The sequence below is a fragment of the Geomonas paludis genome (genome assembly GCF_014193585.1).
Classification (GTDB): domain Bacteria; phylum Desulfobacterota; class Desulfuromonadia; order Geobacterales; family Geobacteraceae; genus Geomonas; species Geomonas paludis.
Genome location: NZ_BLXY01000010.1, coordinates 56,539 through 113,539, shown reverse-complemented (window position 1 = coordinate 113,539; position 57,001 = coordinate 56,539). Strand labels below are relative to the sequence as shown.

Annotated in this window: 53 protein-coding genes (1 of these 53 cut by a window edge); 22 read left to right on the top strand and 31 right to left on the bottom strand. The window is 63.0% G+C overall.

What is annotated here, in order from left to right; genetic code table 11:
- On the bottom strand, window positions 1-630 hold the 5' portion of the coding sequence (locus tag H7687_RS17610; protein WP_183349839.1) for a GspE/PulE family protein. The gene continues 1,158 nt to the left of window position 1, outside the view; only the first 630 of its 1,788 coding nucleotides appear in the window; the start codon lies at window positions 628-630; its stop codon lies off the left edge, out of view.
- Between the two features lie 159 nt (window positions 631-789).
- Between H7687_RS17610 and H7687_RS17605 the strand changes: the two genes are divergently transcribed.
- From H7687_RS17605 to H7687_RS17580, 6 genes are all read left to right on the top strand, one after another.
- Window positions 790-1,122 (top strand): phasin family protein, encoded by a 333-nt coding sequence (locus tag H7687_RS17605; protein WP_183349837.1) that lies wholly within the window; start codon window positions 790-792, stop codon window positions 1,120-1,122.
- Complete coding sequence (locus H7687_RS17600; RefSeq protein ID WP_183349836.1) at window positions 1,110-2,795, top strand: ABC1 kinase family protein; 1,686 nt, start codon at window positions 1,110-1,112, stop codon at window positions 2,793-2,795. The genes H7687_RS17605 and H7687_RS17600 overlap by 13 nt, the downstream gene beginning before the upstream one ends.
- Window positions 2,796-2,987: 192 nt before the next feature.
- On the top strand, window positions 2,988-3,905 hold the full coding sequence (gene lpxC / locus H7687_RS17595) for a UDP-3-O-acyl-N-acetylglucosamine deacetylase (protein ID WP_183349834.1): 918 nt from the start codon (window positions 2,988-2,990) through the stop codon (window positions 3,903-3,905).
- A gap of 135 nt (window positions 3,906-4,040) precedes the next feature.
- Window positions 4,041-6,302 (top strand): sensor histidine kinase, encoded by a 2,262-nt coding sequence (locus H7687_RS17590; protein WP_183349832.1) that lies wholly within the window; start codon window positions 4,041-4,043, stop codon window positions 6,300-6,302.
- Window positions 6,303-6,388: 86 nt separating this feature from the next.
- Complete coding sequence (locus H7687_RS17585; protein WP_183349830.1) at window positions 6,389-9,568, top strand: YhdP family protein; 3,180 nt, start codon at window positions 6,389-6,391, stop codon at window positions 9,566-9,568.
- Between the two features lie 113 nt (window positions 9,569-9,681).
- Window positions 9,682-10,101, top strand: coding sequence for a hypothetical protein (locus H7687_RS17580; RefSeq protein ID WP_183349829.1), 420 nt, complete (start codon window positions 9,682-9,684; stop codon window positions 10,099-10,101).
- Between the two features lie 378 nt (window positions 10,102-10,479).
- Here the strand turns inward: H7687_RS17580 and H7687_RS17575 are convergent, their stop codons facing one another.
- The 3 genes from H7687_RS17575 to cdaA all read right to left on the bottom strand — a co-directional run bounded on the left by H7687_RS17575 (window position 10,480) and on the right by cdaA (window position 14,583).
- A complete protein-coding gene (locus H7687_RS17575; protein ID WP_183349828.1) occupies window positions 10,480-12,198 on the bottom strand; it encodes a B12-binding domain-containing radical SAM protein in 1,719 nt (572 codons plus the stop codon).
- Window positions 12,199-12,262: 64 nt separating this feature from the next.
- Window positions 12,263-13,285 carry a C40 family peptidase gene (locus H7687_RS17570; protein WP_183349827.1) on the bottom strand — a complete coding sequence of 341 codons (1,023 nt, stop codon included), beginning with the start codon at window positions 13,283-13,285 and terminating at the stop codon, window positions 12,263-12,265.
- Window positions 13,286-13,413: 128 nt separating this feature from the next.
- A complete protein-coding gene (cdaA, locus tag H7687_RS17565; protein ID WP_183349826.1) occupies window positions 13,414-14,583 on the bottom strand; it encodes a diadenylate cyclase CdaA in 1,170 nt (389 codons plus the stop codon).
- A 186-nt stretch (window positions 14,584-14,769) separates the two neighbouring features.
- On the opposite strand from cdaA, the gene ubiE reads away from it, so the two are divergent.
- The gene (gene ubiE / locus H7687_RS17560; RefSeq protein ID WP_183349825.1) at window positions 14,770-15,477 is read left to right on the top strand and encodes a bifunctional demethylmenaquinone methyltransferase/2-methoxy-6-polyprenyl-1,4-benzoquinol methylase UbiE; all 708 of its coding nucleotides are present in this window, start codon (window positions 14,770-14,772) and stop codon (window positions 15,475-15,477) included.
- A gap of 109 nt (window positions 15,478-15,586) precedes the next feature.
- Here the strand turns inward: ubiE and H7687_RS17555 are convergent, their stop codons facing one another.
- Window positions 15,587-16,168, bottom strand: coding sequence for a class I SAM-dependent methyltransferase (locus H7687_RS17555; RefSeq protein ID WP_183349824.1), 582 nt, complete (start codon window positions 16,166-16,168; stop codon window positions 15,587-15,589).
- 433 nt (window positions 16,169-16,601) lie between these two features.
- Here H7687_RS17555 and H7687_RS17550 point away from each other — a divergent pair, with 433 nt between their 5' ends.
- The 4 genes from H7687_RS17550 to H7687_RS17535 all read left to right on the top strand — a co-directional run bounded on the left by H7687_RS17550 (window position 16,602) and on the right by H7687_RS17535 (window position 22,782).
- The gene (locus H7687_RS17550) at window positions 16,602-16,865 is read left to right on the top strand and encodes a hypothetical protein (RefSeq protein ID WP_183349823.1); all 264 of its coding nucleotides are present in this window, start codon (window positions 16,602-16,604) and stop codon (window positions 16,863-16,865) included.
- A gap of 208 nt (window positions 16,866-17,073) precedes the next feature.
- Window positions 17,074-18,435 carry an OmpP1/FadL family transporter gene (locus H7687_RS17545; protein ID WP_183349821.1) on the top strand — a complete coding sequence of 454 codons (1,362 nt, stop codon included), beginning with the start codon at window positions 17,074-17,076 and terminating at the stop codon, window positions 18,433-18,435.
- Window positions 18,436-18,460: 25 nt separating this feature from the next.
- Window positions 18,461-20,926 carry an Ig-like domain-containing protein gene (locus tag H7687_RS17540; protein WP_183349818.1) on the top strand — a complete coding sequence of 822 codons (2,466 nt, stop codon included), beginning with the start codon at window positions 18,461-18,463 and terminating at the stop codon, window positions 20,924-20,926.
- A 230-nt stretch (window positions 20,927-21,156) separates the two neighbouring features.
- On the top strand, window positions 21,157-22,782 hold the full coding sequence (locus H7687_RS17535; RefSeq protein WP_183349816.1) for a fumarate hydratase: 1,626 nt from the start codon (window positions 21,157-21,159) through the stop codon (window positions 22,780-22,782).
- A gap of 101 nt (window positions 22,783-22,883) precedes the next feature.
- Here the strand turns inward: H7687_RS17535 and H7687_RS17530 are convergent, their stop codons facing one another.
- From H7687_RS17530 to H7687_RS17520, 3 genes are all read right to left on the bottom strand, one after another.
- A complete protein-coding gene (locus H7687_RS17530; RefSeq protein ID WP_246404973.1) occupies window positions 22,884-23,387 on the bottom strand; it encodes a chemotaxis protein CheX in 504 nt (167 codons plus the stop codon).
- Between the two features lie 193 nt (window positions 23,388-23,580).
- Entirely contained in the window at window positions 23,581-24,543 is a 963-nt protein-coding gene (locus tag H7687_RS17525) for an HD-GYP domain-containing protein (RefSeq protein ID WP_183349814.1), read from the bottom strand.
- A gap of 113 nt (window positions 24,544-24,656) precedes the next feature.
- Window positions 24,657-24,839 carry a helix-turn-helix domain-containing protein gene (locus H7687_RS17520; RefSeq protein ID WP_183349812.1) on the bottom strand — a complete coding sequence of 61 codons (183 nt, stop codon included), beginning with the start codon at window positions 24,837-24,839 and terminating at the stop codon, window positions 24,657-24,659.
- Window positions 24,840-25,094: 255 nt separating this feature from the next.
- On the opposite strand from H7687_RS17520, the gene H7687_RS17515 reads away from it, so the two are divergent.
- The 9 genes from H7687_RS17515 to H7687_RS17475 all read left to right on the top strand — a co-directional run bounded on the left by H7687_RS17515 (window position 25,095) and on the right by H7687_RS17475 (window position 32,401).
- The gene (locus H7687_RS17515) at window positions 25,095-26,072 is read left to right on the top strand and encodes an HD domain-containing phosphohydrolase (RefSeq protein WP_183349810.1); all 978 of its coding nucleotides are present in this window, start codon (window positions 25,095-25,097) and stop codon (window positions 26,070-26,072) included.
- A 342-nt stretch (window positions 26,073-26,414) separates the two neighbouring features.
- The gene (locus H7687_RS17510) at window positions 26,415-26,840 is read left to right on the top strand and encodes a chemotaxis protein CheW (protein ID WP_183349808.1); all 426 of its coding nucleotides are present in this window, start codon (window positions 26,415-26,417) and stop codon (window positions 26,838-26,840) included.
- Between the two features lie 10 nt (window positions 26,841-26,850).
- Window positions 26,851-27,345, top strand: a complete 495-nt coding sequence (locus H7687_RS17505; RefSeq protein ID WP_183349807.1) for a hypothetical protein — start codon at window positions 26,851-26,853, stop codon at window positions 27,343-27,345.
- Between the two features lie 21 nt (window positions 27,346-27,366).
- On the top strand, window positions 27,367-28,314 hold the full coding sequence (locus H7687_RS17500) for an NADH-quinone oxidoreductase subunit B family protein (RefSeq protein ID WP_183349805.1): 948 nt from the start codon (window positions 27,367-27,369) through the stop codon (window positions 28,312-28,314).
- Window positions 28,311-29,726, top strand: coding sequence for a Ni/Fe hydrogenase subunit alpha (locus H7687_RS17495; RefSeq protein WP_183349803.1), 1,416 nt, complete (start codon window positions 28,311-28,313; stop codon window positions 29,724-29,726). The genes H7687_RS17500 and H7687_RS17495 overlap by 4 nt, the downstream gene beginning before the upstream one ends.
- 3 nt (window positions 29,727-29,729) lie before the next feature.
- Entirely contained in the window at window positions 29,730-29,984 is a 255-nt protein-coding gene (locus tag H7687_RS17490) for a 4Fe-4S dicluster domain-containing protein (RefSeq protein ID WP_183349801.1), read from the top strand.
- A complete protein-coding gene (locus H7687_RS17485) occupies window positions 29,981-30,436 on the top strand; it encodes a hypothetical protein (RefSeq protein WP_183349799.1) in 456 nt (151 codons plus the stop codon). Before H7687_RS17490 ends, H7687_RS17485 begins: the two co-directional genes overlap by 4 nt.
- Entirely contained in the window at window positions 30,409-30,888 is a 480-nt protein-coding gene (locus H7687_RS17480; RefSeq protein WP_183349797.1) for a hydrogenase maturation protease, read from the top strand. Before H7687_RS17485 ends, H7687_RS17480 begins: the two co-directional genes overlap by 28 nt.
- Window positions 30,872-32,401 carry a methyl-accepting chemotaxis protein gene (locus H7687_RS17475; protein WP_183349795.1) on the top strand — a complete coding sequence of 510 codons (1,530 nt, stop codon included), beginning with the start codon at window positions 30,872-30,874 and terminating at the stop codon, window positions 32,399-32,401. The genes H7687_RS17480 and H7687_RS17475 overlap by 17 nt, the downstream gene beginning before the upstream one ends.
- Before the next feature lie 760 nt (window positions 32,402-33,161).
- On the opposite strand, the gene H7687_RS17470 is transcribed toward H7687_RS17475, so the two are convergent.
- A complete protein-coding gene (locus tag H7687_RS17470; RefSeq protein WP_183349793.1) occupies window positions 33,162-33,530 on the bottom strand; it encodes a glutaredoxin domain-containing protein in 369 nt (122 codons plus the stop codon).
- A 20-nt stretch (window positions 33,531-33,550) separates the two neighbouring features.
- The gene (locus H7687_RS17465; protein ID WP_183349791.1) at window positions 33,551-33,913 is read right to left on the bottom strand and encodes a S41 family peptidase; all 363 of its coding nucleotides are present in this window, start codon (window positions 33,911-33,913) and stop codon (window positions 33,551-33,553) included.
- A gap of 109 nt (window positions 33,914-34,022) precedes the next feature.
- Between H7687_RS17465 and asnS the strand changes: the two genes are divergently transcribed.
- Complete coding sequence (gene asnS / locus H7687_RS17460) at window positions 34,023-35,408, top strand: asparagine--tRNA ligase (RefSeq protein ID WP_183349789.1); 1,386 nt, start codon at window positions 34,023-34,025, stop codon at window positions 35,406-35,408.
- Between the two features lie 193 nt (window positions 35,409-35,601).
- Here asnS and H7687_RS17455 read toward each other — a convergent pair whose 3' ends face one another.
- From H7687_RS17455 to hpnJ, 4 genes are all read right to left on the bottom strand, one after another.
- The gene (locus H7687_RS17455; RefSeq protein WP_183349787.1) at window positions 35,602-36,357 is read right to left on the bottom strand and encodes a DUF3108 domain-containing protein; all 756 of its coding nucleotides are present in this window, start codon (window positions 36,355-36,357) and stop codon (window positions 35,602-35,604) included.
- A gap of 153 nt (window positions 36,358-36,510) precedes the next feature.
- Complete coding sequence (locus H7687_RS17450) at window positions 36,511-36,891, bottom strand: EamA family transporter (RefSeq protein ID WP_183349785.1); 381 nt, start codon at window positions 36,889-36,891, stop codon at window positions 36,511-36,513.
- Window positions 36,884-37,750: a hopanoid biosynthesis-associated protein HpnK gene (hpnK, locus tag H7687_RS17445; protein ID WP_183349783.1), complete on the bottom strand. Its 867-nt coding sequence runs from the start codon at window positions 37,748-37,750 to the stop codon at window positions 36,884-36,886. Before hpnK ends, H7687_RS17450 begins: the two co-directional genes overlap by 8 nt.
- 110 nt (window positions 37,751-37,860) lie before the next feature.
- A complete protein-coding gene (gene hpnJ, locus H7687_RS17440; protein ID WP_183349781.1) occupies window positions 37,861-39,282 on the bottom strand; it encodes a hopanoid biosynthesis associated radical SAM protein HpnJ in 1,422 nt (473 codons plus the stop codon).
- 155 nt (window positions 39,283-39,437) lie between these two features.
- On the opposite strand from hpnJ, the gene H7687_RS17435 reads away from it, so the two are divergent.
- On the top strand, window positions 39,438-40,217 hold the full coding sequence (locus H7687_RS17435) for a phosphorylase family protein (protein WP_183349779.1): 780 nt from the start codon (window positions 39,438-39,440) through the stop codon (window positions 40,215-40,217).
- Here the strand turns inward: H7687_RS17435 and ptsP are convergent.
- From ptsP to H7687_RS17350, 17 genes are all read right to left on the bottom strand, one after another.
- Window positions 40,214-41,974, bottom strand: coding sequence for a phosphoenolpyruvate--protein phosphotransferase (ptsP, locus tag H7687_RS17430; RefSeq protein ID WP_183349777.1), 1,761 nt, complete (start codon window positions 41,972-41,974; stop codon window positions 40,214-40,216). The genes H7687_RS17435 and ptsP overlap by 4 nt on opposite strands.
- On the bottom strand, window positions 41,955-42,221 hold the full coding sequence (locus tag H7687_RS17425; RefSeq protein ID WP_183349776.1) for an HPr family phosphocarrier protein: 267 nt from the start codon (window positions 42,219-42,221) through the stop codon (window positions 41,955-41,957). The genes ptsP and H7687_RS17425 overlap by 20 nt, the downstream gene beginning before the upstream one ends.
- Window positions 42,222-42,376: 155 nt before the next feature.
- Entirely contained in the window at window positions 42,377-42,772 is a 396-nt protein-coding gene (locus H7687_RS17420) for a PTS sugar transporter subunit IIA (RefSeq protein WP_183349774.1), read from the bottom strand.
- Window positions 42,769-43,632, bottom strand: coding sequence for an RNase adapter RapZ (gene rapZ, locus H7687_RS17415; protein ID WP_183349772.1), 864 nt, complete (start codon window positions 43,630-43,632; stop codon window positions 42,769-42,771). The genes H7687_RS17420 and rapZ overlap by 4 nt, the downstream gene beginning before the upstream one ends.
- A 1-nt stretch (window position 43,633) precedes the next feature.
- On the bottom strand, window positions 43,634-44,584 hold the full coding sequence (hprK, locus tag H7687_RS17410; protein WP_183349771.1) for an HPr(Ser) kinase/phosphatase: 951 nt from the start codon (window positions 44,582-44,584) through the stop codon (window positions 43,634-43,636).
- Window positions 44,585-44,733: 149 nt separating this feature from the next.
- Window positions 44,734-45,282: a ribosome hibernation-promoting factor, HPF/YfiA family gene (hpf, locus tag H7687_RS17405; RefSeq protein WP_183349769.1), complete on the bottom strand. Its 549-nt coding sequence runs from the start codon at window positions 45,280-45,282 to the stop codon at window positions 44,734-44,736.
- A 62-nt stretch (window positions 45,283-45,344) separates the two neighbouring features.
- On the bottom strand, window positions 45,345-46,892 hold the full coding sequence (gene rpoN / locus H7687_RS17400) for an RNA polymerase factor sigma-54 (protein WP_183349767.1): 1,548 nt from the start codon (window positions 46,890-46,892) through the stop codon (window positions 45,345-45,347).
- 259 nt (window positions 46,893-47,151) lie between these two features.
- Window positions 47,152-47,889 (bottom strand): LPS export ABC transporter ATP-binding protein, encoded by a 738-nt coding sequence (gene lptB, locus H7687_RS17395; RefSeq protein WP_183349765.1) that lies wholly within the window; start codon window positions 47,887-47,889, stop codon window positions 47,152-47,154.
- The gene (lptA, locus tag H7687_RS17390) at window positions 47,870-48,361 is read right to left on the bottom strand and encodes a lipopolysaccharide transport periplasmic protein LptA (RefSeq protein WP_183349763.1); all 492 of its coding nucleotides are present in this window, start codon (window positions 48,359-48,361) and stop codon (window positions 47,870-47,872) included. Before lptA ends, lptB begins: the two co-directional genes overlap by 20 nt.
- Window positions 48,361-48,933, bottom strand: coding sequence for an LPS export ABC transporter periplasmic protein LptC (lptC, locus tag H7687_RS17385; protein ID WP_183349761.1), 573 nt, complete (start codon window positions 48,931-48,933; stop codon window positions 48,361-48,363). The genes lptA and lptC overlap by 1 nt, the downstream gene beginning before the upstream one ends.
- 205 nt (window positions 48,934-49,138) lie before the next feature.
- Window positions 49,139-50,068 (bottom strand): GDP-L-fucose synthase, encoded by a 930-nt coding sequence (fcl, locus tag H7687_RS17380; RefSeq protein WP_183349759.1) that lies wholly within the window; start codon window positions 50,066-50,068, stop codon window positions 49,139-49,141.
- Window positions 50,058-51,110 carry a GDP-mannose 4,6-dehydratase gene (gmd, locus tag H7687_RS17375; protein WP_183349758.1) on the bottom strand — a complete coding sequence of 351 codons (1,053 nt, stop codon included), beginning with the start codon at window positions 51,108-51,110 and terminating at the stop codon, window positions 50,058-50,060. The genes fcl and gmd overlap by 11 nt, the downstream gene beginning before the upstream one ends.
- Window positions 51,111-51,183: 73 nt before the next feature.
- Complete coding sequence (gene hldE, locus H7687_RS17370; protein WP_183349756.1) at window positions 51,184-52,647, bottom strand: bifunctional D-glycero-beta-D-manno-heptose-7-phosphate kinase/D-glycero-beta-D-manno-heptose 1-phosphate adenylyltransferase HldE; 1,464 nt, start codon at window positions 52,645-52,647, stop codon at window positions 51,184-51,186.
- A gap of 110 nt (window positions 52,648-52,757) precedes the next feature.
- Window positions 52,758-53,123 (bottom strand): four helix bundle protein, encoded by a 366-nt coding sequence (locus tag H7687_RS17365; RefSeq protein ID WP_183349754.1) that lies wholly within the window; start codon window positions 53,121-53,123, stop codon window positions 52,758-52,760.
- Window positions 53,124-53,188: 65 nt separating this feature from the next.
- A complete protein-coding gene (locus H7687_RS17360) occupies window positions 53,189-54,133 on the bottom strand; it encodes a GSU2086 family protein (protein ID WP_183349752.1) in 945 nt (314 codons plus the stop codon).
- A 268-nt stretch (window positions 54,134-54,401) separates the two neighbouring features.
- On the bottom strand, window positions 54,402-55,412 hold the full coding sequence (locus tag H7687_RS17355; protein ID WP_183349750.1) for an NAD-dependent epimerase: 1,011 nt from the start codon (window positions 55,410-55,412) through the stop codon (window positions 54,402-54,404).
- 139 nt (window positions 55,413-55,551) lie between these two features.
- Complete coding sequence (locus H7687_RS17350; RefSeq protein WP_183349748.1) at window positions 55,552-56,985, bottom strand: capsular polysaccharide export protein, LipB/KpsS family; 1,434 nt, start codon at window positions 56,983-56,985, stop codon at window positions 55,552-55,554.
- Between the last annotated feature and the right edge of the window lie 16 nt (window positions 56,986-57,001).

Here is a 57,001-nt window from a genome sequence, read left to right as displayed (position 1 = left end):
CTCGTGCCCGCTTTTCAGGCGGACGAACTGCTCCAGGTTGCCCAGGTCCACCGCGGTGGCCACCTCGCTCTCGGCGGCCTGCACCGATGCGCGGAACCCGAAGAACTCCCTCAGGATCTTGAGGATGTCGTTGCGCGAGGCGAGCACCCGGCGAAACTCCATCCGCTTCACGGCCCTCAGTTCTTCGATCACCTCGTCGTTGAAGGGATCGGCGACCGCCAGCGTAACCACCCCGTCCTCAAACGCCACGGGAACGATCAGGTGCCTCAGGGCAAAGGGGCGCGAGATGTGGGCGGTGACCAGGTCGAGGTCGAGCTTCATCGGGTTGATCTTAAGGTAGGGAAGCCCCACCGCGGCGGCGAGCACTTCGGTGATGGCGTCTTCGGTGAGGAGCTTGCCGCAGGAACCGGCGACTTCCAGGTTCAGCGAGGCGATGATCTCGGCGGGGGACGGCTTTTCCGGGGTCTGTTGCAGCCGCCGGGAATACCCCGCCTGTTGCGCGCCCGCCAGCCGGTGGGCCTGCGCCTCCCCCTTGGCCAGCAGCTCGTTGAACTGCCCCTGGTCGATCAGTCCCCGCTGCAGGAGGATCTGGGCCACGTTCTTGATGGTGACCATCTTCTTTTTCTGCATGGCGTAACCCTTTTAATGGGAACAAGTATGGGATTATCGGTGAGAAACATAGTGATGTCAAGGAGGTGCAATGTTTGACAACGGACGGCTCGCCAGTATCATTAAATAGCGCCTATAAAATGGAGGCGTGCCACTACCGTTTGCAAGAGGAGGGATACCATGTTCGAACTGTTCGAGAAGGCTGTGCTCACGGCGCTCGGTGCGGCGGCGCTTACCCAGAAAAAAGGGGAGGAGCTGATCCAGGAGATGAAGTCCCGCTACAAGATCAGCGAGGAGGAAGGGCGCGCCTTCCTGGACCGGATCCAGGAGATGGCGCGCACCGGGCAGCAAAAGACCGCCGAAGTGGCCGAGGCCGAGGTGAAGAAGGCCCTGGACCGGATGGGCATGGTGTCGCGCGACGACTACGACAGACTGGAGCGGCGCGTGAGGGCGCTGGAGGCGCTTGCCGCCGAAAGCGTCACCTCCCAGCCGGAGGATGAGTGCTTAGGATAGTAAACATAAACCGCAACGTCAGGAGCATCCGGCGCTACCGCCAGATCATCACGGTGCTGGGAGGCTACGGGCTCGGGCACCTGCTGGAGTACCTGAACTTCGGGCAGGTGGTCGATTTCTCGCGCCGGGTCTTCCGCCCCAGGAGCGCCAAGGCCGAGCACCTGACGCCGCCGGAGCGGCTGCGCCTCGCCCTGGAGGAACTGGGCACCACCTTCATCAAGCTGGGTCAGCTCCTCTCCACCCGCGCCGACATCATCCCCGCCTCCTTCGTCCAGGAACTGGCCCACCTGCAGGACAAGATCCCCTGCCTTCCCTTCGAGGAGATCAAGGCGCAGATCGAGCACGAGTTGGGGGTGCCCCTGGGTCAGCGCTTCCTGTACGTCGAACGGGAGGCGATCGCGGGGGCGTCCATCGCGCAGGTGCATCGCGCCCGCCTCATCACCGGCGAGGACGTGGTGGTCAAGGTCCGCCGTCCGGGGGTGGTGGAAGCGGTAGAGACCGACATCGACATCCTGATGGGGGTGGCGCTCCTTTTGGAGCGCCACATGGCCCGCAGCGACATCTACGACCCGGTGGGGGTGGTGCGCGAGTTCTCCTACACCATCAGGCGCGAGATGGACCTGACCCGCGAGGGGCACGCCATCGAGAAGATCCGCGACAACTTCAAGGGTGACCCCAACCTCTACTTCCCAAAGGTCTATTGGGAGGCGACGGCCAAGGGGGTGCTCACCACCGAGTACGTGGGGGGGATTAAGGTCAGCGACACCTGCGCCATCGAGGCGGCCGGGCTGGACCGGCGCGAGATCGCCCGGCGCGGGGCCCGCGCCTTTCTGAAGATGGTGCTGGAGCACGGCTTCTTCCACGGCGACCCCCACCCCGGCAACGTGCTCATCTTCAAGGACAACGTGATCTGCCTGCTCGACTTCGGCATGGTGGGCAGGCTCGACCCGGCGGTGAAGCGCTACCTGACCGACGTCCTGGTGGCGGTGATCAACCGGGACGTGGAGGGGCTGGCCCACATCATCGTGGAGGCGGGGGACGCCGGCGAAACGGTGAACATGCAGGCCTTGAAGAAGGCGCTGGCCGAGTTCATGGACAGCTACCTCGAGATCCCGCTCAAGGAGATCGAGGTGGGGCGCATGCTCCTGGAGTTCATCGACCTGATCTCCACCCACCGCATCAAGGTGCACCCCGACCTCACCATGCTGGTGAAGGTGCTGGTGGTGGTTGAGGGGATGGGGAGAAAGCTCGACCCCGATTTCGACATGGTCGGCCACCTGCGCCCCTTTCTGGAGCGCGAGTTCCGCGAGCAGCGCTCACCCGGACGGCTGTTTCGCGAGGCGGAGCAGGGGCTCGAAGGCTACCTCACCCTGGCGCGCAACCTGCCGCGCGACATCAGGGAGATCCTGAACAAGATCAACCGCAACAAGTTCCGCATCGATCTGGAGCACCGGGGCCTGGACCGCTTCTCCAAGGAACTGGACCGCTCCGCCAACCGGCTCTGCCTCTCCCTGATCATCGCCGCCCTCCTGATCGGTTCGTCCATCGCCATGCAGGGAAACCGCGGCCCCATGCTCTGGGGCTTTCCCGCCTTCGCCTTTTTCGGCTACAGCTGCGCCGGCATCGTCGGCGTCTGGTGGATGGTCGCCATCCTCCGCTCAGGCAGACTGTAGCAAAAAAGCCACACTCCCCGTTGCACTGGCACCACAGCGGTAAATTTGCCACACCCCCGCCCCGCACCTTTCCGGCAGTCGATACCGTCTACACACCCGAAGCAGCGCGCTTTTTTCCAATGAGAAGCATGCGGCCACTCTTGGCTCATTATTTGCTTGATAGTAAGCATACTGATGATCAGGAGCAAGCAGATGATATTCCAACAGACTTTGGGCAACAAGGTAACCTTCAGCGGCATCGGCCTGCACACCGGCAAGACGATCACCATTACGCTGCGTCCGGCGGAGCCGGGCACCGGCGTCGTCTTCCACAGGGTTGACCTCACCCCGGCTGTTTCCATCGAAGCGCACGCACAGAACGTGGTCAACACCAGGCTCTCCACCACCATCGGCCGCGGCGAAGCAAGCGTCTCCACCATAGAGCACCTCATGGCGGCCCTGTACGGCTGCGGCATCGACAACGCGCACGTGGACATCAACGGTCCGGAAGTGCCGATCATGGACGGCAGCGCGGCGCCCTTCGTGGCCGCCATCGTCAAGGCCGGCACCAAGGAGTCCAAGAAGCCCCGCAAGTACCTGGTGATCAAGAAGCCGGTCAGCGTGACCGACGGCGACAAGAAGGCCTCCATCATCCCGTCGCGCCACTACAAGATCTCCTTCGACATGCAGTTCGCCCACCCGGCCGTGATGAAGCAGCACCGCTCGCTGGAGTTCAGCCAGACCAGCTTCACCGACCAGTTCGCCGCCGCCCGCACCTTCTGCTTCCTCGCCGAAGTGGAGATGATGAAGGCGCACGGCCTGGCCCTGGGCGGTTCGCTGGACAACGCGGTGGTCATCGGCGACCACGGCGTACTGAACCCGGAAGGGCTCAGGTTCCAGGACGAGTTCGTGCGCCACAAGATCCTCGACTCCGTGGGCGACCTCTCCCTCGCCGGCCACCGCCTGATCGGGCACGTGAAAGCCACCAAGTCCGGCCACGACCTGAACCACAAGCTGGTCATGGAGCTTCTGAAGCGCCCGGATTGCTACACCCTGATCGAGTTCACCCCGCAGGCGTTCAACGCGCCCTTCAACCTCTCCCTGCCGGAACTGGCATGGCTGGAGGCTTAGAGGCCGGCTAAGATTAAGACTAAGATTAAGACTAAGAGAGAAAAACGAAGCAGCTCCCCCGGGGGCTGCTTTTTTCGTTCCCGGCGCAGCGTCGAAGTGCTTGAAACCGCTGCCTCATTCGTATAGAGTGGCCTGATGCCGATGTCCGACGAAAAGGGGGGGCTCCCCCCGCAGATACAGGGTACCGAGTTGCCCGCCGGAGAGATCAGAAAGCGCAAGCGCGAGGCGATCATCGTCTGCGTGTCGCTGTTCATGATCGTGCTCCTCACCTACCTCGAGATCCACCTGTCGCGCCTCTCCTCCGAGGTGCCGATGGGGAGCAACATCGTCATCTTCGCCATCATCAACGTCATCATCCTGCTCATCATCCTGCTGGTCTACCTGGTGTTCAGGAACATCACCAAGCTCTTCCTGGAGCGGCGCAAGAACACGCCCGGCGCCAAGCTGCGCACCAAGCTGGTACTCGCCTTCGTCACCCTGTCGCTGGTGCCGACCATGCTGCTGTTCTTCGTCTCCGCCGGCTTCATCACCAACAGCATCCAGAACTGGTTCAACAAGCAGGTCGAGACCTCCCTGAACGAGTCGATGGAGGTGGCGCAGGTCTACTACAAGACCTCGGCCGCCAACGCGCTCTACTACGGCGAGCAGATCAGCGAAGCCATCAAGGAGAGAAAGCTCCTCAACGAGGAGAACCTGCCCCAGCTGAAGGCCCTGGTGCGCCAGAAGCAGAGGGAGTACAACCTGGGGGTGGTCGAGGTCTTCTCCGCGCAGCGCGAGGAGCTGTTCCGCGCCGGCAACCCCAAGCTCCCGCTGGGCGAGTTCACCAACCCCTCCTCCGAGGACATCAACGTGGGGCTCGCCGGCCAGCAGCTGACCCGGGTCAACGCCATCGGCAAGGCCGACCTGATCCGCGGCATCGTCCCGATCCGGAGCAACTTCAACGGCAACGACGTGGTCGGGGTCATCGTGGTCAACTACTACGTCCCCTACTCGCTGGTCTCCAAGATGCGCGAGATCTCCGCGTCCTACCACGAGTTCCGCCAGCTGAAGATCATGAAGCACCCGATCGCCACGGGCTACATCCTGACCCTGTTTCTGATCACCATGGTGATCGTCTTCCTCGCCGTCTGGTTCGGCGTCTACCTGGCCCGCAGCCTCACCATCCCCATCCAGGAACTGGCCGAGGCGACCCGCCAGGTAGCCGAGGGGAACCTGGACGTGCACCTGGGCGAGGGGGGCGGCGACGAGATCGGCATGCTGATCGCCTCGTTCAACCGGATGACCGAGGACCTGCGCGAGAACCAGCTCGCCCTGCAGCACACCAACGAGGAGCTGCAGAAGAGCAACATGGAACTGGAGCAGCGGCGCCGCTACATGGAGGCGGTGCTCGCCAACGTCACCGCCGGCATCATCTCGGTGGACAAGGGGGGGCTGCTCACCACGGTCAACAAGTCGGCCGAGAAGCTCCTCTTGATCAACAGCGACAAGGTCACCGGCAAGAACTTCCGCGAGGTGCTGCAGGCCGAGCACCTGGACATCGTCAAGGGGCTGTTGCGCGACATGGTGCTCGACAAGCACGACGCCATCGTGCGCCAGGTGACCATACCGATGCGGGACGGTGAACTGACCCTGCTCACCAACCTGACCGTCCTCAAGGACGAGAACGACGCCTTCATGGGGATGGTGGTGGTGCTGGACGACCTCACCTCGCTGATCAAGGCGCAGAGGATGGCGGCCTGGCGCGAGGTGGCCAGGAGGATCGCCCACGAGATCAAGAACCCGCTCACGCCGATCCAGCTCTCGGCGCAGCGGCTCAGGAAGCGCTACCTGTCCCGCTTCGCGGGCGAGGAAGAGGTCTTCGACCAGTGCACCAACATGATCATCAAATCGGTGGACGAGTTGAAGGGGCTGGTGAACGAGTTCTCCAACTTCGCGCGCATGCCGGCCTCGGTCCCCAAGCCCAACGACCTGAACGACATCCTCAAGGAGGCGCTCACGCTGTACGTGGAGGCGCACCGCCACATCCGCTTCACGTTGAACGCAGACGAGCAGATGCCGGCCATCATGCTGGACCGCGACCAGATCAAGCGGGTGGTGATCAACCTCCTGGACAACGCGGTAGCCGCCATCGAGGGCGACGGGGAGATCGAACTGGCCACCCGCTACGACAGCACGCTGAAGATGGCCACCTTCACCGTCTCCGACACCGGACACGGCATCGCCGCGGAGGACCGCCCCCGGCTCTTCGAGCCGTACTTCTCACGGAAGAAGAGCGGCACCGGCCTGGGCCTCGCCATCGTCAACACCATCATCTCCGACCACCACGGCTTCATCCGCGCCAAGGAGAACCACCCCAAGGGGAGCCGCTTCATCATCGAGCTCCCCGCCGACGCGTAAACTGCAGATTAAGGTCGAGATTAAGATAAAGAAGGTCGAAGCCCCGTGTGCTGCACCGGCGCCTGAACCTGCTTCGAGATACTGCTATGCCGCATAAAAAAATACGGGCCTGGCTGCTGCCGCTTCTGGCCACCATACTGACCGTCGTCGTCCTCGGGGCGAGCCTCCTCCCCCGCCTGCTCGACCTGGACACCTACAAGGCCGACATCCTGGCCCAGGTGAAGAGCTCGCTGAAGCGGGACCTGCAGTACCAGACCGGCGCCTTCACCATGCGGCTCACCCCCGCCTTCACCTTCACCGGCGTCACCATCAAGGAAAAGGACGGCGCGACCGATTTCGCCACCGCAGAGCGGCTCACGGTCCGGATCGCCATCCTCCCCCTTTTGCGCCGCGAGATCGTGCTGTCCCGGATCGAACTGGAGCGCCCGACCCTGAGGTTGTGGCGCGACCGCCAGGGGGTGTTCAACATCTCCGACCTCCTCACCCCCAGCGGCGGCGAGGCCCCGGGGATTCACGGCGTCCAGCTCAAGAAGGCCCAGATCCGCTTCACCGACTACGCCTTCTCCGACCAGCCGGTGGTCACCGAGCTCTCGGAGACCGACCTCTTCCTGAGCCGGATCACCCGCGGCAGGGATTGCGACTTCAAACTCAGCGGCCAGATCACCTCGGGCAAAACCAAGGTCCCCATCCACCTCTCGGGGGTGGCGGGCATCCCGGCGGCCGGGGTCCCCTTCACCTCGATGGCGGTACACGGCAAGATCACGACCGGCCCCATCGACCTCGGCCATTTCTGGCCCTACTACAGCCGCTTCGTCCCGTTCAAGAGCCTCTCCGGGCAACTGGAGCTCGACGCCAGCATCAAGGGGCACCTGAACGCCTTCAAGGGGAAAACGGAGTTCCGCTTCACCAGGATGAACCTCGACTATCCCCAGGTGTTCCACGCCAGGCTCACGCCGAAGTCCTTCAAGGGCTCCTGTTCGCTGCAGTTGACCGACCGCGACCTCGACATCGACCACGTCAAGGCCGACCTGGACGGCTTCAAGGTGAACGGGAAGGTGAAACTCTCGGAGCTGCACTCCGGCGACATGCGCATCACGGCAACCGCCAGCAGCAACAGCTTCAACCTGCACGACTACCGCCAGTACATCCCCTACGGCATCATCGTCGACGACACCTCCCACTTCATCGAGCAGAAAATCACCGGCGGCGTGTACCGGCTCGACCAGGGACGCCTGGACGGCAGGGTAAGCCAGATCCTGCACATGGAGCGGGGCCAGAACTACAACGTGCTCTACATCAAGGCGCACGTCGAGAACGGCGTGGTCAACTACGGCTCCGGCATCCCTGTCTTCACCGGCGTCAAGGGGCAGCTGGAGCTCTCCGGCAAGGACTTCATCCTCAAGGGGATGACCGGCCGGTTCGGCACCTCGCCGCTTTCCCTCGAGGGGCGCATCACCGACTACCCCCTCGACCATCCCTCCCAGTACCCCTTCACCGCCAAGGTGCAGCCCAGGCAGCCCGAGGTGGTTTGGCTCTTGGGAAAGGGGATCAGCTCCTTCACCACCAACTCCATCCTGAACCTCAAGGGTGAGGGGGGAACCGCCCTGTACAAGCTCTCGGGCGACAGCGACCTCGCCACCGCCGCCTACGGCTTCAAAGACCTGGTGGCCAAGCCGGCGGGGCGCACCAACAGCGTCTCCTTCGCCATGGAGTTCGACAAGGAGCAGTTCCGGATCACCTCGCTGCGTTACCTGCTTCCCCCCGCCTCCCTCTCCGCCACCGCAGTGAGCAGGTACGACGGACCGGTCAGCTTCGACATCAGGACCAACCAGTTCCAGAGCACCGAGGTGGGCCAGCTGGTACCCATGGTCAAGAAGTACCACCCCACCGGCCTGGTCCAGCTCCTGCTGCACGCCGCCGGCCCGGACATGGACCGGCTCGCCTGGAGCGGCAGCGTCGGGCTCGCCGGGGTGACCCTGAAACCGGGGGACAAGATCAAGCCCCTGACCGGGGTCAACGGGACGGTGAAGGTGAACGGCGAGACCTTCGAGACCTCACAGCTCCAGGTCAGGCTCGGCAGCACCAGCATCAGCGGGCGGGGCGTCCTGACCGGAACCCAGAACCCGAGCTGGCAGCTCATCTTCACCTCTCCCTCGGTCGATCCCGCCGATCTCGGCTTCGCCACCGGGGGCGCCCCGGTGCGGGTGGAACGGGTACAGGGCAACCTCACCTACCAAAAGGACAACCTGCAGATCAGCTCGCTCTCCGGCTCTCTGGGCAAGTCCTCGCTCCAGGTCAAGGGGAGCGTGAAAGAACTGAAGCAGCATCCGCTGGCGGAACTGGTGGTGAGCGCGTCGTACCTGAACCCCGACGACCTGATGCCGCTTTTCGGGGGACCAGGGGGCGACGGGCAACTCACCGTGAGGGCGCATGTCACCGCTACCGAGGGGAAAATAAAGGATTTCCCGTTCCAGCACCTCAGGAGTAGCGTTTTCTACGAAAATCACGTGCTGCAGCTGCTCCCCTTCGAGTTCAGCTCCTTCGAGGGTGAGGTCACCGGGAGGCTGCGCAGCGACCTCACCGCGCCGGCGCGGCACACGCTGTCGTGCAGCGTCCAGAAGGTCTCGGCTGCGGCGCTCTTGCACGCGCTGGGGGTGAAAAAACAGGAGGTGACCGGCGCCGTCTCGCTGCAAGGCGAGCTGAACGTGCGCGGGGAGACCGCGGCGGACTTCAAGCGGAGCATCCAGGGGAACGTGAAACTCAGGATCGAGCGCGGCAGCATCAGGAAGTTCTCCACGCTTTCCAAGATCTTTTCCATCCTCAACGTGTCGCAGCTCTTCAAGGGGCAGCTCCCCGACATGGTCTCGGGAGGGATGCCCTTCAACAAGATCACCGGGGACATCGCCTTCAGCAACGGGGTCGCCACGACGCAGAACCTGTTCGTGGACAGCAACGCCATGAACATCTCGGCGGTGGGCAAGATGGACCTGGTCAAGGACGAGCTCGACCTGAACGTTGGGGTGCAGCCGCTGCAGACGGTGGACAAGGTGGTGAGCAAGATCCCCATAGTCGGGTGGATCCTGACCGGAAAGGACAAGTCGCTGATCACCACCTACTTCGAGGCCAAGGGGAGAATTGAGGACCCACAGGTGACGGCGGTGCCTGTGAAGTCGCTGGCCAAGGGGGTCTTCAACATCTTCAAGCGGGTTTTCGAGCTTCCCGCGCGCCTGATTACCGACACCGGCGAGGTGATCATCGGGCGCTGAAGCGGTCGGCCCCTCGCGTATACCAGACTTTTTTTAGTTGTAAAGTCCATTAGTGTTGTGCTATTTTTTCTAACCGTTGTGATTCCTTAATTTCATCCAACACGGAGGAAACTGTGAAGAAGACTTTGGTCGTATTGTTGGCAATCGTTGCCGTGGCAGCTGCCGGCTGCAAGAAGAAAGAAGAAGCTCCGCAGGCACCTGCACAGCAGGCACCGGCTGCAGCCCCCGCATCCCAGATGCCCGCAGCAGCTCCGGGCACCGATCCGCACGCTGGCCTGAAGCCGCAGGAAGTGAAGCCGGGCGCTGGCCACAAAGGTAAGGTCCTCGAGACCATGGACTCCGGCGGGTACACCTACGTCCTGATCGAAGAGAAAGGCGAGAAGCTGTGGGTTGCAGCAATGCAGACCCAGGTGAAAGTCGGCGACACCGTCGAGTTCCCGGATTCTCCGCCGATGGTCAACTTCCAGAGCAAGACTCTGAAGCGCACCTTCGACAAGATCATCTTCGCCCCGGGCCTGGCTGTCAACAAGTAAGCCGCTCCCCGCAGCAAGGATAAAAAAAGGCGCCCCCCGCAAGGGAGGCGCTTTTTTTTGTTCATCCGGGAACTGCGACGCGAGGGGACTGGCTCCGCCAGGTGCCTGTCCCCTTGTGCGGTGACCAACGTCCTCCCCTTTGTGAATTCTTCCTGGTTCCCAAGCTCCAGCTTGGGAACCCCATATGGCGCAAAAGCTCCAGCTTGGCATCCGAGGGAAGTTGGAGATTCGGAAGGCTTTGCGTTCCCAAGGTGGACCTTGGGAACGAGATCATGCCCATCCCCCTCTCCCTCCGGGAGAGGGCTGGGGTGAGGGCGCTGCAATAGGCGATGACCCCGCTTCGTGGCCCCTCCCCCACCCGCCCTTCGGGCACCCTTTTCATCGTTTCATAGGCTTTTGCACACGCCCTGCCTTACCGCCGGCCTTGCCGCCCCCTACCCCCGCCTGGGCGGCGCCCTCGAGGGCGGCCTCGTCACACGGGTCGAGCTCCAGCGCCCGCTGGTAGTGGCGCGCCGCCGCGGCACGGTCCCCCTGCGCCAGGGCCAACTCCCCCAGTGCCAGGAAAGCGGGCAGGTGGTTGGGCACGAGCTGCGCCAGCTTGTGGTAGGAGCGGGTGGCGCCGGCCAGGTCGCCCATGCGCTCCTGCACCCCCGCCATCTGCAGCCACCCCCAGGGGTTGTCCGGTTCCTGCCGTGTCATCCCCCTGCAGAGCCTGATCGCGCCCTCCCAGTCCCCCTCCTGCTCCAGCGCTTCCGCCTGCAGCAGCTCGGTCACGAAGCTGTAGCCCACCAGTTCCCGCTGCGCCGCGAAATCGGCCGGGCTGAAGCGGGCTTTCTTCCCCGCCTTTTGCAGCGCCTTCAGCATCGACTGGCGCGAACGCTCCACGAACGGGTCGCGACGCACCAGGAAGCCTTCCCCTTCCTTTTTCTCGAACAGGTCGGCCGGCACCTCGTGCCGGCGCACCGCGCCATGCAGCAGTTCGGTCCCCGGATAGTACACCAGGGGGGAGACCTGTCCGTCCTGGGGACGGATCTTCTCGATGAGGCGCACGGTCTGCTGCAGGTCCTGGTCGCCTTCGCCGGGGATCCCGGTGATCAGGTAGACCGAGAGGTTGATCCCTGCCTTGCGCGCCGCTGCCGCCGCACGCTCCACGTCCGCCGGCAGGATCTTCTTCCCCAGCGCCTTGAGCATCTCCGGAGATCCCGACTCGACGCCGAACTGGATGCACTCGCACCCGGCGCGCTTCATGGCCACCAGCATCTCCTCGTCTACGGCGTTGACGCGGGACTGGCAGTTCCACAGGATGTGCAGACGCTGCTCCTGGATCAGGCGACAGATCTCCAGGACCCGGGCACGGTTGGCGGTAAAGGTATCGTCGCGGAAAGAGAAGTAAATGAGCCCGTAACGCTCCTTCAAAAGACGCAGTTCGCCGACAACGGAGGCGGGAGAGCGGAAACGGACACCACGGCCCCAGAACAGCGGCGACGAGCAGAACAGGCAACTGGCGGGGCAGCCGCGCGAGGTGATAACGAACTCGAGCTGGCGACGCAGGTCGACGCCGATGGTATGGCCCGGGTCGCTCCCGGGCAGGGGGAGCTGGTCCAGGTCAGCCACGGCGGCCCGCGGCGCACCCGCGGCGATCTCTCCCCCTTCCCGGCAGGCAACGCCCGCCACCTGCGACAAGGGGCGCCCGTGCGCGCGAGCCTGCACCAGTTCCAGCAGGGCCTGCTCCCCTTCCCCCAGCACCACGGCATCGACCGCGCCATGCCGCTCCAGCTGCTCGCGCCAGGAGTGGGTCGCGTGCGGGCCGCCCAGGACCACGCAGCAGGCGGGGTCGAGCTCCTTGGCCAGGGAGGCCAGCCGGATGGATTCCGACCGGTTATGGGTGAACTGGGAGATGCCGACCACGTCGGGCGCGAGCCGCTGCAGCAGTTCCCGGGCCTGCGCCCAGGAGGTGCGGGAGAGGTTGGCCAGGGTGACTGCGTGCCCCGCCTGCCTGAGCACCGCGTTCAGCGAGAGCAGGCCGACCGGCAGCAGCGAGGTGAAGGGGTCCTTGGCACCCTGGGGGTGACACTTGTACGCCAGGAGAATCTTCATGCGGAGCCCATAAAAAAATCCGGCCCGAGGGCCGGATTCGTTGACGATAGGTGGGGAAGGCAGCCTAGTTGCTGGTCAGGCCGTCCTCTTCCATCGAGTTTTCCGAGTTGTCCTCCTCGACACCGAGGATAAGGTCATCGAGCTTGAAGACATCCGGGTTGACCTTGGCTATCCGCTTGGCGCCCAAAAAGCGCGAACGGTAGTAGGAGGTGTTCAGGGAGGAGATCACCACCCTGCGGTCCCGCGACGAGGCATGGATCATCTTGTTGTTGCCGAGGTAGATGCCGACGTGCGACGGATAGGAGGCATAGGTGGCGAAGAAGATCAGGTCGCCCCTCTGCAGGTCGCCCGGCGCCACGGCACTGCCGACCTCGAACTGCTCGCGCGCGGTGCGCGGCAGGGATACTTCCAGTTCCTTGAAGACGTGCTGCACGAAGCTGGAGCAGTCGATGCCGGAGCGCGAGCTGCCGCCGAAGCGGTAGCGGGTCCCCAGGAAGCCATAGGCGGATTTCTTCAGTTCCTTGATGCTGTCTGCCTTGAGTTCCGTGCTCTTGGAAAGATCGACATGGTGCTCCGGCTCCAGCGAGGCGAGCTCCTGGATGCTCTGTTCGTAATCCTTCTCGTTGAAGAGATCGGGGTGACGCAGCTGCAGCTTCCTGCTAACCTTGACCTTCGGCTCGTCCGCGGGCTCGCTTTCCTTGAGTACCAGCACCTTTCCCGCCTTCACCCTGCTGCCGCTGAGGCCGTTCAGCCTCTTCAGCTCGGCGACCGAAACCCCGGTCTTCTTGGCGATGCGGGAAAGTGTCTCGCTCTTCTTGACCTTGTACACCTTGGTGTCGGAGCCGGCCGACGCGCTCTTCCCCTCGGAAACGGAGCGGGGCGGAATGACCAGGAGCACGCGCGGCTTGACGCTGTTGCCGACCAGGTTGTTGGCGGCCTTCAGCTCTTCGACGGTCACGTTATATTTTTTGGCGAGGGAATATAGGGTTTCGTGCTTTTTTACGCGATGGGTCTTTGCGGCGAAGGCGAGCGAAGGTACGGAGAGCATGACGATGCACAGGGTAAAGAGCTTCAGGCTTTTTATCATGAGTCCTCCTTCATTGTTTTAGAAAAAAAAGCGGGTGCGTCAATTTATATAACAAAAGACGCACCCTGTCAACTTTAATGACCTCTTACGGAGCCGGCGCAAAAAAACAAGGCTGTGCTTTCGCTGAGTTAGCGTTTGCGGGTCGGAGGCTTCGGTTGTTTCTTTTCCACGGTTACCCGCACCAGGGACCGGTCCAGGTTCACCACCACCACGCCGGGCGGAAGGCGGATCAGGTCCTTGCTGATCGGGATGTTGTTGTTCCCCTCCTTGGCCTTGGACAGGTCCAGGTCCACCACGATGTCGAGGTTCTTGGGCGATGCCACCAGGTTGGAGAATGATTTCAGCTGCAGATCCACCTCGTCCGGGAAACTCCGGGTCAGGGTGAGGTTGTCGGGGAGGTTATGGAAGGTGACCGGAGCGGTCACGGTGAGGATCTCCCCCTGCCGGTAGGTGATCAAAAGCCAACTCACCACCACCACGCAGAAAATGGCGACCTTGGGCCAGAAATTGGAGAAGAGCCGTTTGAACACCCCCACGCGCTGCTCCTCGCGGGAGAGCGGCTGCAACAGCGAGGTGAGCCGCTCGTGCAGCTGCGCCTGCGACGACATCACCTCCAGATTCCCCTGCAGCGACAGGGAGACCTCGCCACGCTCCTCGGAAACCACCACGATGGCCGCGTCGGAACGCTCGGAAAGCCCCAACGCCGCGCGGTGGCGGGTACCCAGGTGCTGGGGCACGTCGGCGCTCACCGACAAGGGGAGGTGGCAGGAGGCGAGCGCCACCCGGCCGTCTTTGACCAGCACCGCCCCGTCGTGCAGCGGGGAGCCGGGCATGAAGATGCTGGTGACCAGGGAACCGCTCACCAGCGAGTCCATGGGGACCCCGTGCAGGATCAGATCGTCCAGGAGCTCCTCGCGCTGGAACACGACCAGGGCGCCGATGCGCTGCGAGCCGAGCGAGAAGGCCGTGGCGGAGAATTCCAGGAGGTCGAGCCGCACCACGCTCTCCTGGTGCTCGAACAGGTTGCGCAACAGGCTCAGGCGGTACAGGGCCTGCCGGATCTCGGTCTGGAATACCACGATCAAGAGGACCAGGAGCACGGTCCCCAGCTCCTGCAGGATCCAGCTGGTCATGAAGAGTCCGAAGCTCTTGGTGACGAAGTAGATGACGCCCAGGAACAGGAGCCCCAACACCACCTGGAGCGCCTTGGAGTTCTTGAACCAGCTGTAGAGCTGGTAGAGCAGGAAGGTCATGATCAGGATATCGGCGATATCCTGCGGCCTGATTTGCGGGAACAACGGTTGCCTCCTTGGGGGACGGCGCGGGCGGGAGCCGAAAGCGGACGGCGTTAAAACGGGGCCGGGCCGCTTTTTGCTGGCAAGCCGTGGCGCTTTGTGCTAAAAATCAAGCCTTGCAAAAGGGCTCCCTGTCACGGGAAGCGGTCAAAATTTATAGCATTTCAGGCGCCAAAAAGGTAGGAAAATATGTACGCATTGTCGGAAAAGGGTGAGCGCATCCGCGCCATGTTCGGGAGCATAGCTCCGCGCTACGATCTTTTGAACAGGCTCCTGTCGCTCGGCATCGATCGCCGCTGGCGCCGTTTCGCCGTGGCCAAGATCGGCCTGCGCGGCCCCGGCCTGGTGCTGGACGTGGCCACCGGAACCGGCGACGTGGCACTGGAGATCGCATCCCAGACACCCGCTTCCGTTAACATCGTCGGCATCGACTTCACACCCGAGATGATCGACCTGGGCCGCGTCAAGGTACAGGAGTCACGTCACGCCGGGCGCATCAAGCTCGAGGTGGCCCCCTGCGAGGACATCCCGTACCAGGACGGCTGCTTCGACGCCGCCACCATCTCTTTCGGCATCAGGAACGTCGTCGACCGCATCAAGGGGCTGACCGAGATGCGCCGGGTGCTCAAGGATGGCGGCAAGATCGTGATCCTCGAGTTCTCCACGCCCACCATGCCGGTGTTCAAGGACATCTACCACTTCTACTTCCTGAAGGTACTCCCCAAGATCGGCGGCGCCTTCTCCCGGTTCAGCGCCTACCAGTACCTCCCCGATTCCGTCCTCGAATTCCCCTCGCGCGAGGTGTTCAAGGGGATGATGGAGCAGGTGGGTTTCAAGGACGTGCACCACTTCGACCTCACCGGCGGCATCGCCACGGTCTACGTGGGAACTAAATAAGCAGATTAAGACAAAGATTAAGATATAGAAAAACTGAGGCCAAGGTTTGAACTGCCAACTCAACCTCGGCCTCAACTTGTTTCAGCCCAGGCGTTTCTTAGTCTTAATCTCAGTCTTGATCTTGTTTCTGAAACATGACCCGCGCCACCGGCATCTCCGGTGCGTCGACCTCTTCCTCCAGTAGCAGGATCCTCCCCGCATACCCGCCGAAGATACGCCCCAACTCCCCCGGCTGCAGCAGGAAGTCCTTGCGATGCTCTCCCGGCATCTCCGGGGTGTCCAGAATGGTCTCCATGAGCAGCACCCCTCCGGGGGCCAGTGCCTCCACCAGCGAGGGGATCAGGTCCCGCATCAGGAAGTTGAAGTTGAGGACCAGGTGGTACTCGCCCTGCGGGCGCCACGACTCCAGGTCGGCCTCGATCAACTCCACGGCGACGCCGACCTCGGCCGCCCGCCTCCTGGCACGCTCCAGTCCCCGCGGCGAAATGTCCACCCCGGTCGCCTCAAAGCCGTGCTGCGCAAGGTAGATGCAGTTGCGCCCTTCGCCGCAGGCCAGGTCGAGCGCCCGGCGCCCGGGAACCAGGGACATGATGCGTTCCAAGGAGTCGGCCAACAGCCGCGAGGGGGTCAAGGAAAAGAAATGTTCCGTGCCGCTGTAACGCTGGTCCCATTTGACGCGATCGGATTGCATACCCTCCCCCTCCCCAGCCTTTCTCCATGCCGTGCCCAAAATCCGCATTTTCGCCCCGATTGTCAAGCCTTTCCACCTTAGAACGGAGGGGGACTGGCTCCGCCAGGTGCCTGTCCCCTTAGTGCTTGGGGGAAGCTGACTGAACTGAAAGGAGCGTTCCCGACCCAAGCAGCCAGATTGCAAGGAGATGGAAAAGTAGCCTGTCCCCTTTTCTTCTAGTCCCCTCTCCCCCTGGGAGAGGGTGCCCGAAGGGCGGGTGAGGGAGCGGCCCGGCTGCGATTATTTTGCCCTTGGCAACGCCCTCACCCTAGCCCTCTCCCGGAGGGAGAGGGGATGTGGAGCTTTTAGCGGCAACCGTACTGACCACAGCCAAAGCTTGCGACATTTTCTGTCGCGCACCTGTGGTTTCCTGTAGAAAAACAGGAGGTGCACCATGATCTACCTAACCAACGATGCGCTGGACCAGGCAGTTTACTTCGAGATGCGTGGCAAGGAAGCGCTGCGCACTGGGAAATCCTTCCAGCAGGTCTACCACGGGCTCCTGGGCAACGGGGTACACGAAGTCGAGGTCACCCTGAAAAAAAGAAGAGGCTCCGTCGAGGTCGCTTTCGGCGACAGCGCCCTGTTCTGCTTCGTGGAAGAGGACGCCCTGCGCCGGATGCTGGAAGGGATGATGAAGGAAAAGACCGTGCACTGAGCCCCGGCTCGCCTGCTTGACTTCAACCTCACGAACGGTAGCATTAGCGGATGCTAATTATTTCCGATCCCTCGGGGTTCACATGCAGGCAAGCCTTCTACGGCGCACTGCTCTCCTCGAGCCAAAATCCTCCGGATTACGTGACCTTGCCACCCACGGCAACGTCCGGACCGGCCGGTTACCAGCGGGATTGGCAGGGGGGAAACCAATGAGAAAGTGGCTTTGGTGCGTTGTGATGCTTTGCTCCCTTCCCGGGCTGCGCGGCGTGTGTCACGGAGCAGGCTTCAAGGTCAGCGAGCAGGGGGCCAAGGCGATGGCGATGGGGAACGCCTTCGCCGCCCAGGCCGACGACCCCAGCGCCCTGTACTTCAACCCCGCCGGCATCGCCTTTCTGTCGGGGTTCCAGGTGAACCTCGGCGCACTGGGGATCATCGTGCCCCAGACCGAATTCCGGGGGACCACCCCCCTGTCCGGCACGGCCCCGCTGGATACCGGGACCACCACGGCCGTCGAGCACTCCCGGCGCGACATCGTCATCGCCCCCACCCTGTACGCGAGCTACGCGCTCGACACCCTTCCCCTTTGCTTCGGCTTCGGCGTCAACGCGATCTACCCGTTGTCCAAGTCATGGAGTGACTCCAGCGTCTTCCGCAACCAGGTCCAGATCGCGTCGATCAAGCCGGTCAATTTCCAGCCCACCGTCGCCTACCGCTTCGACGACCTGAACCTCGGGGTCGCCGCCGGCATCGACGTCACCTACGCCGTGGTGTCACTGCAGAAGTCGCTCTACTCGCCGGTCGTCGACCCCACCGCGCCGGCGCCCCCGTTCGGGGCGTACGAACTGGGGTCGCTCGGTGTGGACGGCACCGGCACCGACGTGGGATACAACTTCGGGCTCCTGTGGAAACCGCGCAGCGACTTGAGCTTGGGCCTCGCCTACCGGAGCAAGATCACGCTCGGCATCGAGGGGGACGCCAATTACCTCGCCACCACCCCGACGGGCATGGGCGCCATAGGTCTCGCCGACTCGGCCGTGTTCCCCTACACCAGGGCCCGCGCCAGCAGCAGGGCCTCCGCCACCATCCCCCTCCCCGACACGCTGGATGTCGCGGTCGCCTGGCGCCCGACCCGGAAACTCACCCTCGAATTCGACGCCACCCGCACCGGCTGGAGCAGCTTCAAGAGGCTCGAGTTCCACTTCGACGCACCGCAATTCGCCGCCCTCAACAACCAGCCCGATGCCAGAAACTGGCGCGACGTCTGGGGCTACAAGTTCGGCGCGCAGTACCAGGTGAATCCGCGCCTGGCCCTGCGCGCCGGTTACTCCTTCGACGAGTCGCCGGTCCCGAACGAGACGGTGGACCCGCTGCTCCCGGACGCCGACCGGCACAGCTTCTCGGTGGGCGCCGGCATCGGCAACGCCCTGGGCACAGTCGACCTGGCCTACATGTGGGTGCACTTCGTGGACCGCACCGTGCACAACCAGGACATGACCACCCTGCGCGGCGCCAACGGCGTCTTCAAGAGCGACGCCTACCTGCTGGCCGCCAACCTGAACCTCAAGTTCTGACGCCTATACGGCTGCGGAGGAAACCATGACCCAGCACCTGCTACGCCTGTTCGGCATCCTGCTGCTCCTCCTCACCCTGGCCGGCTGCGGCTCGGATTCGGGCATGAGCCAGTCGGCAAGCCCCAACACCGCCCTTTTCGACCCCAGCACCAGCGAGGTGCCACTCCCCAACGTGCTGGCTACCGCCGCGGCCCGGGACCCGATCACCCAGTACACAGACCCGGTCACGGGAACGGTCGGCCTGAGGCCCGCCAACCGCCCCATGAACCCGCTGGAGGCCCTGGCCTACGTGAACCGCTACGAGGTCGGCGGCACCAACGCGGTCGCCGGGGTCAACGCCCCCATCTACCTCCGTTTCGCCCGGCCGCTGCAGCCTGCATCGGTGAACGGAACCAACATCAAGGTGTTCCGGATCGGGGCCGACAGCGCGTCGCCGGCGGCGACGGAGAACAACCCGCTCAGCTTCAGCGACGTGACCGCCAGTTTCAGCTTCAGCTATACCCCCGGGCGCAGCGACGTCTCCCTCTCCCCCACCTTCCCGCTCCAGCCCGGCAGCCGCTACCTGTACCTGGTCACCAACCGGGTCAAGGACGCGGCCACCGGCGGCTCGGTGAGCAGCTCGGTCTACTTCGCGGCCCTGAAGTCCGAGCTCCCCCTGCTGGGCCCCTTCGCGCCGCTCGAACAGATCAGGGCGAACACCGTCGACGGCGGCGGCAACGTGCTCTTCTCCGGCTATGCTAAGGTCATGAACGACCTGACCGCTGCGCCATCGGTGACCAGCGTGTCCAGCCGCAGCCAGATCGCCCTCCTGGGGCGCTTCAACACCACTGCGGCCGGCTTTGTGGCCACCGACCCGGCCGATCCGGTCGGGAGCCTGGTCCCGGTGGAGAGTGCGCTGCGGGCCTTTGCCGCCGGCAGCGACCTCCCCGGCGGTCTTCCCGGCAAGAGCTGGCTCGGCGCCGGGCTCAACGCGGTTGCCGTGACCGGCACCCTCACCCCTGCCGCCTACTGGGGCGCAGTGCTGGCGGGAACCGGCATTCCGGCGGCGGCGCCGGCCAGCGTCGGGGCGGTGGTGACCGGGACCATCGCCACTGCCGACATCTCCATGAACCCCGTGGCGGCCCGGGGCAACCCGGTCATGAACCAGAACCTCGCCTTCGCCAGCTACAGCGCGGCGAGCGCGGTGCTGCTTCCCTTCCGCGATACCGGCACCGGCAGGCTCACCGGTTTCTACTACAGTGACCGCCGCATCCCCTTCGTCTACTTCGCCCCTGCGGGCACTGCTCCCGCAGGAGGGTGGCCCCTGGCCATCTACCAGCACGCCATCAACGGCAGCAAGGAACAGGCGATCGCGGTGGCCGGCACGCTCAATGCGGCCGGGTACGCGGTGGTGGCCATCGATCTCCCGCTGCACGGCGCTCTCGCCCTGCCGGGGCACGTGACCGGCACCGTGTGGGGCGAGGACTTCATCGCCCTGGGGGCGCCGCTGGCCGCACGGACCAACGTCCAGCAGGCCGCCTTCAACCTGGACCGGCTGGAGCTGGTAGCTGCGACGCAGGGATTCGCCCCCCTGGGGGCCAACGCGCCCAACCCGGCAGTGAAACCGAAATATGTCGGCGTGAGCCTGGGCGCCATCGTCGGGGCCTACTACCTGGCCGGCAACACCACCCTCTCCACGGCGCCCGGCTCTCCGCCCTACACCCAGGCCACCCTCGATGCCGACATGAAAGGGCTCTTGAGCGTTCCTGGTGCGCGCATCGCCTACCTGCTGCGTGACAGCGTCGATTTCGGCCCCGGCATCAACGCCGGCCTCGCCCGCGCCGGGATCACCGCCGGCACGCCGACCTACGAGAAGTTCTTCCAGCTCACCCAGTCCGTGTTCGACCCGGTCGATCCAGCCACCATGACCACGCCGCTCCCCGACCTGCGCACCGGGAGCGCGCTCCCCTCGAGGCTTGCCGGGCGGGTGCTGATCCAGGAGGCGACCAGCACCGCCTTCGACGCCAACGGCCGCCCGACCAACGGCGACAAGGTCATTCCCAACTGGAGCACGCGTTACCTCGGCAACGCCCTCGGGGGGCGCGGCGCACTGGGGACTCAGGAGGCCCGCGACGTGGCCCCCGGCTTCGACCAGTTGAGCTACCTCTCCGGGGGGGTACCGGTTCCGTTCATGATGACCCTTTCCGGCAGCGCCGTGATCCCCAAGGTCGCACCCGCCGCGGGAGACGCCGCCGCCAGCGGGCCGCGGCAAGGGTACTTCCAGTTCGACCAGCCCGACGTGAGCCACGGCTTCCTCATCGACCCGGTCACTTCCCCGGTGAGCTTCCTCTTGGGCCAGCGGCAGATGTTCTACTTCGTCAGCAGCGGTCTGGTGATCGACCCCACCGTCGTCTCGACGTCGCTGCCCAAGGCAAGCCGCACCCTGCCGCCACTGCCGCCCTACCGGGTAATCCCGGCGCCGGCGGCGCGGCTGTTCGCCTCCCCGACCTGATCCAGCCGGGCCCCGCCGTCCCAGGCGGGGCCCGCTCCCCACCCGTCACGCCCGTCGTATCCAGTCCCTCCCCAATTCCTTTGCTGGCACTCCCCACCTAAACTTAGCTCTCGACAAAATTGGTCGTTTGCAATATATTCCGCCAATCGTGTATACATTTTTTGCCGTGCCGTCCGCACGGTTACGGTTACCCAGTCACCATCAATCCCACGCAAAGGAGAACAGAACCGATGGCAACTCCAGAGTTCAAGTACCAGGAAGCTTTCCCGCTCGGGCCGGATACCACCAAGTACCGCCTCATCCCGGACTCCCAGCAGTACGTTTCGGTCGCCAACTTCGAAGGCCAGGAGGTGCTCAAGGTAGCCCCGGAGGCCCTCACCGTGGTGGCCAACACCGCGATGAAGGACCTCTCCTTCCTGCTCCGCCCTGAGCACAACGAGATGGTCGCCAAGATCCTGACCGATCCGGAAGCCTCCCAGAACGACAAGGGTGTTGCCCTCGCCTTCCTGAGAAACGCCGAGGTTGCCGCCAACTTCGAGCTCCCCATCTGCCAGGACACCGGCACCGCCATCGTCATGGGCAAGAAGGGTCAGCAGGTCTGGACCGGCGCCAACGACGAGGAGTACCTCTCCAAGGGGGTTTACAGGACCTACACCGAGGAGAACCTGCGCTACTCGCAGACCGTCGCCCTCGACATGTACAAGGAGACCAACACCGGGACCAACCTCCCGGCCCAGATCGACCTGTACGCCACCAAGGGCGCCGAGTACAAGTTCCTGTTCATGGCCAAGGGGGGCGGCTCCGCCAACAAGACCTACCTGTACCAGGAGACCAAGGCGCTCCTTAACCCGGACAGCCTGGTCAAGTTCCTGGTGGCCAAGATGAAGACGCTGGGCACCGCGGCCTGTCCGCCGTACCACCTGGCCTTCGCCATCGGCGGCACCAGCGCCGAGGCGTGCCTGAAGACCGTGAAGCTCGCCAGCGCCAAGTACCTCGACGCGCTGCCGACCAGCGGCAATGAGCACGGCCAGGCCTTCCGCGACCTCGCCCTCGAGGCGGAGCTCTTAAAGGCGGCCCAGGAGTCCGGCATCGGCGCGCAGTTCGGCGGCAAGTACTTCGCCCACGACGTGCGCATCATCCGCCTGCCGCGCCACGGCGCCTCCTGCCCGGTCGGCATGGGTGTTTCCTGCTCGGCGGACCGCAACATCAAGGCCAAGATCAACAAGGAAGGGATCTGGGTCGAGCAGATGGACGAGAACCCGGGGCGCCTCATCCCCGAGCGTTTCCGCGGCAAGCACGAGCACGGCGTCAGGATCAACCTGAACCAGCCCATGAAGGACATCCTGGCCGAGCTCTCCAAGCACCCGGTCTCCACCCCGCTGCTGCTCTCCGGCACCATCGTTGTCGGCCGCGACATCGCGCACGCCAAGTTCAAGGAGATCCTCGACTCCGGTAAGCCGCTTCCGGAGTACCTGAAGAACCACCCGATCTACTACGCGGGCCCTGCCAAGACCCCGAAAGGTAAGCCCTCCGGCTCCTTCGGCCCCACCACCGCCGGCCGCATGGATTCCTATGTTGACCTGTTGCAGGCCAACGGCGGCTCCATGGTCATGATCGCCAAGGGCAACCGCTCCCAGCAGGTGACCGACGCCTGCAAGAAGCACGGCGGCTTCTACCTCGGCTCCATCGGCGGCCCGGCCGCGATCCTCGCCGAAGAGAACATCAAGAAGGTCGAGTGCATCGACTTCCCGGAACTGGGGATGGAGGCGGTCTGGAAGATCGAGGTCGAGGACTTCCCGGCGTTCATCCTGGTGGACGACAAAGGAAACGACTTCTTCAAGCAGTTGGGAATTTAACGCAGAGGTGAGGGGGGGCGAATGATTATTCGCCCCTACAGATCATCGTTGAAACGGAAAGAGCCCCCGTTGCCGTCATGGCAGCGGGGGCTCTTTTCGTTTTACATGTAGACCATGACGCGGAAGTGGAGTCTGCCGTCCATGGTGGTGAAGGGGATGGTCACCCCCTTGCACTGTACGCTCATGCTTCCGTCCGTGGTGGACTGTTCGGGGGGATCCGTCATCGGCCGCAGGCGCCCGGAGAGAACCAGCGGAAGCCCCAGGGCGACACTGCCGTACTGTTCGTGGTACTTGGTCTTGAAGACACCGGCGATGTTGTTGGCGACCTCGCCGACCGCATCGTTGATGGCCTCGTCATCCGCTTCGTCCAGCATCAGGAGGTCCTTGGCAATCTGTTCGGCGGGCCCCTTCTCGGTGGCGAAGATGATGTAGCCGACCCGGTCCCCGGCGACGCCCACGATCCCGACCACGTCACTGGTCAGCGGGTTGATCTTCTTCTCCACCTTCCCCGCGTAGATGTCGGTATTCATGTAGCTCTTGAAGGTGTCCTGCGTGGCGGACATGATGGTGAACATGATCTCTTCGAACGTTATGCTGTTGCTCAAGGCAACCCCCTTTGGGCAATTGACAATGGAGAATTGACAATTACAACGATTTTTTCGCCTCCCCTATTTCTTCGTCACTTTCACCCATACCTTTAGAATACAATTACCGCCGTCCTTACCGGGAATTGCCTCCCGTGCCATAGCCGAACGCGATCTCAGCAGATCCTGTTGTCAATCGTCATGTCAATTGCCCCTAAAGGAACTGTGCCGGGTTGTCGCAGCAGACGATTCCCTCCAGTGTGTCCAGCAGCCGCTCGTTGAAGGATCCCTTCATCTCCTGCTTCATGATCAGCAGCGCTATAGACGAGGAGAGTGCCTTACGGCAGGAGCGGTCTATGGTCAGGGTGCAGTAGACATCGCAGATCGCGGCGACCTGGGCGCTGCGCGATATCTCAGGCCCCTTCAGCCCCTGCGGGTAGCCGTTGCCGTTGTTGCGCTCGTGGTGACAACGCACCACCCCCAGCGAGATGTCGGAGAGTTTGGTGTTCTTCTTCAGGTACTGGTAACCCTCTTCGGGGTGCTTGCGGTACTCCTCCAGCTCTTTCGGGGTAAGCTTCCCCTCCTTGCTGAGGATGGCAGGAGAGACGAAGACCTTGCCGAAGTCGTGCAGCAGGGTCCCGATGCCGACGTCGAGCATCTCGTCGTGGGAAAGGAGGTAGGCCTCCGCATGCAGCAGCACGGACAGGGCCGTCACCTGCAGACTGTGCACGAAGGTGTAGTAGTTGTGGGTCATCACGCTTTCCAGCGATTGGAAGGAGTCACGGTCGCTGGCCAGGTACTGCAGCAGGTTCTCGACCATCCTTTGGCTGCGGGAGAAGTCGGAGACCTTTTGGGGGTGCTCGAAGATGTCCCCCACGAAGTTGATGGAGGTCTGGTAGATGATCTTCCCCTTGGTCTTCGCCTCTAGCGTATCGTCCTTCAGCACGCGCTCGGCGTTGTTCTCCATGTAGGCCGTGATCACCTCGAGATCGGCGGGGCTTACGAAGAGGAATTCGACCTTGTTCTCCATCAGGCGGGCGGCATCCTGGCTGGAGAAATTCCTGCCATGACTCTTGTAAAGGATGTATTTGCCGCCGCTTTTTATGTACAGGGCGACGTCCGGGAAGATGTCCGCCTGGATGCTCTCTATGCTTACGGGTACGTAAAGCTCCCCCATGGCTACCTCCGTTTCGAGCTCGTGCCGGCGCAAAAGCGCGCCGACTTGGGGTCTTTATCGGCAGCAAAGGGGCGACCTTGAGGCTTGCCACTGAAATTGTCACGGGAAAACGGCTAGATTCCGGTCAACTCCTCGATCTTCAGTTCCAGATCGTCGCCGTTCACCCGCACCACCTGCCCGTTGTCCTCCTCGGTACGGATAACGCCCTCGTCGATCCACACCTGCAGACGCTCCATCTCCACTCCGAACTTTTCACATGCCTCGGCCGGGGTGTACCAGGTTTTGGATACCAGCATGATCGATCCCTCCTTCGCTTCGGTCCCACCCGGAGCTGAGGCGTCCACTGCTAATAACAGCACGGCTGCCTCGGTTTTAATTACAGTTCCACCGTTGGATGGTACCGCTTATGCCTACCATGTCAAGCGAGGCCGCGCCGTAGCACCGCAAAACGATTAACTTTTTTAGACAGATGCATTTTTTACTATTCCGCGCGGCAGTTGTGCCGATAAGAGTACGGCGGCTACTTAATGAGTCGTCCGTGGAGAGGGCACATGCAAAACAAGGAACAGCAGCGCGAGACCGTCCTGTTCGTGGACGACGAGAAAAGCTACCTGGCCTACACCAGCGACCTGTTCGAGAACAGGGGCCTCAACATCCTGACCGCTGCTTCCGCGATGGAGGCGCTGCAGATCGTCGAGCACCAGTCGGTGGCCGTGGTGGTCTCGGACAACGAGATGCCCGGAATGCGGGGCATCGAGCTCCTGTCCCGGATCAAGGAGGTCTCGCCCCACACGGTGAAGATCATGATGACCGGGAGCGCCGACCTTTCCACGACGCTGGCGGCCATCAACAGCGGCGAGGTGTTCCGTTTTGTCCTGAAGCCGTGGAAGAAGGCGGAGATGCTGCGGGCGGTAAAGGACGGCATCCGCCGCTACCGCGTGCTGCAGGCCATCAAGCGCGAAGACGAGTTCATCCTGCACTCGCTGGCGCAGACCATCGAGCTGAAGGACGCCTGCACCAAGGGGCATTGCGACCGGGTCGCCACCCTGGCCCTGAGGCTGGCGGCGAAGCTCGGGGTCCCCGAGGATGTCCAGCAGGAGATCAGGTACGGCAGCTGGCTGCACGACTGCGGCAAGATCGGGGTGCCCGAAGCGATCCTCAACGCGGAACGCGCACTGACCCCGGAGGAATTCAAGATCGTCATGAAGCATCCCGAGTGGGGGTGCGAAGTGGTGAGGAAGGCGAACCTCTCCACGACGGTGCAGAACATCGTGCTCTACCACCACGAACGGTTCGACGGCAAGGGGTACCCGTACGGGCTGGATGGAAGCAAGATACCCATCGAGGCCCAGATCGTGGCCACCGCCGACATCTGCGACGCGCTGACCATGGATCGCCCCTACCGCAAGGGGTTCACCCGTGAAGAGGTCACGTGGACCATGAAGGGGATGAGCGGCACCAACCTCGACCCCAAGCTGGTGCAGACCCTGTTCTTCCTGCTGGCAGAGGATCAACCGACGGAGATTTGATCTTTCCTGGGGAAGCATAGCCGTGCTTCCCACCGTGGCGATGCATCACGAGGATGGTCGGGAGAAAATGCCGTGATGACTGCAAATTACCCTACGGGATGCAGCCCGAAACGTGGTCATTAGTACCCAATAAACCCCGTTTTTTAACCAGATAAAATTTAAGTTACCACCCCCCTTCCCGATAAGCCCCCATATGTTGCTCTCGCCGGTTCCGCCCAGACGTTGCTGGCCATCATCCTTCTCAACCCTCCGATCGCCCGCTCCACTCCTCATGCTGCCATGATCACACCGGCAGCGCTCCCCGGCTCTCCAGTCCAATTCCGCTGACGCAGGAGGAAGACATTGGCAGCTACCTCATCCAATGACGCACTTCAGATGGTGACCTTCATGCTGGGCAGGGAGGAGTACGCCGTGGACGTCATGGAGGTCCGCGAGTTCGTCGACATGATACCCGTTACCAAACTGGCCAACGCCCCAGGCCACGTGGAGGGGGTGATCGACCTCAGGGGGAGCGTGGTGCCGGTTATCTCACTAAGAAAGCAGTTCGGCCTCCCGGCGGTCGAGGACGGCACCTTCACCTGCATCGCCGTGATGGATTTCGGCGGCGAACTTAAAGGGTTCGTCATCGACGAGGTGACCGACGTGATCCGCGTCCAACGCAGCACCATCCTGCCTCCGCTCGACGTGGGGGGAGAGCCCTGGGTCGAGGGGATCCTCAACCTGGAAAACCGGCTGGTGGTGGTGATGGACCTCAAGCATCTCGCATAGGAGCATGATCATGGAAGAGACCCGCAATCAGAGACTGGCGCTGCAGGACGCCATGGTATTCCTGGGGGCCATTGCCTCGGGAACGGAACAGGCGATCGGGGAGTCGGCAAGCGGCATATCCTACCTGGCCGGCGTGAACCTGGGGAAGAAGCTTTCCCGCGGGGTGCCTTCTACCGACAGCATCGAGCAGGCACTGCAGGCGACCCGCGAGGTCCTGGAGAAAAACGACTACCTCTGGCTTTTCGAGCCCTTCCAGACGCACGACCAGGAAAGCCTGGTGCGGCGCACGGAGCAGGGGATGGAGGTGATGCTGGTGTTCAGGGACTGCATGATCCGCCAGTCGCTGTTCCGCTTCGGGCACGTGCAGAAGGGTTCCCTGTGCAACATGATGTACGGCTTCTTCGCGGGGGCTCTGCAGAACATCATGGGGCGCGAGTCGTCGCTGGAGATCGTCCACGCCGGGGAAAACGCCTGCTACAAGAGACTGCTGGTCAGGGACTGCTAGCGGCATGGGGAGGTACACGTCATGGGGGAGGTAACGGTCAACACCGAGTGGCTGAGCGACTGCTCGGGGTGCCACGTCGCCATAGTCGACCTGCACGAGAAGATCCTGAGCGTGCTGGAGGCGGTGCGCATCCAGCGCTGCCCCGTCCTCACGGACATCAAGGATTATCCGCCCGCCACCGTGGGGCTGGTGTCGGGCGCCATCAGAAACGAGCACGACCGTCAGGCCGCCCTGGAGATGCGCAAGGCCTGCGATCTGGTGATCGCCTGGGGCTCCTGCGCCGTCTTCGGTGGGCCCGCCGGGGCGGGCAACATCCACACGCCCGATGAGATAGCCGCGGCGGTCTACCTGGAGAACAAGACCACCGTCCCCGCCCCGCCCCCCTCGAAGATGGTTTCCCCACTGGAGTCGCAGGTCTCCCCGCTGGACTCGGTGGTCGAGGTCGACCTCTACCTCCCGGGCTGCCCGCCGCACCCCGCCTTCGTCTTCGAGGCCCTGATCGCGCTGGTGGAGGGGAGGCAGCCGGAGGTGAACGGGCGCAGCGTCTGCGCCAAGTGCAAGCGCAAGATGGAGAAGACCGGGGTCGAGACGCTGCGTTCCCACTTCGAGGGGGTGCCCGACCCGGAGCGCTGCTTCCTGAGCCAGGGGTACACCTGCCTGGGATCGGTCACCATCGACCGCTGCCTCGCCCCTTGTCCCGGCAACGGGGTTCCCTGCACCGGCTGCGCCGGGGCCACCATGCAGATACTGACCGAGCCCAACCGGGACATAAGGACGGAGATCGCGGACCGGATGTCCCGGCTCACCCGCATCGGGCGCGACGAGATCGTGCGCAGCCTGGAACGCTCCGCCAAGTCGCACTATTCCTACACCATGGCCACGCAGATGATCGGCAACAAGCCCACCTTCCACATCAGGAAGTGGATTGAAGAGGAGCAGGCCGATTTCGAGGCAGGGGGAGAGGCATGAAGAAGACGCTGAAGATCGACCCGGTCACCAGGATCGAGGGACACGCCAAGGTGTTCATCGACCTGGACGCCGCCGGAAAGCTGGAGAGCGCGGGGCTCGTGGTGAACGAGCTCAGGGGATTCGAAAAGATCCTGATCGGCATGGAGGCGGACCGGATGCCGCACGTCACCGCCCGCATCTGCGGGGTCTGTCCCACGGCGCACCACCTTGCCGCCTGCAACGCGCTCGACAACGCCGCCGGGGTGGCCCCGCCGCCGGCCGCCCTCCTGCTGCGGGAACTCATGTATCTCGGGCACATCATCCATTCCCACTCCCTCTCCATCTTCGTGCTGCAGGGGCCGGACCTGGTGCTGGGGCTGGATGCCGAACCCGGGCAGCGGAACATCGTGGGGATCGTGGCGGCGAACCCGGAACTGGCGAAGATGGCCCTTGCCCTGCGCAGCATCGGGCAGCGCATCAACGAGATGGTCGGGGGGAGAGGCACCCACCCCGTCACCTCGGTGGCCGGCGGCATCGCCTTCGTCCTGGAGAAGGAAAAGCACAAGGTGCTCAAGGGGTGGGTCGCCGAGGCGAAAAAGCTCCTCCCCAAGGTGGCGCCGGCGGTGAAAGGGCTCCTGTTGAAGGCGCTCCAGGATCACCCGGCCATGGCCGCCGACTGGGTGGTCCCCTCCTGGGGGTTGGGAACGGTCCACGAGGACCGGGTCTCCCTGATCCAGGGGAAACTGCGCGCGATAGACGAGCAGGGGGCAGCGCGGGCCGAGTTCGGCGTCGAGGAGTATCACCGCTACCTGCAGGAGTCGGTGGTGGAATGGTCCTACATGAAGAAGGTGCGACTGAACCTGGACGGGGAGCTGCACGACTACCGGGTGGGGCCCATGGCGAGGATGAACGTGGCGCGCCGTTTCGGGACCGAACTCGCCGACGCCGAGTACGCCGAGTTCTGCCGCTTGGGGGGGACCCCCTGCCACACCACCGTCTTCCAGACCTACGCGAAGTTGATCGAGATCATCTGGGCCGTGGAGCGGGCGGAGGAGATCCTGCGCGAGAAGGAGATCTGGGGCGAGACCCGGGTCCCGGTCCGTTTCCAGGGCGGCAGGGGCGTGGGGCACGTGGAGGCGCCGCGCGGCACCCTGATCCACGACTACCAGATCGACGACCAGGGGATCGTGCGGAGCGCCAACCTCATCGTCGCCACCCAGCAGAACTATTCCATCATCAACCGCTCCATCGAACAGTCGGCGCAGTCGCACGTGATCGACCGCCCCAACGACCAGGCGCTCATGAACGCAGTGGAGTTCAGCATCCGCTGCTACGACCCCTGCCTCTCCTGCGCCACCCATGCGGTGGGGCGCATGCCCATGCAGGTCATCATCCGTAAGGACGGGGAAACCGTCCGCACCCTGAGGAGGTAGCGCATGCCCGTAGAGATCACCGTCCACGAGCAGTCCTGCCGCGGCTGCGAGCTCTGTGTCGACATCTGCCCCACCAAGGTCTTCGCGATGGACCAGGAGCGGCGGCTTTGCACGGTGGAGCACGCCGAGGACTGCATCGCCTGTCTCTCCTGTGCTTACATCTGCCCGTCGGGGGCTATCACCCAGCGCGACTTCCACCCGGTGAAGAACTTCTACCGGGACGAGGAGTTCTGCCAAAAGATGGGGAAATTCCTATGAACAATTGCGAGCGCAGCTACAACGTGGAGCTGAGCGCGGACGACTACCAGAAGGCTTACGTCGAGGTGGCCTTCCTGCTGGACGCCTTCGCCAGCACCATCGACAACATCATGGGGGGGAACACCGCGCCGGTCGGGAGGATCGCCGGGAGGGACACGGCGGAGAAACTGCCGCTGGAGCTCTCCGGCGCCTCGCTGGAGGAGGTTGTGGGCGCGCTTTCCCGCCAGATGCAGGCCGGCTTCCAGTTCTCCCTCACCGGGGAGCAGCTGACCTTCGAGCGCTGCATCCTGCGGGAGATGTGCGGGCTGCGCCGCATCGAGCTGGGGGGGGCGCTCTGCCGCCTGTTCCACGCCTACTTCGACGGCATTGCCAACGGATTGCTGTGCCGCCCCGTAAAATCCACCTTGGTGAGTGTGGGGGATCAATGCAGCTTCCAGACCGCCGTACAGTAGTGGTCTGCATCGGCAACGAACTGATCGCCGACGACGCCGCCGGGTACGAGGTCTACCAGCGCCTGGCGCCGTGTCCGGCCCGGCTCGAGTACCTGGGGGTGGGAGGTATCGACCTCCTGGCGCTCCTGGACGGGGAAAGCGATCTGGTGGTGGTTGATGCGGTGCAGCTGGGGGCGCCCCCGGGAACGCTGCACGTGCTCCCGTGGCGGGACATTCCAGCAAGCGGTACCGGCGTTTCGGCACATGACGTTGGGGTCCGGGAGGCGATCGAGATCGGCAGGATCCTCTACCCGGAACGGATGCCGGACCGGGTGACCCTGGTGGGAATCGAGGGGCGCTGCTTCAACATGACGCGGAAGTTCATGACCGCCGAGGTGACAAAAGCCATCGACGGGGCGGTCGCCACGGTGAGGAAACTGGTACAGGGAGGGGCTCATGGGCAAGGCGGCTAGCCATGTGGTACAGCAACTCAGCGAAGCGATGATGGCCGGAAGGCTCGACGTGCGCGGGGACTTGAACGGCTTGAAGGGGGATGACGCGGAGATCGTGCGGCAGATCAACGCCATGATCGACGCTCTGGTGGCCCCCTTGCGGTTGGCCGGGGGCGCCCTGGACCAGATCGCCCACGGCAACCTCCCCCCCTTCGTGATCGACGAGTACCCGGGGGAATACAACGAGATCAAGCAGAACATCAACACGCTTTTGGCCATTCTCTACGGCATGCACAAGGAGACGATGCACCTGACCGACAGCATCAGGGAAGGAAAGCTCAAGACCCGCGGTAACGACTGGGACTACAGGGGGATCTGGAAGGAGCTGATCACCGGGTTCAACGTCACCCTCGATGCCGTCATTGCCCCGGTGCACGAGGCGGGGGAGGTGCTCGAGCGGCTGGCGCGCTACGACCTGCAAAGCAGGATGAAAGGGAGATACCGCGGCGAGCACGCCGCGATCAGAAAGGCGATGAACGGGACCGCCCAGGCCCTGCACGACGCCATCTCCCAGGTCTCCGAGGCGGTGGCCCTCGTGTCGCAGGTGGGGCGCAAAATCACCAGCATCAGCTCCTCCATCGCCCAGGGGGCGGGGGAGCAGAGTAAGGAGTTGGGGGAGGCCGCGGTGAGCCTGGCGCAACTGTCGGAAAGCGCAGCCCAAAGCGCGGCACGCTCGCAGGAAGCCTACGGCCATGCCAGCAAGGCAAGCGAGGCGATCGTGCGCGCCAAGGAGTCCATGAACCGGATGCTCGCCTCCATGGACGAGATCAGCGGGGCGGCCGACAGCACCGCCAGCATTGCCACCGACATCGACGGGATCGCCCAGGAGACCGGCACCCTGGCCGGGAGCACCGTCGTCAAGGCGGCGCGCATGCGCGTCTCGGCGGGAGGATTCGGAGTGGTGGCCCAGGAGATACGCAAGCTCTCCCGCCAGTGCTCCGACACCGCCGGGGCCATGGCCCAGTTTGAAAAGAAGCTGGGGGGCGAGCACCAGGAGGAATTCCGGGCCCTTATCGACAGCCTGTTGAAGATCGCCCGCTTCGCTAATCTGCTGGGGGTGAACGCCGCCGTCGAGGCGGCCCATGTCGAAGGAGCAGGGGAAGAGTTCCGGGTGATGACCGACGAGATCCACTCCCTCGCCGTGAAGTCGGCCGACGCTGCCAAGAGCACCGGGACCCTGACCAGGAGTTCCTCCGAACTCTCCCGCCAGGGGGTAACGCTCTCCCGGGAGATAGACGGGGAGTTGGGAGGGGCCGTGGTCGGAGCGCAGGCGCTGGCCCAGTTCACCGACGAGATCCTTGCCACCGTGAAGGAGCAGACGCTGGGGCTTGAGCAGATCAACCAGAGGACGGCGCAGATCACCGGGGTGACGGAGAAGAACGCCAGCGGGGCCGCCGAGGCCCTTCTCGCCGCGCGAGACCTGGAAAGCCAGGTGGAGAAGCTGACCAGGATGGTGAACCGGTTCACCTTTTAGGACTGGGTAGAATGGTGGGTAAATTTACTCACGATGCTGGGGGCTCAGCCTTTTGCGTTTTCAAATTACTCACGCCGCCGGAGGCTCAACCTTCGGCGTTTTCAATTTACTCCCGATGCCGGAGGTTCGACCTTCGGCGTTTTCAATTTACTCCCGACGCCGGAGGCTCAACCTTTGGCGTTTTCAATTTACTCACGACGCCGGAGGTTCAACCTTTGGCGTTTTCAATTTACTCCCGACGCCGGAGGTTCAACCTTCGGCGTTTTCAATTTACTCACGACGCCGGAGGCTCAACCTTTGGCGTTTTCAATTTAGTTCCGACGCCGGAGGTTCAACCTTCGACGTTTTCAATTTACTCACGACGCCGGAGGCTCAACCTTCGACGTTTTCAATTTTCTCACGACGCCAGAGGTTCAACCTTCGGCGTTTTCAATTTACTCACGACGCCGGAGGCTCAACCTTCGGCATTTTCAATTTACTCACGATGCCGGAGGCTCAACCTTCGGCGTTTTCAATTTACTCACGATACCGGGGGCTCAACCTTTTGCGTTTTCAATTTACTCACGATACCGGGGGCTCAACCTTTTGCGTTTTCAATTTAGTTCCGACGCCAAAGGCTCAACCTTGTCGATCTGAATCGATAACGAGACAAGAAAGTGCCGCTATTCGGGAGCAGGAAGCCCAACCCGCGCCGGCGCGCATAACAAAAGGGGAGCAATCGATGATTGCTCCCCTCTTACCGACGGTTGATGTGGGCCGTTTATTTCTTCTTACGTACCTCGTCCAGCGCCTTCTCGAAACGCTTCTCGTCGAACCCCTTCAGCACCTTGGCATCCTCACCGATCACGATGACCGGAACACCCTGGCTCTTGTACTTGCCGGTGACTAATTCCATAGCGGCACTGTCGATTTCAACGTCCCGGTTGATGAACGGGATGTTGTTCCTGGTGAAGTATTCCTTGGCGGCCCGGCAGTGGGGGCACCAGGAGGTGGAGAAGAGGACGATCTTGGGATACTTGGTCTGCACGCTGTGACTGCCCAGCGGGCTCTGCGGGAGTTGCTCGGCGCCGACCCCGGCGGCCGGGGCCAACAGGGAAACGGCCAGTATTGCGGTCAACAGGATGCGCATGTTCACTCCCCCTTTGCTTCTTATTTGGCGGCGCCGACCTTGAGCTGCCGGCGGACCATCTTGAACGTGAGTGTCTTCGGGTTGCCCGGTCGCCGCACCAGGATCAGGACCGGGGTCCCGGCGCGCCCGCGCAGGCGCCGCTCGACGATGAACTTGAAGTCGCTGCCCGCGGTCGGGGTGCCGTCGACCTGGGTGATGATGTCGCCGGCCTTGATCCCGGCCAGATGGGCCGGTCCCCCTGCCACCAGTTGCCGCACCACGATGGTGCCGTCGGCCCGAGGCACGCCGTCGATACCCACCCCGCCGAAGAGGGCGGCGCTCTGAGCGTAGGCCGGGACGGTCAACAGGGCGAAGAGCAGTATGGCGCACAGGGTCTTGATCATGGCCAGTGAAGTTATACGAGAGCCCCCCCGACTGTCAACTATGCTTTTGCCGAGCCCACCCCTCTATGCTATAAGTGATGCATTAAAATCCACCAGTGGGGTCGTTCACATGACAGCTAGAACCAAGGTGAAACAGGCGCTGGAAACAGGCAAAGCCGGCAGCACCATCCTCGTCAAGGGATGGGCGCGCACGATCAGAAACAGCAAGGGGGTTACCTTCATCTCCTTGAACGACGGCTCGTGCCTCTCCGGGATCCAGGTGGTGGTCGAGCCCGATCTGGGAAACTTCGAGGAGATAACCGGCATCGGCACCGGCAGCGCCCTCGCGGTCACCGGGCTGCTGCAGGAGTCGCCCGCCGCCGGCCAGGCCCTGGAGCTGAAGGCGCAGCAGCTCGAGGTGGTCGGTGGCGCGGACCAGGAATACCCGATGCAGAAGAAGCGGCATACCTTCGAGTACCTGCGCACCATCGCCCATCTCAGGGTACGCAGCAACACCTTCGGCGCCGTGTTCCGGGTGCGCTCGGCGCTGGCCCAGGAGGTGCACCGCTTCTTCGCCGAACGCGGTTTTCTCTACGTGCACACCCCGATCATCACCGCCAACGACTGCGAAGGGGCCGGGGAGCTGTTCCGGGTCACCACGCTCGACCTCGCCCAACCGCCGCTGGTGGAAGGCGCAATCGACTTCTCCCGGGACTTCTTCGCCACCGCCACCGGGCTCACCGTGAGCGGCCAGCTGGAAGGTGAACTCTTCGCCCAGGCCTTCTCCGACATCTACACCTTCGGCCCCACCTTCCGCGCCGAGAATTCCAACACGGCCCGGCACGCAGCCGAATTCTGGATGATCGAGCCGGAGATGGCCTTTGCCGATCTGGCCGACGACGCCGACCTGGCCGAAGCCTTCTTCAAGAGGCTGTGCCGCTTCGCGCTGGACAACTGCGGCGAAGACATGAACTTCTTCAACACCCAGATCGACAAGGGGCTGATCCAGCGCATCGAGGCGGTCGCCCAGGCTTCCTTCGCCCGCATGGACTACGGCGAGGCGATCGAGCGGCTCAAGAAGGCACCGGTGTCGTTCCAGTTCCCGGTGGAGTGGGGGCTCGACCTGCAGTCCGAGCACGAGCGCTACCTCACCGAGCAAGTGGTGGGCGGCCCGGTATTCATACTGAACTACCCCAAGGACATCAAGGCCTTCTACATGAGGCAGAACGACGACGGCAGGACGGTCGCCGCCATGGACCTCTTGGTCCCCAAGGTGGGCGAGATCATCGGCGGGAGCCAGCGCGAGGAGCGCCTGGAGCTTTTGGAGCAACGCATGCTGGAAACGGGAATCGCCCCGGAATCGCTCTCCTGGTATCTCGACACCAGGCGCTGGGGCTCGACGCCGCACGCCGGCTTCGGCCTCGGCTTCGAGCGGCTGATCATGTACCTCACCGGGATGGAGAACATCAGGGACGTGATCCCCTTCCCCAGGACACCGAGGCATGCGGAGTTTTAGAGACAGATAAAGATTGAGATTAAGACTGAGATTAAGACTAAGGGTGCCCAATCCGGCATTCGCTAATCAGGCAAGGATATAGTCGGAAGCAGCAACAAAGAGAGGCAAGGGCCATTGGCGCCTTGCCTCTCTCTTTTTCTCAACCTTAACCTTAACCTTAATCTTAATCTTAATCTTAATCTTAGTCTTAGTCTTAATCTGCCTTTGTGGCCGTCTGCGGCCAGTAACTGCCGCCGGTAAGGACGGCCTTTATCTTGCCTATCTTCACCTTGGTCGAGACCATCACCGGTATCTTGAGTGCGTCATCGGTGAGCCAGACTTTGACGTCGCCGGTCCGGGCGAAGAACCCGTCAGCCTTCATCATGGGCTGCACCACGATGGTCTTGAAGCGCCCCACCGGCGTCTCGACCTCCTCCCGCCTGAGCACCTTCACCTCGGTGTTCCACAGCTTCTTGCAGTCGTAGATGTCCACGAACAAGGAACGACCGGGGACCAGGTCGAGGGTACGGACGTAGTACACGATGGAAAGAGGATCATAGGTGGTGGCGCTGATGTCGTCGACGCGCTGGGTCTTGTGCAGGAGGTCCTTCGACTCTACCTTGAGCTTCTGCTGGTCGAACCTGGCCTCCTTCAAGCGCCGGTGGTTTCCCTCGCTGATCTTGTTGCGGAAGTACCTGGGGAAACCGAAGCGGTCGCCGCTGCCGCGCACCACCACGGACTCGGCACGGTCCTCCACCCGGAAGAAGGTGTCCAGCCACGGCGTGGAGCGGGTGGTGGTGACGATGTGGAGTTCGCTTCCCTTGGTGCTGAGTTCCTGGGTGGTGGTCCCCGCCTTGATGCCGGTCCAACTGACGTCGTAGACCAGCTTCTCGTTGGGGCTCATGGCATGGGCAGGAAGGGCGGAAAGTATCAAAAGTGCGAAAAAGGACAATAAGGCTGAAATTTTCATGTCCACAGATTAGCCCCTCGCGATATTTTTTTTCAAGAGAAAAAGGTTAGGTATTACCTAATATTAGGCGTTTCACACGCGGCACGGTCGGAATCTGGGCGGTCGACGGGGAAAGTTGTCGTGGGGCGAGGGGATGGGGGGCGATACGAAGGGTTACGCCCCGCTGCTCTTGGTGATCATGATTACGCCGACCGCGACCAGCACGGTCCCCGCCCAGCGCATCGGGCTCACCACCTCTTGCAGGAAGTACTGGGACAGGAAGGCGACCAGTATGTAGTTCAGGGCCTGCATGGGTAGGGCCACCGACAGGTCCTCCCAGGAGAGGACGGCGAGCCAGAGAAAGAAGAAAACGGCCAGCATCGCCGTGCCGAACACCAGCTTGGGGGTGGTGAGCGCCTGCACGGCGACCCTCATGATCCCCCTCAGGTTCATGGTGGAGATGTCGCCCAGTTCCTTCATGCCGCTGGCCAGCAGCAGGTCCCCTATGGTGCCAGCCGTGACCGCCACCAGCATGACCACTACGGTCTTAAACATACGTCTTTTCCTCTCCGCGATAGTTTCTCAATCTGATGCCGCCTGCCGCCAGTTTCTCCCTCACACGGGGGCTGGTCAGAGCCGCCAGTTCCGCCTCGTGCTGGTAATCCGGCATACGGCGCGCGAGCGTGGCACAGGGATGACAGCCGGGATGGAAGTAGATCTCGGTGAGCCCTTCCCCTACCCCGTCCAGTGCCCGTAGCAGGTAGGCCTCGGTCATGTGCCCGGAACTGAGCAGCCCCTTCACCTCGCGCGCGTAGCGGATGCCGAGCCGCTCCAACCGGGGACGACAACGGTCGGCCAGGCGGGCGAAGATGAACGCGTCGGCGCACTTCCCGACCAGCCGCGTCCGGTCCAGGGCGAGGTTCGCCGGCAGGTTCTCCCTGGTGAGGCGAAAGCTTTTGATGCCGTAACCGGGCATCAGCTCGCAGAGGATATCGAACACCACCGGGTGCATGTGGATGTTGAGGTGGCCGTCGACGTGGGACAGCTCGACGCCGGCGTCCCGGCACCTGGCCAGTTGCGCGTCGATCTCCAGGCGCAGTTTTTTCCTGAGTCCCTTGAGGAAGAAGTAGCGCATCCCGGCCAGCACCGGGTCGTCGGTGAACTCCCCCCCTGCGTCGGTCAGCGCCGGCAGCCCCTGCTGTGGCAGGACCGCGCTCCCCTGGACCAGGGTGAGGTGCAGCCCCACCTGCAGGGCCGGGTTGGCACGCGCGAAGGCGGCCGCCTCCTCGAAGGCGTCGCCCCCCACCATGAGGGAGGTGCTGGTGAGCATCCCTTCCTGCCAGGCCTTGATGATGCCGCGGTTGGCCCCGGCGCTCAGGCCGAAGTCGTCGGCGTTCAGGATTATCTCTTTCATAAGAACCTATCATCTCCTCCCCCTGGAGGGGGGAGGTCGGGAGGGGGGAAATCAGGCAGCAATGCCCCTCCCCCTCCCCGCCCCTCCCCCTCCGGGGGAGGGAGGACCGATTAGCAGGCGGCCTGCTTGCGCTTTCGCATGTAGCTCAGGTACTGGGCGCCTTCCTTGAGGAGCTTGCGGCGCACCTGGGAATCGACCAGCATGCTGAAGATGCTGCGCGCTATGTAGCGGGGGCGGAAGTAGAACTTGTTGTAGAACAGCTCCACGGCGTCGAAGATCTCCTGGTTGGGGAGATCGGGGTAGTTGATGACGCACTTCTGGTGCCCCGTGTCGTCGAGGAAGCTGTCGGAGGCGATCCAGCCGTTCTCCTTGGCCATCTGGTAGAACTCGGTGCCGGGATACGGCGAGGCCAGGGAGACCTGGATCGAGGTCAGGTCGAGGTCGATGGCGTAGGCGATGGTTTCCTTGATGGTCTCGCGGGTCTCGCCGGGAAGCCCCAGCACGAAGGCCCCGTGCACGGTGATGCCGAGCTTCTTGCAGTTCCTGGTGAACTCGATCGCCTGCGCCTTGGTGACCCCCTTCTTGATGTTCTTGAGGATCTGCTCGTTGCCCGACTCGTAACCCACGACCACGTGGTGCATCCCCGCGTCGCGCAGCTCCTTCAGGGTCTCGTAGTCGCAGTTGGCGCGGGCGTTGATCACCCAGGAGACGTTCAGGGGCTTGATGAGCCTCGCGATGGCGATGGCGTGCTGCTTGTCCGCGGTGAAGGTGTCGTCGTCGAAGGAGATGTCCTTCACGTAGGGGAGGTTCTCCTTGATCCACTTCACCTCTTCGTACACGTTCTGCGGGCTTCTCTTTCTCAGGGTGCGCCCGGAGAAGGTCTGGGGCCACAGGCAGTAGATGCAGCGCGAGGGGCAGCCGCGGCTGGCGTAGATGGAGACGTAGGGGTGCCGGAAATGCGGGATAACGTACTCGTCGATGGGGAGGTCGCGCTGGTAGACCTTGCTGGCGAAGGGGAGCGCGTCCAGGTCGGCGATGGGGGGGCGGTCCTTGGTGTGCACCACCGTCCCCTCTTTGACGAAGCTGATGCCGTCCACCTCTTCCCACGGTTTTCCTTCGCACAACTCCTTGGTGGAATAGTCGAACTCGCCGCGGCAGACGATGTCGACCGCGCCGGCGGCGAAACGGAGGCTCTCCTCGGGGAGGATGCTCACGTGGGGGCCGGTCAAGACCGTCACCGTCCCGGGCTTCTGCGCCTTGACCCGGCGCGCGGTCTCCACGTCGATGGCCAGGGTCGGGGTCGAGGTGTACATCACCACCATGTCGTAGTCTTTGGCTATATCAAGGCAGGCATCGAGGTCCAGGCGCTGCACCGGCGCATCGACCACGCGGGAGCCTTCGATCATCCCGGCAGGATAGGTGAGCCAGCCCGGGAACCAGAAAGAGGTCACCTCGCGCGAGGCCTGGTAGCGCGCACCGGCACCTCCGTCAAAATCCTCGAAGGTCGGCGGGTTCAAAAACAACGGCTTCATACACCCCTCCAGATTAATAGCGTCACACCAAAAAAAGAAGCCTGACTATAAGACGGCGGCCACCTTTTGTCAAGGTGAACCGCCCCTAAGCCCGGGAAAGCGTTGCGGTGGCGGCTCCCCTCTGATAAAGTGACCGCTCGTAAGGGAGAACCAAAATGGCCAAGGAAAACAAAAGCCTGGGTGTGGTCGCTGCCATGCCCCAGGAGATTGCGCCGGTGCTGGCGCGCATAAAGGGATACGCCCGGGGCAACATCGACGGGCGCAACCTGTACCGCTTCCCCGTGAACGGCAGCCTGGTCTACCTGATCGAGTCCGGGATGGGACCGGCTCAGGCCGCGGCGGCGACCAGGGCGCTGATCCGGCACGCGGCCCCGGGCGCCATCCTCAATTTCGGTTTCGGCGGCGCCGTCCTGGCCGGCCTGGAGGTCGGCGAACTGGTGCTGGCGGACCGGGTCTTCCGTCTGGACCAGGAGGGCCTGGGTGAACTCCCGCAGCCCGACGCCGCCCTGGCGTCCCTGGTGCAGGACTACAGTGCCAAGGTCGGGGTGCAGTTGCGGCGCGGAGGTTTCATCACCGCCTGCGGCATCAGGAACAAGACCGAGATGGCGAGCCGTCTGGGGGGGAGCACGCCGCTGCCGCTGCTCGAAATGGAGACGGCGGCGGTACTGGAACAGGCACAGTCTGCGGGGATACCGCTGGTGGCGATCCGGGGGGTGAGCGACGCGGCCGACGAGGAACTCGGGTTTGCCATCGAGGAATTCTGCGATGCCGACCTGCACCTGGTCCCCTGGCGGGTGGCCTGGACCATCGCAAAGCGGCCGTACTTGATTCCACAATTGATCAGGCTGGCGGGGAACTCACGCAGGGCGGGGAAACGGCTGGCGCTGGCCGTCGAGCTCGCGCTGCAGGCGCTGACCCGGCAGCCCCAGCCCTAGTCGAAGCTCTCGGAGAAACGGGCGGCGATCTCCCCTTTCAAATAGGCGTCCGCCTCGGCGGCGGTGGCAAAGCTCAGGGCCTTCCGGGCCACCTCGCGCGCCTCCTGCACGGTGCAGCGACGCAGGATCTTCTTGACCCGCGGGATGGAGACCGCGTTCATGGACAGCTCGTCGTAACCAAGCCCCAGGAGGATGGGGAGGTACTCCGGGTCCGCGGCCATCTCGCCGCAGATGGAGGCCTCGATCCCGGCATTGTGGGCTGCGTCGACGATGGTCTTCAGCGAGCGGAGCACGGCCGGGTGCAGCGGCTGGAACAGCGAGGAGAGGTGCTCGTTGGTGCGGTCGATGGCCAGCGTGTACTGGATCAGGTCGTTGGTGCCGACGCTGAAGAAGTCGACCTCCGCCGCCAGGAGGTCGGCGATGACCACGGCGGACGGAATCTCGATCATGATGCCCACCTGCACCTTCTCGTCGAAAGCGTGCTTGCCGCGCAACTCCTCCTTCACCTCATCCAGGATCGCCTTGGCGGCCCGCACCTCGGCCACGCCGGATACCATGGGGAAGAAGAGCTTCACCTCCCCGAAGGCGCTCGCCCTCAGGATGGCGCGCAGCTGCGCCTTGAAGGCCTCGGGCTGGCGCAACGAGAGGCGGATCGCCCGCACCCCCAGCGCCGGGTTCATCTCGTCGGAAAGGTCCAGGTCGGTGAGGCACTTGTCGCCGCCGATGTCGAGGGTCCTGATGGTCACCGGCTGCGGCGCCATTTTCTTCACCAGCGCCGAGTAGGCCTCGAACTGCTCCTCTTCGGTGGGGAGCTTGCTGCGGTTGAAAAAGAGCATCTCGGTGCGGTACAGGCCGATCCCCTCGCCGCCGTGCTTGTGCACCGAGGCGACCTCCTCGATGAACTCCACGTTCCCCTTGAGGCGCATGCGGTGCCCGTCCAGGGTCTGGGCCGGCAGGTCGCGCAGCTTCAGCAGCTCCCGCTCCACGTACTCGTAGCGCTGCTTCTTCTGCAGGTACTCCCTGAATTCCTCCGCCCCGGGGTTGACGATGACCACGCCGGTGGCGCCGTCGATGATCAGGGTGTCCCCTTCGCGGACCTCAGCCGTGACGCGCTCCAACCCCACCACCGCGGGGACCTCGAAGGCCCGCGCCAGGATGGAGGAATGGGAGGTCTTCCCCCCGAGGTCGGTGATGAAGCCCATCACCTTGTTCTTGTCGATCTGCAGGATGTCGGCCGGGGAGAGGTCGTGGGCCACCACGATCACCTTCCCCTCGATGTTGTCCAGGGGCTCCTGTTTCTGCCCCACCATGTGCCGCAGCACGCGTTCGACCACGGTCTCGACGTCGCTGCCGCGCTCACGCAGGTACTCGTCGTCCACCCCGTCGAAGAAGGCCTTGAAGCGCCCCAGGGTCCTTTTCAACGCCCCCTCGGCGTTGATGCCGAGCCGCTCGATGTACTGCGTGGTCTCGCCGACCAGCATGGTGTCGTCCAGGAGCATCAGGTGGGCGTCGATGACGCAGAGGTGCTCGGGACCGTGGGTGGCGGTGAGTTGCTCACGCAGGGCGAACAGTTCCCCCTTGGCGCGCTCGATGGCCCTGGTGAACCGGTCCAGTTCCCCCGGGATCTCCTCGTTGGCCACCAGCACCTCGGTCACTGCCACCCGGCGCCGGTCGGTGATGCGGACCTGGCCGATGGCGATCCCGGCGGAGGCGCCGATCCCGTTCAGCTGTCTCGACTCACTCTTCTCCGAATCCATTCCGGATCAGCTCCCCGATTGCGGCGTAGGCCTCGACCTCGTCCGCACCTTCGACCTTGAGGGTGATGGTGCTCCCCTTGGCCGCCGCCAGCATCATGATCCCCATGATGCTCTTGCCGTTCACCTCGACCCCCTCGCGCTCGATCCTGATCTCGGAGGAGAAACCGCTGGAGGTCTTCACCAGGAGCGCGCTGGCCCGGGCGTGCAGCCCCAGCTTGTTCGGTATTACGAATTCGCCTTCTATCATATGTGCACTTACCCGCCTTCGCCAAGGCTTCGGCGGGTAAACCCTCCCTTTGTTACTTTTTCAGGGGCTTCGCCAAGGCTTCGGCGGGTAAACCCTCCCTTTGTTACTTTTTCAGGGTCTTCGCCAAGGCTTCGGCGGGTAAACCCTCCTTTTGCTTACTTTTTCAAAAAGTCGCCGGCTACCGTGATCCCTTCCTGCGCGCTCTCCTTGAGCTTCAGGGCCAGTTCCGCGACGCCGCAGCGGTTGCGCTCCTGGGTGAAGCGGATCAGCATCGGGAGGTTCACCCCGGTCAGCACCTCGACCTTCCCTTCCTGCAGAAAGGAGATGCTCATGTTGGACGGGGTGCCGCCGAACATGTCGGTCATGATGATGGCCCCGTCGCCGGAAACGCGCGCCACGGCCTCCTTGATGGCGTTCATGACGTCCGCGGCCGATGCGTCGTGAGCGATCCCCACGGCCTCGGCCAGTTCCAGCTTTCCTACTATCATCTCCGCCGCGGTCAAAAGCTCGTTGGCCACGCCGGCGTGTGCTACCAAAAGCAGTCCTATCATCCCAGCCCCTTCTCTATATCCCTGTGGGAAATTTTTATGTTCACGTTCCGCTGCCGGAAGTAGTGGTACAGCTCTTCTGCGATGGCCACCGAGCGGTGCCTGCCGCCGGTGCAGCCGATGGAAACCGAGAGGTAGGACTTCCCTTCCCTGCGGTACCCCGGCAGCAGGAACTCCAGCATGTCCCGGAAACGTTCCAGGAACACGACGGTCTCCTTCTGCTTGAGGACGTAATCGCGCACCCCCGGTTCCAGGCCCGAGTAGTGGCGCAGCTCGGGCACGAAGTACGGGTTGGGGAGAAAGCGCACGTCCATGACCAGGTCGCTCTCCAGGGGGAGCCCGTAGCGGAAGCCGAAGGACTGCAGGTTCACCTGCATCTCCAGGGCCCCCTCGCCCCCCTTGACCAGCCCGATCACCACCTCCTTGAGACGGTGCACGTTCATCTCCGAGGTGTCGATGATGGCGGTGGCGATGCGCCTGAGGCCCGCCAGCTGGTCGCGCTCGAAGCGGATCCCCTCCGGAACGCTCGCCCCTTCCAGCGCGGGATGGCGGCGGCGGGTCTCGGAGAAGCGCCGGATCAGCACCTCGTCGGTGGCGTCGAAGTAGAAGATCTTGACGCTGTGCCCGGCCGAGGCGATGGCCTGGAACACCTGGTCGTACCCTTTTATGAAGTCGCGGCTCCTGATGTCCATGACCAGGGCCACGTCCTTGATGTCCTCGCGGGAGTGCTCCACCAGTTCGATGAAGGTGCTCACCAGGGAGACCGGCAGGTTGTCCAGGCAGAAGAAGCCTTCGTCCTCCAGCGCCTTCACCGCCGTCGATTTTCCCGAGCCGGACAGGCCGGTTATGATGACGATGCGCATGCTATTCCACCTCGTTGCCCAGGGGACGGAACTCCAGGCGGGCCAGGAGCTTCTCGTGGAACTCGCGGGCTGAATGGTATCCCATCCCCTTCAGCAGGAAGTTCCTGGCGGCCACCTCGATGATCGAGGTCAGGTTCCGGCCCGGGCGGACCGGTATCTTCACGTGCGGCAGGTCCACGCCCAGGATGGTCTTGACCGGTTCGTCGATCCCCAGCCGCTCGTATTCCTGGTTCGCGTCCCACTCCATGAGCTCCAGGACCATGTCGATGATCTTCTTCTCTCGGATGGAGGAGACCCCGTACAGGTCCTTGATGTTGATGATGCCCAGGCCGCGGATCTCCATGTGGTACTGGATGGTCTCCCCCGCCTGTCCCACCAGCGCCGCCGGCATCTTCTTCTTGATGTGGATCACGTCGTCGGCCACCAGGCGGTGCCCGCGGATGACGAGGTCGAGTGCGCACTCGCTCTTGCCGATGCCGCTCTTGCCCAGAAGGAGCACCCCCACGCCGAGGACGTCGACCAGCACGCCGTGGATATGGGTCGAGGGGAGCAGGCTCTCTTCGAGGAACTTCGTGATCAGGCTGATGAAGGTGGAGGACTGGTGGTGGGTCACCAGAAGCGGGATGCCGGCTGCCTGGGCGCTGCGCTTCAGGAACTCGGGGGGATCCAGCCCCTTGGTGACGATGAAGCAGGCGATGGGGTAGCTGCACAGCTTCTCGATGTGCCGTGCGCCCACCTCTTCGGGGATCTGGCTTAAGTAGGAGATCTCGGTGTTGCCCAGCACCTGGACCCGGTCCGGATGCAGGTGCTCCGTGTAGCCGGTGAGGGCCAGGCCCGGCTTCTGGATGCGGGAGGAGTAGAGCCGGTTGGAGAGGCCCTCTTCACCGCACAGCAGCTGCAGGTCCAGGCCGTACGCCTTGTCTTCCAACAGGTCCTTGATGCTGAGGCTCATGCTTGTCAATGCTGCGACCTTTCCCCCGTGCACGCGAACAGCCCCAGAAGGGGCCGTTATCGCGATGGGAGGCGCCACGGGGACGCCTCCCATCCGCTTTTTCAACCCGGGACTGGGGCTCCGGGTTCTTTTTTCAGCTCAAAAGAGCGTTACGGGTTCTCCGGGGAGATCAGGCCGTAGTTGCCGTCTTTCCTGCGATACACCACGTTGATGGTTTCGGTGGAGGACTCGGTGTAGACCAGGAAGTCCTTGTGCAGCAGTTCCATCTGCATCACCGCTTCCTCGACGGACATCGGTTTCATGGTGAAGCTCTTGGTCTTGATGATGACCGGCGCCTGGGTCCCTTCCTCGATCCCCTGGGCCTGGACGATCGCCTTCTGCACCTGGCGCTCGCGTGCGTCGGAGGCCGGCTTGTGGGCCTTGATGCGCTCCTTGAAGCGGCGCAGCTGGCGCTCGATCTTGTCGGATACGGCGTCGATGGAGGCGTACATGTCGTTGGTCTCTTCCGCGGCCTTGATGGTGATCCCCTTGGCGTTGATGGTCACTTCGGCCATGTGACGGATCTTCTCAACGGTCAAAAATACCTGGACGACAATCGGCTCGTCTATATATTTCTTAACCCGGTCCAGCTTCTCCTCTGCGTAGCTCTTCAGCGCTTCGCTCGGTTCCATGTGCCTGAAAGTCGTGGTTATCTGCATACGAAGTACCTCCCTTTATTGTCAATACACGCGAAGCGCCCGCCCGTGGGCGGTGTCCGCGTTTAGAAATGCTTCTTGCGCTCCGAGGACGAGCCGATGCGGAGCATCTCGCGGTACTTGGTGACGGTGCGCCGCGCGATGACGATGTTGTGGTCGGAGAGGAGCTCCGCCAGGCGCTGGTCCGAGTAGGGGCGCTTGGGATCCTCGTTGTCCACCAGATCCTTGATCTTGCTCTTGACGCTCTCGGAGGCGATGAAATCCCCCTCGCCGGTGGAGATCCCCGAGTTGAAGAAGTACTTCAGCTCGAAGAGCCCCTGGGGGGTCTGCATGTACTTGTTGGTGGTGACGCGGCTGATGGTGGACTCGTGCATGCCGATGTCCTCGGCGATGTCGCGCAGCACCAGCGGGCGCAGGTGCTCGATGCCGCGGTCCAGGAAGTCGCGCTGGAACTTGACGATGCTTTTCGCCACCTTGAAGATGGTGCGCTGGCGCTGCTGGATGCTCTTGATGAGCCAGATGGCCGAGCGCATCTTCTCGCCGATGTAATCCTCGGCCACCTTGTCCACCTGGCGGGTGCTCTTGGTGTCGGGGGCGTAGATCGGGTTGATCCTCAGGTTGGGCATCCCCTCGTCGTTGAGCATCACCACGTACTCGTCGCCCACCTTGTGCACGAAGATGTCGGCGGAGATGTACTGCACGTCGTCGCTGCCGAAGACCCGGCCCGGCTTGGGGTCGAGCTCGGCGATGATGCGGGTGGCAGCCAGGATGTCGTTCACGTCCACCCCGAGCACCTTGGCCGCCTGCTTGTACTTGTGGCTCTCCAGGTCCTTCAGGTGGTCGCGCAGGAGCGCCTCGACCAGGCTCCCGGACATGCCCAGGCTCGCCACCTGGATCAGCAGGCACTCGCGCAGGTCACGGGCGCCCACGCCGACCGGGTCGAACTCCTGGATCCGCTTCAGGACCCCCTCGACCAGCGGCGTCAGCACGCTCTCGGCGAAACCGTCGGCCGCCTCGGCGCTCTGCTCTTCGGGGGCGTCGGCGGCAAGCCCGGCCCACTCCAGGGCCTCTTCGCGGAAGGGGCTCACCTGGACGCAGGCCGAGGCGATGTCCTCCAGCGTTGCGCGCAGGTAGCCGTCCTCGTCGATGTTGCCGATGATCTCGGCCCCGACCGCCATCTCGCGCTCGGTGAGACGGGTGAGGCTCAGCTGCCAGAGCAGGTGGTCGAACAGGGTGGATTTCTTGGTAAGGAGGTTTTCAAAGGAGGGGCGGTCCTCGTCGTCGTAGTACTGCTCGCCGGAACTGTAGTTGTAGCCGTCGATGTAGGAATCCCAGTCGGTGTCCCGGGTCTCTTCGCCGGCACGGACCTCCTGGAAGTCGCTGGCGGCGGTCTCCGGCTCCGCTTCCTTCTCGCGCAGTTCGAGCTGTTCGGGCTCGCGGATCTCCTCCTGTTCGATCACCTCGTCCAGGATGGGATTTTCCTCCAGTTCCTGCCGCACTACGTCCTGCAACTCCAGCCGGGAGAGCTGAAGCAGCTTGATGGCCTGCTGCAACTGGGGGGTCATCACCAGTTGCTGACTCATTTTCATCTGCTGGCGCATCTCAATTGCCATAAGTCCTCACAAACCCTTGAAAACCAACTTGAAAACCGTTCTACGTTCTACGTTCTATGTTCTACGTTGAAAACCGGGAACCTGTTGATCAACCGTGTAATTGACGAGGTTGCGTGCTGTGTGAGAAATGAACTTTCTGATGTTCATGGAGCTGCTGTTCTCTTTGTTCTCATTATAGCGCAAGCCACGAACTTTGGCGACTGGTGGTTTGCATTTTAACGTAGAACGTAGAACCTAGAACATAGAACGTCTTTTTTCTTTACAGCCTGAACTTGTCTCCCAGATAGATCTCCCGCGCCTTTTTGCTCTGGGAAATCTGGACCGGATCGCCCACCTCGAGCACCTCGCCGGCGTTCATGATGTAGGCCTTGTCGCAGACCCCGAGGGTCTCGCGCACGTTGTGGTCGGAGATCAGCACCCCCAGCCCCTTCTCCTTCAGTGCACGGATGATGTTCTGAATGTCGATCACCGCGATCGGGTCGATGCCGGCGAAGGGCTCGTCCAGCAGGATGAAGCTCGGGTCGGTGGCCAGGGCCCGGGCGATCTCGACGCGGCGCCTTTCCCCGCCGGAAAGGGCGTAGCCGCGGCTCCCGGCGATGTGCTCGACGCGGAATTCGGCCAGCAGCTCCTCCACCCGCTCCCTGCGCCGCACCGGCTCCAGCTCCATGGTCTCCAGCACGGCCAGGAGGTTCTCCCTCACGGTGAGGCGGCGGAACACCGACGGTTCCTGCGGCAGGTAACTGATGCCGCGGCGCGCCCTCTGGTACATGGGGAGCCCCGTGATCGGTTCGTCGTTCAGGAAGACCTGCCCCAGGTCGGGACGGGTCAACCCCACCACCATGTAGAAGGTGGTGGTCTTGCCGGCGCCGTTGGGGCCGAGGAGGCCAATCACCTCGCCCGAGGAGATCTCCAGGTCCACCCCCTTCACCACCATGCGCTTGTTGTAACCCTTCTGAAGCCCCTTGGTGTAGAGGGTGCTACGGCTTGGCACCGACATTCTTTCCTCCCGGATGGATGACCGCTTCCACCCGTTCCTTCGGGCCGCTGGTAACCACGCTCTTCTGCTCGTTGACGTAGTAGGTGATGATCCTGCCGGTCACCACGTCCTCGCCCGAGACCACCTTGGGGTTGCCGTCCAGGATGATGCGCGCCAGCTTGGGATCGTAGACCCCGTGGGCGCCTGTCGCCTGGCGCTCTTCCTGCACGATGCGCACGTTGCCGAACGCCTCGACCTGCGACACCTCGTTGTTGGGGCCGTTGTAGCTGACCACCAGACGGTCCGTGTACAGGGTCATGTCACCCTGGCGGGCGACCACCTTCCCCTCGAAGATTGCCGTCTTCTTCTCGTTATCGGTATTGAGCGTGTCCGACTTTATCTTTAAAGGCTCTTTATTGTTCGAGCCCTGCGCGGCGTAGCCCGCCGTCGCCAGGGCAAGCAACAGAGCAAGACAGGAGACCATACGGCGCATCACTTCCCCCCCTGCCGGTACACGGCGCTTACATCCTTCAACAACCTGAACTTCCGAGTCTGCGTGTAGTACTCCATACCTGTCCCTTCCAACTCGCTTCCGATGTCCGTCAACCTTACCCGCTCCGATGTCTGCAGCATGCTGCGCGCCGCGACGTAGTTGACGCGGGGGGCCGAGAACCCGTACCCCTTGCTGCTTTTCCCCTGCACGTTGCCGACCAGGGCGATGTCCCGGGTCCCGTTGCGGTACTCGCCGCGGTCGGCCGTTATCACCAACTCGCCGAGCCCTCCCGCCCCATGCACCACCATGCGGACGCGGGAGAGGTAGGAGATGTCGGCCTGCTTGTTATAGTCGGCCCGCTCGGCGCTGAGCTCCCAGCGTTTGATGCCCTGTTTGGTTTCCGTGTAATGGAAATTTTGCAGGGAAACATCCACCTGGAGCGGAAGCTTGCGCACCGACAGCTTCGGGGCCACTTCCTGCTGCATACGGAAGACTATGGTGGCAATCACCAACAGGGAGGCAACAACTGCCAGGATGCCGAGGAATCGCTTGAAATTATTGAAGTTATGCATGATTTCGCTGGAAGTATAGCATCTAAGAATTTCACTGTAAAGCGCATTTTGGTGCAGTTCTAAAATTTTGGCACAAAGATTGAAGAAGGCGCAAAACCATGGTTGACACAGTTATTCATGAGAATTCGGCAGCTTAAATGCGCCGCCGGTTCCCGGCTGTAAACGGGACCGGCGGCGCGAGGAGGTGTCGGGAAAGGAAACGGAATCAGCAGCGGTTGGCGAGGTACCAGGCGTAGGTGTCTCTGAGCCCCTGGTCGAGCTCGATCTTATGGCGCCACCCCAGCTCGTGGATGCGGCTCACGTCGCTGAGCTTTCTGGGGGTGCCGTCGGGCTTGGAGGTGTCGAAGAGGACCTCTCCGGCAAAGCCGACCACCGCCGCTATCCTGCGGGCCAGGTCCGCGATGGTGAGCTCCTGCCCGCTGCCGACGTTGACCGGGTCCCACCCCTCGTACTGCTGCATCAGGAAGAAGGCGGCGCCGGCGACGTCGTCCACATGGACGAATTCGCGGTACGGGGTGCCGGTGCCCCAGATGGTGACGTTTTCCGCCCCGGCCTCCTTGGCCTCGTGGAACCTGCGGATCAGGGCGGGGAGGACGTGCGACGTGGTGAGATCGAAGTTGTCGTTGGGGCCGTAGAGGTTGGTGGGCATGGCGCTGATGAAGCGGGTCCCGTACTGGCGGTTGTAGGACTGGCACATCTTGATGCCGGCGATCTTGGCGATGGCGTAGGGCTCGTTGGTCGGCTCCAGCGGGCCGGTGAGCAGCGCCTCCTCCTTGATCGGCTGCGGCGCGAGCTTGGGGTAGATGCAGGTGGACCCCAGGAGTAGCAGCTTCTTAACGCCGACAAGGTAGCTCGAATGCAGCACGTTGCTCTGGATCATCAGGTTGTCGTAGATGAAGTCGGCGGGGAAGCTGTTGTTGGCGACGATGCCCCCCACCTTGGCCGCAGCTAAGAAAACGTACTCCGGGCGCTCGGCCTCGAAAAAGGCCCTGGTCGCCGCCTGGTCGCGCAGGTCGAGCTCGGAGCTCTTGCGCAGCACCAGGTTCCGGTACCCCTGGCGCTCCAGCTCCCGCACCAGGGCCGAGCCGACCAGGCCGCGGTGCCCGGCCACGAAGATCTTGGCGTTATTTTCCATCGGCTCTCAGCTCCCGTTCGGCGGTGGCCATATCAGCCTCGGTCATCATCTTGACCAGCTGCGCGAAGCTCGTCTTCGGCTCCCAGCCGAGCTCGCGCCGGGCCTTGGTGGCGTCCCCCAAAAGGAGGTCGACCTCCGCGGGACGGAAGTAGCGCGGGTCGATCTCGATCAGCACCTTCCCCGTTTTGACGTCGATCCCCTGCTCCTGCTCCCCCTTCCCTTGCCAGGAGAGCTCCATGCCCAGACTGCCGAACACCTGCTCGGCGAACTCCCTGACGCTGTGGGTCTCGCCGGTCGCCACCACGTAGTCGTCGGGGCGGTCCGCCTGGAGCATGCGCCACATGGCCTCGACGTAATCGCCGGCAAAGCCCCAGTCCCTCTTGGCGTCGAGGTTGCCCAGGTAGAGCCGGTCCTGCAGCCCAAGCTTCATGCGCGCGGCGGCGCGGGTGATCTTCCTGGTCACGAAGGTCTCGCCGCGGCGCGGGGACTCGTGGTTGAAGAGGATGCCGTTGCAGGCGAACATGTTGTAGCTTTCCCGGTAGTTCACCGTGATGTAGAAGGCATAGGCCTTGGCGCAGGCGTACGGGGAGCGGGGATAGAAGGGGGTCGTCTCCCGCTGGGGGGTCTCCAGCACCTTGCCGTACAGTTCGGAAGAGGAGGCCTGGTAGAAGCGGGTCGTGATCCCCGCCTCCTGGATCCCCTCCAGGATGCGCACCGCCCCCAGGGCGTCCACCTCGCCGGTGTACTCCGGGACGTCGAAGGAGACGCGGACGTGGCTCTGGGCGCCCAGGTTGTAGATCTCGTCGGGATGGATCTCCCGCAGCAGGCGGTTGATGGAGCTGGCGTCGTTCAGGTCGCCGTAATGGAGGAACAGACGCGTGTCCGCCTCGTGCGGGTCGCGGTAGATGTGGTCGATGCGGCCGGTGTTGAAGGAGGAGGAGCGGCGGATCATGCCGTGCACCTCGTACCCCTTGGAAAGCAGGAGTTCCGCGAGGTAGGAGCCGTCCTGGCCGGTAATGCCGGTGATAAATGCCTTCTTCATGAGGCCTCCATTAAATTTGATCCAATAATGAATAGCATGCGGCGGCGGTATGGCAACCGGGGGCGCCGAAAGTTTATTTGGAAGAGAGGATCTTGTCGATGATGCGGCTGGTGGAACGGCCGTCGACGAACTCGATCAGCTCGACCCGTCCCCCCATCGATTCGACCAGTTCGCGCCCCACCACCTGGTCGATGCTGTAGTCCCCCCCCTTGACCAGGATGGACGGGCGCAGCGCTTCGATGAGCCTGAGCGGGGTGTCCTCGTCGAAGAGCGCCACGTAGTCCACGCACCCCAGGGCCGCCAGGATGTGGGCCCGTTCCGTCTCCTCGATGAGCGGCCTCCCCTCCCCCTTGAGCCGGCGCACCGAGTCGTCGGTGTTGAGCCCCACCACCAGGAGGTCGCCCAACTCCCGCGCCTTCTGCAGGTACTTCACGTGCCCCACGTGCAAGAGGTCAAAGCAGCCGTTAGTGAAGACCACCTTTTTACCGCGGGCGCGCTCCCGGGCCACCAGGTGGGCCAGGACGTCGAGGTTCTTGATCTTCGAGTCGCTGTCGCGCAGGGAGTGCCCGACCTCCGCGATGATCTCGCGCGGCGAGACCGTGGAGGTGCCCAGCTTGCCGACCACGATGCCGGCGGCCACGTTGGCCACCCAGGCTGCGTCCGCCAGGGTGAGCCCGCAGGCAAGCCCCAGGGAGAGGACCGAGATCACGGTATCGCCGGCGCCGGTGACGTCGAACACCTCGCGGGCCACGGTCGGGATGTGCACCGCCTCCCCCTGTGCCGGGAAGAGCGACATGCCCGCCTCGCTGCGGGTGATGAGGAGCGCGTCCAGTTCCAGGTTGGAGAGGATCTTGCCGGCCGCCACTTCCAGGGAGGCCTGGTCGGTGATGGCGGTCCCCGAGGCGACCTCCGCCTCCTTGCGGTTGGGGGTGAGCACCGTGGCGCCGCGGTACTTGGCGAAGTCATCCCCCTTGGGGTCGACCACCACCGGCACGCCCAGTTCGCGCCCCTTGCGGCAGAGCGCGTCGAGCAGCGCCGGGGTCAGCACGCCCTTCAGGTAGTCCGAGACCACCACCACGTCGAACTCGGAGAGACGGGTGAGGAGGTAATCGAGCAGCGCCTTTTCGCTGGCGGCGCCGATCGAGGAGCGCATCTCCCGATCGATGCGGACGATCTGCTGGTTGGCCGCGATGACGCGCGTCTTCTTGCTGGTGGTGCGCTGCGGGTCCTCGACCAGGCCGTCCACCCCGGCGCCCTTCTCCACCAGGGCGTGGCGCAGGAGTTGGCCGTCTTCGTCCGTGCCGATGACCGAGCCAACCGAGACCCGGCAGCCGAGGGCGGCGAGGTTATTGACCACGTTGCCCGCGCCCCCCAGGCGCAGGTCCTCGCGCGCCACCTCGACCACCTGTACCGGCGCCTCCGGCGAGATCCGTTCCGCCCGCCCCCACAGGTATTCGTCCAGCATCAGGTCGCCCACCACCAGGGCGCGCACGGTGGCGGCGCGTTCGAAAAGGGATTCTACTTCTCTACGATCCATGCAGTCTCCTAAAGCCGTTCAACGTTCAACGTTCAATGTTCAATCGGCATCTCTGGCTAAAGTTTTACTGCAAAATACGTTGTACCATTGAAAAACCGGCAATGCCAATCCTAGGCCTTGCGCTGGCTGCTCTTCAAGAACCTGATGAACCCGTTTAGGATATTGCTTATTCTGTTGCAGCGCTTCATCACTGCCTCGAAGTTCTTTTGATCAAGATCTCCGATGTCGAGTCCGGCATACGCTAGGCTTTTGACTTCTGAGAGAGAGCCACGAGAGATAATGAGATATTGAACAAACTCTTTGTTACTGCCTCGATCAAAGCCTTCTGCAATGTTGGACATCACCGAAACGGCAGCTCTTTGAATCTGGTCGCGAAATCCGTAGTCCCTGCACCCGCCAAGATGCAGATAGATTTCGCGTACCAACAGCCGTGCTTCTTTCCACGAATCAACATCTTCGAACCGCTGTATTCTCACGTCGCCACCTCCGGTACAGGTAAAGCAGTGTAGAAGTTAACGTCGAACGTTGAACATTGAACGGCTTAGATTCTATCCAAAATGCCTGCCGCCAACAGCGGCAGCATGATCTCGTGGTGGCCGGTGACGGTGTACCCGCGGCTGGCGCCGGAGGTGGGGCGCTTGACGACGTTGACCAACGGCCGGTAATGCTGCTGCATGTCGAAATTGGCGGTGGTGAACCGGTCGACGTGGTGCCCCAGGTTCTGCGCTATGGAAAGGGCCTTCAGGAACACTTCGGGCAACAATACCGCGCTGCCGATGTTGAGATAGACGCCGCCGTCACCGAGCTCGGAGACGACTGAGGTGAAGATCTGGAAGTCGGTGAAACTGGCGGCCCCGAACACGGCGCCGTCGGCGGAGGGATGCTGATGGGTGATGTCGGTGCCTATGGCGACATGCACGGTGACCGGGATCCCCTTCTGCACGCACGCGGCCATCAGGCTCTGCTCGCGATAGGGCAACTCGCGCTCCAGGATCATCCGCCCCAATGACTCGCCGTGCCCGAGCCCCTGCGCGACCCCCTGCTTCAGCGCCTCGTTGATCTGGGCGCCGGTCTCCTCGGCCATGCCGAAGCTGCCGGCGTGGAGCACGGCTCCGACGTCCTCGCTGGTGGCGCCGATGAGGGCGATCTCGAAGTCATGGATGGAACCGGAGCCGTTCAGCGCCACGGCGGTGATCACGTCGGCATCGATGAGGGATTTGAGCACCGGTTGCAGGCCGCACTTGATGACGTGCCCCCCCATGGCCATGACCACGGGCTTCCCCTTGGCGCGGGCGGCAACGACGGCATCGATGACGCCGTTCAATGCCTGCGAGCCGAGTTGGTCGGGCATGGCGGCCAGGAGCTCGGCTACGGTCATGCCGGACCTGACCGGTTTGGCGAAGTGCTCCTGCACGTTCATCTTGTTTTTACGGGATGCTATCGGGTAGGTGCTGACACCAGAAAAATCGAGTGGCCGGTATTTCACAGCGATCCTTTCTGCAGCTTTTTGGCGGTAGAACTGCGTGGAGACGGATGAGCTACTGCGTTTGCACCAGAGACGTCCATATCCCCTCTCCCTCCGGGAGAGGGTTAGGGTGAGGGCATGCCAGCTTCAAAAAGCCCTCACCCGCCCTCCGGGCACCCTCTCCCGGAGGGAGAGGGAACCTGAAAGCGTGCTGACAGGGTAACGAAAGCAAGGGGGACAGGCACCTGGCGGAGCCAGTCCCCTTCAGCGGAACAAGTCCCCTCTAGGGTTAGAGCCGGTAGAACTCGCGGTACCAGGCGACGAAGCGGCTGATGCCGTCCTCGATGGAGGTGGCGGGACGGAAGCCGACATCCCGCATCAGGTCGTCGACGTCGGCATAGGTGGCCGGAACGTCGCCGGCCTGGATCGGGAGCAGGTTCTTCTGCGCTTCCTTGCCCAGGGCCTTTTCCAGCACCTCGATGAAGCGCAGCAGCTCAACCGGGTTGTTGTTGCCGATGTTGTAGATCTTGTACGGGGCGTAGCTGGTGCCCGGGTCGGGGTGGGCGCCGCTCCAGGTGGAGTCTTTTGCCGGCACGTTGTCGATGACGCGGGTGACCCCTTCGACGATGTCGTCGATGAAGGTGAAGTCGCGCTGCATCTTGCCGTAGTTGAAGACGTCGATGGGGCGCCCTTCGAGGATCGCCTTGGTGAACAAAAAGAGCGCCATGTCCGGGCGCCCCCACGGCCCGTAGACGGTGAAGAAGCGCAGGCCGGTGGTGGGGATGCCGTAGAGGCTCGAATAGGTGTGGGCCATCAGCTCGTTGGCCTTCTTGGTGGCGGCGTAGAGCGAGACCGGATGGTCGACGTTGTGATGCACGGAGAAGGGCATGGCGGTGTTGGCGCCGTACACCGAACTGGAGGAGGCGTACACCAGGTGCTTGACCCCGTGGTGGCGGCACCCCTCCAGGATGTTCATGAAACCGGAGAGGTTGCTATCCACGTAGGCGTAGGGGTTGATCAGGGAGTAGCGCACCCCGGCCTGGGCGGCGAGGTTGACGACGACCTCGAACTGCTCGCGCTCGAACAGTGAGGCCATGCCCTCCCGGTCGGAGAGTTCCATCTTGACGAAGCGGAAGCCGGGGGTCTCTTCGAGCTGCTTCAGGCGTCCGTACTTCAGGTTGACATCGTAGTAGTCGTTCAGGTTGTCCAGGCCGACCACTTCGACGCCGGCGGCCAAAAGTCTCTTGCTCAGGTGAAAGCCGATGAAACCGGCGGCACCGGTAACCAGCATCTTCCTCATGACTCCTCCTATGCCGCGGGGGGCGGCCAGATTTCTGGGATGGCAAATATGTACTGGCTGCAACAGGAGGCCGGCATCTGGCGCCGGCTTTTGGCATCGAGGCGCCGCGCGGGCAAAGCGGCGGCGCCTGTTTCCGCCCCTACACGGAGCGGGGGCTGAAGGTGAACTCGGCCTTGCCCCTCAGCAGGTCCATCAGGAGCGGGCAGACACCTGCGTCGTTCTTCCCGGCGTCGTAGTCGGGGACCAGCTTGGTGTAGTGCCGGTCCACCACGCCGTCGTGGCACTTGTGAAGCAGCGCCCCGAAGGCCTGCTCCAGTTCGGCGTGGTCGATCTGGTAGTTCATGATGTCGTCGTAGCTGGTAGCGTCCCCGTACTTGAACACGCCCGGGAAGGACTGGTACCAGGTGTTGCCGAAGATGAGCGCCTTCTTCCCCTTGATGAGAGCCTCCCACCCCACGGTCCCGGTGATGGTGCAGACGAAGAGGGAGCGGTCGGTCAGGGTGTGGGTGTTGGCGAACGACGGGAGCACCACCACGTTCTTGATGCGCCGCAGGCGGTGGTAGAAGAGCGGTCCCCGGTTGTACGCCCCCTGCTTCGGGTTCTCCTTGACGTAGATCTTCACGTTATCCGGCAGGATGCTGGCCAGGCATTCGATGGCGAGCGCCTGGTCCCGGAAGTACCCTCCCAGCGCCGAGGTGGTCATCTCCGGCTGCAGTTGCAGCGGGAAGTAGACGAAGGGGACGTCCAGGTCGTACTCGGCCTTCTCGTACTGGATGATGTGCTCGAAGTACTCCAACTCGTTGACATGGAAAAACCGTGCGAAGGGATCGCGCCACTTGGGCAGCCGCCGGTAGATATCGTTGGTGCGCTTCAGGATGTCGTACAGCTTGACGGGGTTCAGAAGGTACGACGGTTTCTTGATGGCCAGGAAGGAGAGGATGTGGCCGATGGCCTTGGCCGTGATCTTGCCGGTCTCCCCCTGCTCCTGCTTCACGTTCTTCATGTAGAAGAGGTCGATTTCCTTGTTCTTCTCGATGTGCGCCGGCGGCGCCTGGTGCTTCTTGGGCTCGAAGCTGCCGTAGGCGTCCATGGAGGGCATGGAGAAGAACTTGTTCGGAAACAGCGACTGGGTCACGATGACGATCTTCAGCCCGAGGCTCTTGCCGATCTGGTACAGGATGGTGTCGTAGGCCAGGTGCGGCACGTTGAAGAACAGCATGTGGGTGATGTTGTTCTCGATGACCTTCTCCGCCATGACGTCGAATAGGATGTAGTAATAATCCAGGTAGTCCTGCATGCAAGCCAGATTGTGAGATTTATAGCAGAACTTTTCGTCCCTGCGATGCAGGTGGTCGATGAAAATGGAGATGTCCTTCTCGAAGTCGTCCCGGGTGATCACCGAGTGCAGCAGGCCGTTGAACTTCTGCCCGTCCATGACATGGGTCTTGCCGACCGCCCTGGTCCTCGTCATCCGGGTCATGGACGAGGCCTTGAGATCGGAGTCCTTGTCGCCGACGTGCAGCAGGAACTCGATCTCGTCCTTGTACTGGTCCATGATCTTCTGCAAGATCACGCTAGTGTTCTTAGAT

Coding starts and splice junctions, on each gene's coding strand:
- H7687_RS17605 (WP_183349837.1), top strand. CDS start 790: ATGTTCGAACTGTTCGAGAAGGCTGTGCTCACGGCGCTCGGTGCGGCG.
- lpxC (WP_183349834.1), top strand. CDS start 2,988: ATGATATTCCAACAGACTTTGGGCAACAAGGTAACCTTCAGCGGCATC.
- H7687_RS17590 (WP_183349832.1), top strand. CDS start 4,041: ATGCCGATGTCCGACGAAAAGGGGGGGCTCCCCCCGCAGATACAGGGT.
- H7687_RS17585 (WP_183349830.1), top strand. CDS start 6,389: ATGCCGCATAAAAAAATACGGGCCTGGCTGCTGCCGCTTCTGGCCACC.
- H7687_RS17575 (WP_183349828.1), bottom strand. CDS start 12,198: ATGAAGATTCTCCTGGCGTACAAGTGTCACCCCCAGGGTGCCAAGGAC.
- H7687_RS17570 (WP_183349827.1), bottom strand. CDS start 13,285: ATGATAAAAAGCCTGAAGCTCTTTACCCTGTGCATCGTCATGCTCTCC.
- ubiE (WP_183349825.1), top strand. CDS start 14,770: ATGTACGCATTGTCGGAAAAGGGTGAGCGCATCCGCGCCATGTTCGGG.
- H7687_RS17555 (WP_183349824.1), bottom strand. CDS start 16,168: ATGCAATCCGATCGCGTCAAATGGGACCAGCGTTACAGCGGCACGGAA.
- H7687_RS17550 (WP_183349823.1), top strand. CDS start 16,602: ATGATCTACCTAACCAACGATGCGCTGGACCAGGCAGTTTACTTCGAG.
- H7687_RS17545 (WP_183349821.1), top strand. CDS start 17,074: ATGAGAAAGTGGCTTTGGTGCGTTGTGATGCTTTGCTCCCTTCCCGGG.
- H7687_RS17540 (WP_183349818.1), top strand. CDS start 18,461: ATGACCCAGCACCTGCTACGCCTGTTCGGCATCCTGCTGCTCCTCCTC.
- H7687_RS17535 (WP_183349816.1), top strand. CDS start 21,157: ATGGCAACTCCAGAGTTCAAGTACCAGGAAGCTTTCCCGCTCGGGCCG.
- H7687_RS17525 (WP_183349814.1), bottom strand. CDS start 24,543: ATGGGGGAGCTTTACGTACCCGTAAGCATAGAGAGCATCCAGGCGGAC.
- H7687_RS17520 (WP_183349812.1), bottom strand. CDS start 24,839: ATGCTGGTATCCAAAACCTGGTACACCCCGGCCGAGGCATGTGAAAAG.
- H7687_RS17515 (WP_183349810.1), top strand. CDS start 25,095: ATGCAAAACAAGGAACAGCAGCGCGAGACCGTCCTGTTCGTGGACGAC.
- H7687_RS17505 (WP_183349807.1), top strand. CDS start 26,851: ATGGAAGAGACCCGCAATCAGAGACTGGCGCTGCAGGACGCCATGGTA.
- H7687_RS17500 (WP_183349805.1), top strand. CDS start 27,367: ATGGGGGAGGTAACGGTCAACACCGAGTGGCTGAGCGACTGCTCGGGG.
- H7687_RS17495 (WP_183349803.1), top strand. CDS start 28,311: ATGAAGAAGACGCTGAAGATCGACCCGGTCACCAGGATCGAGGGACAC.
- H7687_RS17490 (WP_183349801.1), top strand. CDS start 29,730: ATGCCCGTAGAGATCACCGTCCACGAGCAGTCCTGCCGCGGCTGCGAG.
- H7687_RS17485 (WP_183349799.1), top strand. CDS start 29,981: ATGAACAATTGCGAGCGCAGCTACAACGTGGAGCTGAGCGCGGACGAC.
- H7687_RS17480 (WP_183349797.1), top strand. CDS start 30,409: ATGCAGCTTCCAGACCGCCGTACAGTAGTGGTCTGCATCGGCAACGAA.
- H7687_RS17475 (WP_183349795.1), top strand. CDS start 30,872: ATGGGCAAGGCGGCTAGCCATGTGGTACAGCAACTCAGCGAAGCGATG.
- H7687_RS17470 (WP_183349793.1), bottom strand. CDS start 33,530: ATGCGCATCCTGTTGACCGCAATACTGGCCGTTTCCCTGTTGGCCCCG.
- H7687_RS17465 (WP_183349791.1), bottom strand. CDS start 33,913: ATGATCAAGACCCTGTGCGCCATACTGCTCTTCGCCCTGTTGACCGTC.
- asnS (WP_183349789.1), top strand. CDS start 34,023: ATGACAGCTAGAACCAAGGTGAAACAGGCGCTGGAAACAGGCAAAGCC.
- H7687_RS17455 (WP_183349787.1), bottom strand. CDS start 36,357: ATGAAAATTTCAGCCTTATTGTCCTTTTTCGCACTTTTGATACTTTCC.
- H7687_RS17450 (WP_183349785.1), bottom strand. CDS start 36,891: ATGTTTAAGACCGTAGTGGTCATGCTGGTGGCGGTCACGGCTGGCACC.
- hpnK (WP_183349783.1), bottom strand. CDS start 37,750: ATGAAAGAGATAATCCTGAACGCCGACGACTTCGGCCTGAGCGCCGGG.
- hpnJ (WP_183349781.1), bottom strand. CDS start 39,282: ATGAAGCCGTTGTTTTTGAACCCGCCGACCTTCGAGGATTTTGACGGA.
- H7687_RS17435 (WP_183349779.1), top strand. CDS start 39,438: ATGGCCAAGGAAAACAAAAGCCTGGGTGTGGTCGCTGCCATGCCCCAG.
- ptsP (WP_183349777.1), bottom strand. CDS start 41,974: ATGGATTCGGAGAAGAGTGAGTCGAGACAGCTGAACGGGATCGGCGCC.
- H7687_RS17425 (WP_183349776.1), bottom strand. CDS start 42,221: ATGATAGAAGGCGAATTCGTAATACCGAACAAGCTGGGGCTGCACGCC.
- H7687_RS17420 (WP_183349774.1), bottom strand. CDS start 42,772: ATGATAGGACTGCTTTTGGTAGCACACGCCGGCGTGGCCAACGAGCTT.
- rapZ (WP_183349772.1), bottom strand. CDS start 43,632: ATGCGCATCGTCATCATAACCGGCCTGTCCGGCTCGGGAAAATCGACG.
- hprK (WP_183349771.1), bottom strand. CDS start 44,584: ATGAGCCTCAGCATCAAGGACCTGTTGGAAGACAAGGCGTACGGCCTG.
- hpf (WP_183349769.1), bottom strand. CDS start 45,282: ATGCAGATAACCACGACTTTCAGGCACATGGAACCGAGCGAAGCGCTG.
- rpoN (WP_183349767.1), bottom strand. CDS start 46,892: ATGGCAATTGAGATGCGCCAGCAGATGAAAATGAGTCAGCAACTGGTG.
- lptB (WP_183349765.1), bottom strand. CDS start 47,889: ATGTCGGTGCCAAGCCGTAGCACCCTCTACACCAAGGGGCTTCAGAAG.
- lptA (WP_183349763.1), bottom strand. CDS start 48,361: ATGCGCCGTATGGTCTCCTGTCTTGCTCTGTTGCTTGCCCTGGCGACG.
- lptC (WP_183349761.1), bottom strand. CDS start 48,933: ATGCATAACTTCAATAATTTCAAGCGATTCCTCGGCATCCTGGCAGTT.
- fcl (WP_183349759.1), bottom strand. CDS start 50,068: ATGGAAAATAACGCCAAGATCTTCGTGGCCGGGCACCGCGGCCTGGTC.
- gmd (WP_183349758.1), bottom strand. CDS start 51,110: ATGAAGAAGGCATTTATCACCGGCATTACCGGCCAGGACGGCTCCTAC.
- hldE (WP_183349756.1), bottom strand. CDS start 52,647: ATGGATCGTAGAGAAGTAGAATCCCTTTTCGAACGCGCCGCCACCGTG.
- H7687_RS17355 (WP_183349750.1), bottom strand. CDS start 55,412: ATGAGGAAGATGCTGGTTACCGGTGCCGCCGGTTTCATCGGCTTTCAC.